Source organism: Flagellimonas lutaonensis (assembly GCF_000963865.1).
GTDB classification, from domain to species: Bacteria; Bacteroidota; Bacteroidia; order Flavobacteriales; family Flavobacteriaceae; genus Flagellimonas_A; species Flagellimonas_A lutaonensis.
Map to the genome: position 1 here is coordinate 2,990,251 of NZ_CP011071.1, position 57,671 is coordinate 3,047,921.

General features: G+C 46.4%; 58 protein-coding genes and 1 pseudogene (2 of these 59 only partly in view). 41 read left to right on the top strand and 18 right to left on the bottom strand.

Annotation, left to right across the window (positions count from 1 at the left end):
• Together VC82_RS13830 and dcm are read right to left on the bottom strand one after the other, a co-directional pair.
• Positions 1-1,049 carry the 5' portion of an MvaI/BcnI family restriction endonuclease gene (locus tag VC82_RS13830; RefSeq protein WP_045802893.1) on the bottom strand. It extends 259 nt beyond the left edge of the window, so the window shows 1,049 of its 1,308 coding nt (coding positions 1-1,049); the start codon lies at positions 1,047-1,049; its stop codon lies off the left edge, out of view.
• Positions 1,012-2,247 carry a DNA (cytosine-5-)-methyltransferase gene (gene dcm, locus VC82_RS13835; protein ID WP_052699051.1) on the bottom strand — a complete coding sequence of 412 codons (1,236 nt, stop codon included), beginning with the start codon at positions 2,245-2,247 and terminating at the stop codon, positions 1,012-1,014. The genes VC82_RS13830 and dcm overlap by 38 nt, the downstream gene beginning before the upstream one ends.
• A gap of 385 nt (positions 2,248-2,632) precedes the next feature.
• On the opposite strand from dcm, the gene VC82_RS13840 reads away from it, so the two are divergent.
• Complete coding sequence (locus VC82_RS13840) at positions 2,633-3,475, top strand: 1,4-dihydroxy-2-naphthoyl-CoA synthase (protein ID WP_045802894.1); 843 nt, start codon at positions 2,633-2,635, stop codon at positions 3,473-3,475.
• A 386-nt stretch (positions 3,476-3,861) separates the two neighbouring features.
• Here VC82_RS13840 and VC82_RS13845 read toward each other — a convergent pair whose 3' ends face one another.
• Positions 3,862-5,196, bottom strand: coding sequence for a serine hydrolase domain-containing protein (locus VC82_RS13845; protein WP_045802895.1), 1,335 nt, complete (start codon positions 5,194-5,196; stop codon positions 3,862-3,864).
• A 48-nt stretch (positions 5,197-5,244) separates the two neighbouring features.
• Here VC82_RS13845 and VC82_RS13850 point away from each other — a divergent pair, with 48 nt between their 5' ends.
• Genes VC82_RS13850 through VC82_RS13870 form a run of 5 tightly spaced genes read left to right on the top strand, consistent with a single transcriptional unit; the run spans position 5,245 to position 9,454 of the window.
• A complete protein-coding gene (locus VC82_RS13850; RefSeq protein ID WP_084598238.1) occupies positions 5,245-5,454 on the top strand; it encodes a pirin-like C-terminal cupin domain-containing protein in 210 nt (69 codons plus the stop codon).
• Positions 5,451-6,917 carry an FG-GAP repeat domain-containing protein gene (locus tag VC82_RS13855; protein ID WP_052699053.1) on the top strand — a complete coding sequence of 489 codons (1,467 nt, stop codon included), beginning with the start codon at positions 5,451-5,453 and terminating at the stop codon, positions 6,915-6,917. The genes VC82_RS13850 and VC82_RS13855 overlap by 4 nt, the downstream gene beginning before the upstream one ends.
• A gap of 38 nt (positions 6,918-6,955) precedes the next feature.
• Entirely contained in the window at positions 6,956-7,351 is a 396-nt protein-coding gene (locus VC82_RS13860) for a 3D domain-containing protein (RefSeq protein ID WP_157518127.1), read from the top strand.
• Positions 7,348-8,010 (top strand): peptidoglycan recognition protein family protein, encoded by a 663-nt coding sequence (locus tag VC82_RS13865; protein WP_045802897.1) that lies wholly within the window; start codon positions 7,348-7,350, stop codon positions 8,008-8,010. Before VC82_RS13860 ends, VC82_RS13865 begins: the two co-directional genes overlap by 4 nt.
• Before the next feature lie 4 nt (positions 8,011-8,014).
• Positions 8,015-9,454: a M14 family zinc carboxypeptidase gene (locus VC82_RS13870; protein ID WP_045802898.1), complete on the top strand. Its 1,440-nt coding sequence runs from the start codon at positions 8,015-8,017 to the stop codon at positions 9,452-9,454.
• Positions 9,455-9,465: 11 nt separating this feature from the next.
• Here VC82_RS13870 and VC82_RS15595 read toward each other — a convergent pair whose 3' ends face one another.
• The gene (locus VC82_RS15595) at positions 9,466-9,630 is read right to left on the bottom strand and encodes a hypothetical protein (protein ID WP_157518130.1); all 165 of its coding nucleotides are present in this window, start codon (positions 9,628-9,630) and stop codon (positions 9,466-9,468) included.
• A 176-nt stretch (positions 9,631-9,806) separates the two neighbouring features.
• Between VC82_RS15595 and VC82_RS13875 the strand changes: the two genes are divergently transcribed.
• Entirely contained in the window at positions 9,807-10,421 is a 615-nt protein-coding gene (locus VC82_RS13875) for a 3-keto-disaccharide hydrolase (protein WP_045802899.1), read from the top strand.
• Positions 10,422-10,494: 73 nt separating this feature from the next.
• Here the strand turns inward: VC82_RS13875 and VC82_RS13880 are convergent, their stop codons facing one another.
• On the bottom strand, positions 10,495-11,388 hold the full coding sequence (locus VC82_RS13880; protein WP_245615913.1) for a 3-keto-disaccharide hydrolase: 894 nt from the start codon (positions 11,386-11,388) through the stop codon (positions 10,495-10,497).
• A 180-nt stretch (positions 11,389-11,568) separates the two neighbouring features.
• Positions 11,569-12,657, bottom strand: a complete 1,089-nt coding sequence (locus VC82_RS13885; protein WP_045803472.1) for a vWA domain-containing protein — start codon at positions 12,655-12,657, stop codon at positions 11,569-11,571.
• Positions 12,658-12,756: 99 nt separating this feature from the next.
• Here VC82_RS13885 and VC82_RS13890 point away from each other — a divergent pair, with 99 nt between their 5' ends.
• From VC82_RS13890 to VC82_RS15330, 14 genes and pseudogenes are all read left to right on the top strand, one after another.
• Positions 12,757-13,695, top strand: a complete 939-nt coding sequence (locus tag VC82_RS13890) for a polysaccharide deacetylase family protein (RefSeq protein ID WP_045803473.1) — start codon at positions 12,757-12,759, stop codon at positions 13,693-13,695.
• 114 nt (positions 13,696-13,809) lie between these two features.
• Positions 13,810-14,271 (top strand): (2Fe-2S)-binding protein, encoded by a 462-nt coding sequence (locus tag VC82_RS13895; protein WP_045802901.1) that lies wholly within the window; start codon positions 13,810-13,812, stop codon positions 14,269-14,271.
• Between the two features lie 16 nt (positions 14,272-14,287).
• Positions 14,288-16,513 carry a xanthine dehydrogenase family protein molybdopterin-binding subunit gene (locus VC82_RS13900; RefSeq protein ID WP_045802902.1) on the top strand — a complete coding sequence of 742 codons (2,226 nt, stop codon included), beginning with the start codon at positions 14,288-14,290 and terminating at the stop codon, positions 16,511-16,513.
• A gap of 2 nt (positions 16,514-16,515) precedes the next feature.
• Entirely contained in the window at positions 16,516-16,770 is a 255-nt protein-coding gene (locus VC82_RS13905; RefSeq protein ID WP_045802903.1) for a MoaD/ThiS family protein, read from the top strand.
• Positions 16,771-16,844: 74 nt separating this feature from the next.
• Positions 16,845-17,828: a GTP 3',8-cyclase MoaA gene (gene moaA / locus VC82_RS13910; RefSeq protein WP_045802904.1), complete on the top strand. Its 984-nt coding sequence runs from the start codon at positions 16,845-16,847 to the stop codon at positions 17,826-17,828.
• Between the two features lie 71 nt (positions 17,829-17,899).
• The gene (locus tag VC82_RS13915) at positions 17,900-19,543 is read left to right on the top strand and encodes a tetratricopeptide repeat protein (protein ID WP_045803474.1); all 1,644 of its coding nucleotides are present in this window, start codon (positions 17,900-17,902) and stop codon (positions 19,541-19,543) included.
• Positions 19,544-19,568: 25 nt separating this feature from the next.
• A complete protein-coding gene (locus VC82_RS13920; RefSeq protein ID WP_045802905.1) occupies positions 19,569-20,165 on the top strand; it encodes an NTP transferase domain-containing protein in 597 nt (198 codons plus the stop codon).
• Positions 20,165-21,232, top strand: coding sequence for a HesA/MoeB/ThiF family protein (locus tag VC82_RS13925; protein WP_045802906.1), 1,068 nt, complete (start codon positions 20,165-20,167; stop codon positions 21,230-21,232). The genes VC82_RS13920 and VC82_RS13925 overlap by 1 nt, the downstream gene beginning before the upstream one ends.
• Positions 21,223-22,005, top strand: a complete 783-nt coding sequence (locus tag VC82_RS13930; protein ID WP_045802907.1) for a sulfite exporter TauE/SafE family protein — start codon at positions 21,223-21,225, stop codon at positions 22,003-22,005. Before VC82_RS13925 ends, VC82_RS13930 begins: the two co-directional genes overlap by 10 nt.
• Positions 22,002-23,198, top strand: a complete 1,197-nt coding sequence (locus VC82_RS13935; RefSeq protein ID WP_045802908.1) for a molybdopterin molybdotransferase MoeA — start codon at positions 22,002-22,004, stop codon at positions 23,196-23,198. Before VC82_RS13930 ends, VC82_RS13935 begins: the two co-directional genes overlap by 4 nt.
• Entirely contained in the window at positions 23,198-24,205 is a 1,008-nt protein-coding gene (locus VC82_RS13940) for an XdhC family protein (protein ID WP_045802909.1), read from the top strand. Before VC82_RS13935 ends, VC82_RS13940 begins: the two co-directional genes overlap by 1 nt.
• On the top strand, positions 24,205-24,804 hold the full coding sequence (locus VC82_RS13945; RefSeq protein WP_045802910.1) for a nucleotidyltransferase family protein: 600 nt from the start codon (positions 24,205-24,207) through the stop codon (positions 24,802-24,804). The genes VC82_RS13940 and VC82_RS13945 overlap by 1 nt, the downstream gene beginning before the upstream one ends.
• A 244-nt stretch (positions 24,805-25,048) precedes the next feature.
• A pseudogene (locus VC82_RS13950) lies at positions 25,049-25,900 on the top strand (amidohydrolase family protein).
• A 179-nt stretch (positions 25,901-26,079) separates the two neighbouring features.
• Positions 26,080-27,156: a hypothetical protein gene (locus tag VC82_RS15330; RefSeq protein WP_052699057.1), complete on the top strand. Its 1,077-nt coding sequence runs from the start codon at positions 26,080-26,082 to the stop codon at positions 27,154-27,156.
• 206 nt (positions 27,157-27,362) lie between these two features.
• On the opposite strand, the gene VC82_RS15690 is transcribed toward VC82_RS15330, so the two are convergent.
• On the bottom strand, positions 27,363-27,512 hold the full coding sequence (locus tag VC82_RS15690) for a hypothetical protein (protein ID WP_170218329.1): 150 nt from the start codon (positions 27,510-27,512) through the stop codon (positions 27,363-27,365).
• Positions 27,513-27,524: 12 nt separating this feature from the next.
• Positions 27,525-28,211 carry a GntR family transcriptional regulator gene (locus tag VC82_RS13960; RefSeq protein ID WP_245615914.1) on the bottom strand — a complete coding sequence of 229 codons (687 nt, stop codon included), beginning with the start codon at positions 28,209-28,211 and terminating at the stop codon, positions 27,525-27,527.
• A 47-nt stretch (positions 28,212-28,258) separates the two neighbouring features.
• On the opposite strand from VC82_RS13960, the gene treF reads away from it, so the two are divergent.
• From treF to VC82_RS13985, 6 genes are all read left to right on the top strand, one after another.
• On the top strand, positions 28,259-29,851 hold the full coding sequence (gene treF / locus VC82_RS13965) for an alpha,alpha-trehalase TreF (RefSeq protein ID WP_245615915.1): 1,593 nt from the start codon (positions 28,259-28,261) through the stop codon (positions 29,849-29,851).
• Entirely contained in the window at positions 29,823-30,380 is a 558-nt protein-coding gene (locus tag VC82_RS13970) for a hypothetical protein (protein ID WP_052699059.1), read from the top strand. Before treF ends, VC82_RS13970 begins: the two co-directional genes overlap by 29 nt.
• Before the next feature lie 67 nt (positions 30,381-30,447).
• Positions 30,448-30,657, top strand: a complete 210-nt coding sequence (locus tag VC82_RS13975) for a hypothetical protein (protein ID WP_157518136.1) — start codon at positions 30,448-30,450, stop codon at positions 30,655-30,657.
• On the top strand, positions 30,645-30,812 hold the full coding sequence (locus tag VC82_RS15600) for a hypothetical protein (RefSeq protein WP_157518139.1): 168 nt from the start codon (positions 30,645-30,647) through the stop codon (positions 30,810-30,812). The genes VC82_RS13975 and VC82_RS15600 overlap by 13 nt, the downstream gene beginning before the upstream one ends.
• Before the next feature lie 85 nt (positions 30,813-30,897).
• The gene (locus tag VC82_RS13980; RefSeq protein ID WP_045802912.1) at positions 30,898-34,146 is read left to right on the top strand and encodes a VPS10 domain-containing protein; all 3,249 of its coding nucleotides are present in this window, start codon (positions 30,898-30,900) and stop codon (positions 34,144-34,146) included.
• Between the two features lie 59 nt (positions 34,147-34,205).
• Positions 34,206-34,889: a protein-L-isoaspartate(D-aspartate) O-methyltransferase gene (locus VC82_RS13985; RefSeq protein ID WP_245615916.1), complete on the top strand. Its 684-nt coding sequence runs from the start codon at positions 34,206-34,208 to the stop codon at positions 34,887-34,889.
• Between the two features lie 16 nt (positions 34,890-34,905).
• Here the strand turns inward: VC82_RS13985 and VC82_RS13990 are convergent, their stop codons facing one another.
• Positions 34,906-36,153 carry a mechanosensitive ion channel family protein gene (locus VC82_RS13990; RefSeq protein ID WP_045802913.1) on the bottom strand — a complete coding sequence of 416 codons (1,248 nt, stop codon included), beginning with the start codon at positions 36,151-36,153 and terminating at the stop codon, positions 34,906-34,908.
• A gap of 100 nt (positions 36,154-36,253) precedes the next feature.
• On the opposite strand from VC82_RS13990, the gene VC82_RS13995 reads away from it, so the two are divergent.
• From VC82_RS13995 to VC82_RS14010, 4 genes are all read left to right on the top strand, one after another.
• Positions 36,254-37,174 carry an EamA family transporter gene (locus VC82_RS13995; RefSeq protein ID WP_045802914.1) on the top strand — a complete coding sequence of 307 codons (921 nt, stop codon included), beginning with the start codon at positions 36,254-36,256 and terminating at the stop codon, positions 37,172-37,174.
• Positions 37,175-37,221: 47 nt separating this feature from the next.
• Positions 37,222-37,905, top strand: a complete 684-nt coding sequence (locus VC82_RS14000; RefSeq protein WP_052699061.1) for a 3-keto-disaccharide hydrolase — start codon at positions 37,222-37,224, stop codon at positions 37,903-37,905.
• Between the two features lie 66 nt (positions 37,906-37,971).
• Positions 37,972-39,615: an N-acyl-D-amino-acid deacylase family protein gene (locus VC82_RS14005; protein WP_045802915.1), complete on the top strand. Its 1,644-nt coding sequence runs from the start codon at positions 37,972-37,974 to the stop codon at positions 39,613-39,615.
• Between the two features lie 87 nt (positions 39,616-39,702).
• On the top strand, positions 39,703-40,488 hold the full coding sequence (locus VC82_RS14010; protein WP_157518142.1) for a hypothetical protein: 786 nt from the start codon (positions 39,703-39,705) through the stop codon (positions 40,486-40,488).
• 75 nt (positions 40,489-40,563) lie between these two features.
• On the opposite strand, the gene VC82_RS14015 is transcribed toward VC82_RS14010, so the two are convergent.
• On the bottom strand, positions 40,564-42,792 hold the full coding sequence (locus tag VC82_RS14015) for a carbohydrate binding family 9 domain-containing protein (protein ID WP_157518145.1): 2,229 nt from the start codon (positions 42,790-42,792) through the stop codon (positions 40,564-40,566).
• Positions 42,793-42,957: 165 nt separating this feature from the next.
• Between VC82_RS14015 and VC82_RS14020 the strand changes: the two genes are divergently transcribed.
• A complete protein-coding gene (locus VC82_RS14020) occupies positions 42,958-43,515 on the top strand; it encodes a DUF4251 domain-containing protein (RefSeq protein ID WP_045802917.1) in 558 nt (185 codons plus the stop codon).
• 26 nt (positions 43,516-43,541) lie between these two features.
• On the opposite strand, the gene VC82_RS14025 is transcribed toward VC82_RS14020, so the two are convergent.
• Entirely contained in the window at positions 43,542-43,775 is a 234-nt protein-coding gene (locus VC82_RS14025; RefSeq protein ID WP_052699102.1) for a Kazal-type serine protease inhibitor domain-containing protein, read from the bottom strand.
• 125 nt (positions 43,776-43,900) lie between these two features.
• Between VC82_RS14025 and VC82_RS14030 the strand changes: the two genes are divergently transcribed.
• Positions 43,901-45,088, top strand: coding sequence for a PQQ-dependent sugar dehydrogenase (locus VC82_RS14030; RefSeq protein ID WP_045802918.1), 1,188 nt, complete (start codon positions 43,901-43,903; stop codon positions 45,086-45,088).
• Between the two features lie 54 nt (positions 45,089-45,142).
• Here the strand turns inward: VC82_RS14030 and VC82_RS14035 are convergent, their stop codons facing one another.
• Positions 45,143-45,967 carry a hypothetical protein gene (locus VC82_RS14035; protein WP_045802919.1) on the bottom strand — a complete coding sequence of 275 codons (825 nt, stop codon included), beginning with the start codon at positions 45,965-45,967 and terminating at the stop codon, positions 45,143-45,145.
• Between the two features lie 216 nt (positions 45,968-46,183).
• Here VC82_RS14035 and VC82_RS14040 point away from each other — a divergent pair, with 216 nt between their 5' ends.
• The 3 genes from VC82_RS14040 to VC82_RS14055 all read left to right on the top strand — a co-directional run bounded on the left by VC82_RS14040 (position 46,184) and on the right by VC82_RS14055 (position 49,011).
• Complete coding sequence (locus tag VC82_RS14040) at positions 46,184-46,612, top strand: FKBP-type peptidyl-prolyl cis-trans isomerase (RefSeq protein WP_045802920.1); 429 nt, start codon at positions 46,184-46,186, stop codon at positions 46,610-46,612.
• Positions 46,613-46,727: 115 nt separating this feature from the next.
• Entirely contained in the window at positions 46,728-47,183 is a 456-nt protein-coding gene (locus tag VC82_RS14045; protein WP_045803483.1) for a cold-shock protein, read from the top strand.
• 721 nt (positions 47,184-47,904) lie between these two features.
• Positions 47,905-49,011, top strand: a complete 1,107-nt coding sequence (locus VC82_RS14055; RefSeq protein WP_045802922.1) for a hypothetical protein — start codon at positions 47,905-47,907, stop codon at positions 49,009-49,011.
• A gap of 481 nt (positions 49,012-49,492) precedes the next feature.
• Here VC82_RS14055 and VC82_RS14060 read toward each other — a convergent pair whose 3' ends face one another.
• On the bottom strand, positions 49,493-49,822 hold the full coding sequence (locus VC82_RS14060) for a hypothetical protein (RefSeq protein ID WP_045802923.1): 330 nt from the start codon (positions 49,820-49,822) through the stop codon (positions 49,493-49,495).
• Positions 49,823-49,985: 163 nt separating this feature from the next.
• Positions 49,986-50,369 carry a hypothetical protein gene (locus VC82_RS14065; protein ID WP_157518148.1) on the bottom strand — a complete coding sequence of 128 codons (384 nt, stop codon included), beginning with the start codon at positions 50,367-50,369 and terminating at the stop codon, positions 49,986-49,988.
• Positions 50,370-50,520: 151 nt separating this feature from the next.
• Here VC82_RS14065 and hpf point away from each other — a divergent pair, with 151 nt between their 5' ends.
• Positions 50,521-50,823 (top strand): ribosome hibernation-promoting factor, HPF/YfiA family, encoded by a 303-nt coding sequence (gene hpf, locus VC82_RS14070; protein ID WP_045802925.1) that lies wholly within the window; start codon positions 50,521-50,523, stop codon positions 50,821-50,823.
• 10 nt (positions 50,824-50,833) lie between these two features.
• Here hpf and VC82_RS14075 read toward each other — a convergent pair whose 3' ends face one another.
• From VC82_RS14075 to VC82_RS14090, 4 genes are all read right to left on the bottom strand, one after another.
• Positions 50,834-51,190, bottom strand: coding sequence for a hypothetical protein (locus tag VC82_RS14075; protein WP_045802926.1), 357 nt, complete (start codon positions 51,188-51,190; stop codon positions 50,834-50,836).
• Positions 51,191-51,364: 174 nt separating this feature from the next.
• Positions 51,365-52,057 (bottom strand): YiaD family glycine zipper/OmpA-like lipoprotein, encoded by a 693-nt coding sequence (locus VC82_RS14080; RefSeq protein WP_045803484.1) that lies wholly within the window; start codon positions 52,055-52,057, stop codon positions 51,365-51,367.
• 5 nt (positions 52,058-52,062) lie between these two features.
• Complete coding sequence (locus VC82_RS14085; protein ID WP_045802927.1) at positions 52,063-52,545, bottom strand: lipocalin-like domain-containing protein; 483 nt, start codon at positions 52,543-52,545, stop codon at positions 52,063-52,065.
• 188 nt (positions 52,546-52,733) lie between these two features.
• Complete coding sequence (locus tag VC82_RS14090) at positions 52,734-54,710, bottom strand: alpha-ketoacid dehydrogenase subunit alpha/beta (protein ID WP_045802928.1); 1,977 nt, start codon at positions 54,708-54,710, stop codon at positions 52,734-52,736.
• A gap of 108 nt (positions 54,711-54,818) precedes the next feature.
• Between VC82_RS14090 and VC82_RS14095 the strand changes: the two genes are divergently transcribed.
• The 4 genes from VC82_RS14095 to VC82_RS14110 all read left to right on the top strand — a co-directional run.
• Positions 54,819-55,769, top strand: coding sequence for an isopenicillin N synthase family dioxygenase (locus VC82_RS14095; protein ID WP_045803485.1), 951 nt, complete (start codon positions 54,819-54,821; stop codon positions 55,767-55,769).
• Between the two features lie 4 nt (positions 55,770-55,773).
• Positions 55,774-56,103, top strand: coding sequence for a translation initiation factor (locus VC82_RS14100; protein ID WP_045802929.1), 330 nt, complete (start codon positions 55,774-55,776; stop codon positions 56,101-56,103).
• 147 nt (positions 56,104-56,250) lie between these two features.
• Complete coding sequence (locus VC82_RS14105) at positions 56,251-57,186, top strand: DUF1835 domain-containing protein (RefSeq protein WP_045802930.1); 936 nt, start codon at positions 56,251-56,253, stop codon at positions 57,184-57,186.
• 1 nt (position 57,187) lies between these two features.
• Positions 57,188-57,671, top strand: partial view of a nucleoside phosphorylase gene (locus VC82_RS14110; RefSeq protein ID WP_045802931.1) — the 5' portion only. The gene runs 389 nt beyond the window's last position; only the first 484 of its 873 coding nucleotides appear in the window; its start codon is at positions 57,188-57,190; its stop codon lies beyond the right edge, outside the window.

A 57,671-nucleotide genomic window follows, 5' to 3' on the forward strand; every position in this document is an offset into this window, starting at 1 on the left:
GCCTTGTCGTGCTTTCTATTCCAATGCAACAACATTGAAGAAAAACTCCAAGAAGCTGTTTCGTTGTCTTTTTGGTCAACCAATGCTATTCGTCCATTTGTATTTCTGATTTTACCAGATTCTTGGTCAAATCCGATAAGTTTCATTTCCAATTTAGTAGTTGGGTGGATTTCTCCGGCTTTATGAACGCCACCAAAGTTCATTCGGTCAGGTCTACCAAGTTTATCAGGATAGCCATAAGTTTTAATGAAATATTCCGTTCCTTTCGTTTTGTAAAGTCCATCAGTCGGTTCAGGTGTCATTAGGGTAATTACAGAGGAATTGATATTTTCAAATTTCTTAACTCCAAACTGTTTTATTTCCCAACCCATAAAATCAGGCTCTGAATATCCATTCGGTGTAACGCCCAATTCTGCTTCAAGAGTGTAACCACCACAATTTGAAGCTCGGCAAGGTAGAATGTTCCCATTAGAATCTAAACGTTTTGAATCTATCCAACCTTGGTTATGAATTCTAGTGAGCTCTTGAAGTAAAACAGAACGATTATTTGCTGTTTGAGGTAATTCTATAATCGAAAAGATTCCGTGTTCTCCTAAATTCTTTTCTTGATTGAATTCATTCGCTATTTGCGAATTTGGATGAGAAACATATCCCAAAACTGTACCGGTTTTGCTCACAGCCATAAACAGTAATCTGTCGGCAAGTCTTTGGGTCATTAATTCTGAAGGTGCATTTCTTGAACCTTTGAGAAAACCTGAAAACCGAACTTCAGGATATTTTGGATATAGGATTAATTGAGCGTGATTTGCAGGTGATAGATTTCCCTCGTCAGTTACCCAAGCAAAATTTAATGAGGCTTTAAAGCGTTCTCTTCTCCAATCCCCAGCTTCGACTGTGGTTATGTCTGAAATTGGCAGAACGTTCAGAATTTCAAAATTACCTCCGAAGTAAACTTGGTTTTTTGAATTGTCGTTTGGTGCGAGCTTTTTTACATAGATTTCATCACAACCATTATTGATGAACAGCGATTTTAGGTTCTGTAGATTCATTGATTTTTAAAAGTTCTTTTACAATGTTCTTTCCAACCGCTTGAATTAATGGAACTGCCACCGAATTGCCAAATTGCTTGTATGCTTGATTGTTAGAAACTGGAATAATAAAATTATCTGGAAAACCTTGGATTCTTGCACACTCTCTTGGTGTTAGTCGTCTCGGATTTTTCCCTCTTTGTGGAATTAGTATTTCCGCACCATCCTTATAATATCTTGCACTTAAAGTACGTGAAACCCCATTTAAATTGGTTAGTCCAAAACCAAAGCCGTTGCCTTTAGCTTGATGCTTCTTTTTGTATTCTTGAAGATAGTTCCAAAGTTTGTCAGATAACGTATACTTTGGGTCAACTCGCTTTTGTAGAATATCTCTTATTGCAAGTTCTGTTTCAGGTGGTTCAGGAAATTCAAAAGTTTCTTTTTCTTTGAAAACGGATTTATTAAACCCAACAATTATGATTCTTTCTCGATGCTGTGGAACGTAATATTTTGCATCTAAAACCTTATAATGAATTGAATAACCTAATTCAGATAAAGTTTCGGTGATAACTTTGAAAGTTTTCTTTTTATCGTGCGAGACAAGGTTTTTTACATTTTCAAGCATAAAAACCTTGGGCTTTTTGTGCTCAATTATTCTCGCAATGTCAAAAAACAATGTTCCTTGAGTTTTGTCTAAAAAACCGTGTTGCCTACCTAAAGATTTTTTTTTGGAAACACCAGCAATTGAAAAAGGTTGACAAGGAAAACCGCCAAGCAAAATATCGTGGTCAGGAATTTCTTTCTCCGATATTTGTGTGATGTCTCCGAATGGAACTTCTCCAAAATTAGCTTCGTAAGTTTTCTTTGCAAAAGAATCCCATTCACTTGTAAAAACACATTTCCCTCCAATATTTTGGAATGCAAGCCGAATTCCTCCGACACCAGCAAAAAGATCTATAAATTTAAATTTGGGATCTTCAGTTGGTGGAAAAGGAACGTCCCATTTGATAGGCAAATAATATTGAAATTCGGGTTCTTCAATGATATTTAAGTTCTCGTGCAAATCAGCCAAGTATCTTTTTGCAGTTGGTTTGTAATATTGAGAAACTCCGTTTTTGTGGTTTTGAAAGTAGTGGGTCAAATGAGCCATTTCGTTGGTAGTTTTTTTGTCTACAACGATTTGCAATTTTTCTCGAATATCAGAATATTTTTTATTCATTTAAAATCAATTTGCAAAATAATATGCTCTGTTGAACAGCATTTTGGGTTTAGTTTTTAACAATTTTTTCAACTATCGAACTTAAAGGGTCGGAAAGAAAAATAATCTTGTGATTCTTTAGTATTCCCTTTTTCGTCGGCCAAAACCAAACCCGCCTGTAAAACGGGCAGTTATGCCGATTTGTGTCTTGGCCCTTTTGCAATAAGCACAACAGTATTCTTTGCGGAATTTCCACTCCCCATAAAGCCACCGATACCGAAACCCGTTCGGTACAGGTAGCGAATTTAGCAGAAAAATCCCACCTTTTCAATAGGTCGGGGTCGAAGGTTCTTTAACAGTTTTCAACAACCGCCATTCTCTTTATCTTTGGTAAAATTTTAGCATCATGACCAAACCCAACTGGCAGACCGCCATCGATTTTGACGATATCACCTATAAAAAAAGTAATGGGGTGGCCCGTATTGCCTTTAACCGCCCTGAGGTGCGCAATGCCTTTCGCCCTAAGACCACCAGTGAACTGTACAAAGCCTTTTACGATGCCCAAGAAGATACCTCGATCGGGGTGGTACTGCTCTCTGGCGAGGGCCCTTCGCCCAAAGACAGTGGTTGGGCCTTTTGCAGTGGGGGCGACCAGAAAGCACGCGGCCATCAAGGCTATGTGGGCGAAGATGGGTACCATCGCCTTAATATTTTGGAGGTACAGCGGTTGATACGCTTTATGCCCAAGGTGGTCATCGCCGTGGTGCCCGGTTGGGCCGTGGGTGGCGGGCACAGCCTGCATGTGGTCTGCGATTTGACCTTGGCCAGTAAAGAACACGCCATCTTTAAACAGACTGATGCCGACGTGACCAGTTTTGACGGCGGCTATGGATCTGCCTATCTGGCCAAGATGGTGGGGCAGAAAAAGGCCCGTGAGATCTTTTTTCTGGGGCGCAACTATTCGGCACAGGAGGCCTATGAGATGGGGATGGTCAATGCCGTGGTTCCGCATGCGGAACTCGAAGATACGGCCTATCAATGGGCACAGGAAATTTTGGAAAAGTCGCCCACCAGTATCAAAATGTTGAAGTTTGCCATGAACCTGACCGACGACGGTATGGTGGGGCAGCAGGTGTTTGCCGGCGAGGCCACACGATTGGCATATATGACCGATGAGGCCAAAGAGGGCCGCAATGCCTTTCTTGAAAAACGAAAGCCCAATTTCGGTAAGAACAAGTGGATTCCTTAAAAGCTGTCATTCCTGCGAAAGCAGGAATCTCTTCGCTATAGATCGCTGCTTTTCCGGTGACAGGCTGAAGACAATACGGGATACGACCGGGTATGATGGGATTATGCTTTTCAGCGGAATTTGTTCAACCTACCGTCTTAAATGAACAAAACTTTTCAAAACAGGGTTTCATGGTTGCTGAGCGGAGTCGAAGCAAACTAAAAAGGGCCCTGTCTTTCGATCAGGACCCTTTTACGAGAACACTATATGAAAATGAAAAAATTTATTTTCTGAATCAATTACATGGTAAATGTACGCCCGTACCCCTGCGGGGCGAAATTATTGTTGTGAAGTGTCCCTTTTCTGTGGTCTGTGCCTAAAAACTTGTTATTTGTACCGTAAAAACCTCATTTTATGGCTTTTACCAAAGCCCCTAAAAAGCCGTTGATGTCAAAATCAGGGTCTTCGGCAAGTCCCGTACGCACGATTACCAAGTCTTTTGAAGGGATGATGAAGACATATTGCCCCTGATAGCCGTTGCAAGAGAACAGGTCTTTGGGCACATCGGGATAGATACCACCGGCATTCAGCCAAAAGTGGGCCCCGTACCCCCCATCGGAATGTTCGGTGGGGGTGGTGATATAATCGACCCATTCGGGAGCGAAGAGCTGTTCATCGTTCCATTGGCCGTTATTTAGGTATAATTGTCCGAACCGGGCCCAGTCCCTTGTATTGGCCCAGCCATAGGAAGACCCCACATAGTTGCCTTCGAGATCGGCTTCGAGCAGCATGCTGTGCATGCCTATTTTGTCGATCAGATCTTCGTACGGAAAATCAAGATATTCTTGATGGGTTCTAAATTGCATACGAAGAATGCCCGACAACAGATTGCTGGTGCCAGAAGAGTAGTTCCAAATTTCAGTGGGTTCCGCTAGGGCCTTTTTGTTTTTCTGGGCCTCGGTCATGTCGCTATCTAGAAAAAGCATCTTGGTGACATCTGATATGCCGCTGTAATCTTCCTCCCATGCCAGTCCGCTCTGCATGCGCAGTAAGTGGTCTAAGGTTATGTATTGGCGCTCGTCATTTTTCCATTCCACAATGGGTGCTGGCCACTGGACCTCTATCTTCTTTTGGTGCTCCAAGATACCGTACAAAGTAGCGAGCACACTTTTCGTCATCGACCATCCCAGCACCGGGGTATCTTTGGTAAAGCCATCCACATACTTCTCATGGAGCAAATGCCCTTTGTACAATACCAAGAGGGTGCGTGTTTTTTGCACCTCGTTGTTGGTAAAGGGTAGTGCGACAGCTTTTTGCAGCTGTCCATAATCTATTTCGGGGAATAGGGTGTCCTTGGGGGGCAAATGCCCAAAAGGGTAGGGCCGTTCTATTTTTGATAGGGTTCGCCTGGGTTGCAGGTAGGGCTGCCCTTCCTTATAATCATCGTTTACCAGTACACAGCCCAGTCCCTCGCGGTAAATCGTCTTTCGCTCCATGAGTCCGTACACAGTGGCAGAGGCACTTTTTTGTTCATAATCGACCGCTGTTTCGGCCAACTCGATCAATGGAAATTTCAGATCGTTGGCCACGACAGCTTCAGCCTGCCTATTGGCCACAAAAACCTGTGAGGCCATGTATTTGGAGGCATATCCTGAAATAATGTTCAATTTCGAATAGTTGAAGTATACCAAAATGGCCACGGCCACCAATAGTAACAGAAGAATGCGTTTGAACCACTTCATGGGATGGAATTTATTGTAACTTTCATGGCGAATATAAACATTTGACGAATGTCGAATATTGGAATGATCATTGAAGAGCGCAGTCGTGATATCGGCGATTTTTTGGTGGGTCGGTTGATTCCCTTTGCTGAAGAGCGCCATATTTTTTGGAATTTCGTATCCTCCAGCAAAAAAAAAATAGAACATGCCAAGAAGGCTTGGCAGAACAAGACCTTTTCCATGATGAAAGGTGGTGATACCTATGTGCCGCTTCCATGAAAAAAGTTGTTTTTAAGATTGTGTTGATGGCACTGCTGTGCTTTTTGGGATGTAAAAAGAAAGAGGCACCGGTTGCCGCAGAAGCCCTTTACAACAACTATTGTGCGGCCTGCCATGCCCTACCAAGAATCGATAGGCTGCCCAAGCATATTTGGAAATATTTTGTGCTGCCCGATATGGCTGCCCGCATGAAGATAACCGAACAGTATCAAGACCCGTTTCAAGAAGCGACCCTTAGACCTGAAATTGCCCTGAAAGACTGGGTGCGACTAGAGAACTACATTGTTTCGTTGGCCCCTGAGAAGCTTCCTGCGACCCCCTTGCCCAAGGCAGAGGCGTTGCAACAGTTCACGGAGAAACCTTTGTCCCTTGATGACCAAAACGGGTCGCTGATCACCTATTTCCAAATGGAGCGTGACCACCTTTTTGTTGGAAACTACAATGGTGAGGTTTATAACTACATGCTTTCTGAACGGCAAAGAAAGCCAATAGTTAAGGCTAAAACGCCGGTTACCTGGTTTTCTACCGTTGGCAGTTGGGCTTTTGTGACAGAGGTGGGCCTATTGGACCCTTCTGAACAGGCCGAAGGGAGCATCACCGTGTTAGGGCAAAAAGATACTGTACGAATCCCTGTGAAATTGCACCGCCCGGTGCATACCTTGGCCACTGATTTGAATGGTGACGGAACCATAGAATTGGTGGTCAGCGAGTTTGGCGATCAAACAGGACGGCTCTCACTGTTGACCCAAAACGGCGACGCTACCTATCGGCAAAAAACCCTGCTCAACCAACCCGGCTGTATTCGAACACTGGCCAAAGACATGAACGATGATGGAAAGTTGGATCTGGTGGTCTTGACATCCCAAGGCAACGAAGGCATTACGGTACTTTACCAAAAAAACGACCTGGCTTTCAGGGCCGAAAGGGTTTTGGAGTTCAGCCCCGTATTTGGCAGCAGTTGGTTCGAAATGCTCGATTACAATGGCGATGGCCATACGGACATTGTAACGGTCAATGGCGACAATGCCGATAAGTCTTATGTACACAAACCCTACCACGGGCTGCGCATACATTTGAACGATGGGCAACATAATTTTGAGGAGGTGTTTTTTTATCCCCTGAACGGGGCCACCCGTTTTGTAGCGGAAGATTTTGATCAAGATGGCGATATCGATTTTGGGGTGATCAGCACTTTTCCTGACTACGAAAGGGCCCCACGCCGCTCTTTTGTATATTTAGAGAACAAAAATGCCGAAACGTTCACCTTTTCCACAAAGGTGCTGAAAGACCCTTTTGCAGGCAGATGGTTTTTAATGGATGCTGGCGATGTCGACAACGATGGTGACCTTGATATGGTGCTCACCTCGTTCACCTATTCCTTTATGGCCGTTCCAAAAAACCTTTCAGATCGGTGGGCCGATGAAAATGTGGACGTTTTGCTGTTGGAGAATACCTTAAAATAGATGCCATCCAGAAAAAGATTTACATAATTTGCCTGTTGGTGGCCCTGGGCTGTAAAGAGGAGGAGCCAAAAAAGCCCGACCCCCACGATTGGCATGGCCTTGAGGTGACCGTTTCGGCCTATAATTCAGTGCCCTGGCAGACCGATAGTTTGGCGAACATAGCCGCTTGGGGCGATACGCTCAAACCGGGCATGAAGGCCATTGCCGTATCGCGAGACCTGCTCAAACAAGGGCTTGGCCACAATACCATGGTCAAAATTGACACCATGAGCGATACGTTTTATGTGAAAGACAAGATGCATTGGCGATGGCGTAAAAGAATTGATATTTACATGGGAAACGATGTAAAAAAGGCACGTGAATGGGGAAAGAAAAAATTGATGATCTGCTATGCCGTGCACAAAAACGACTCTGTAAAAACCGAAACGGAATGAAGAGACAGCATTTTTATATACTACTAGTACTACTGGGCAGCCTTTCGTGCAGCAGTTCAGTGGCAATTGTTGATAGGCCCATCGAATTTGGCGAAGAGCGCATACAACTTACCAAAGAATACCTCGAGCAGCGCTACGGATTGGAACAGGACACCCCTGAAATTGAGCCCAAGATGATTGTGCTGCACTGGACGGCCATACCCACACTCCAAAAATCATATGAAGCCTTCGAAAAGTCCACTTTGCCGAATTGGCGGCCCGATATCGAGAGTGTCAGTGGCCTGAACGTCTCGGCCCACTTTTTGGTGGACCGTGATGGCACCATTTACCGCCTGATGCCCGAAAAGACCATGGCACGGCATGTAATTGGTTTGAACCACTGCGCCATTGGCATTGAGAATGTTGGGGGTACAGAAGAAACCCCGTTGACCAGAAAGCAGCTTAAGGCCAATGTTTGGCTGGTTGACTACCTGGCGGAAAAGTATGATATCGAGTACCTGATCGGGCATTATGAATACACCCGGTTCGAGGGCCACCCATTGTGGTTGGAAGTAGATGAGGGCTACCGAACCAAAAAAACGGATCCGGGCCAAAAATTCATGAAAAGGGTGCGCCGTGCCACCAAAAAGCATAATTTTAAACCCGTTCCTGAAAAGTAATTTTATGAGCCATTTTAAGTATCTGATTTGTTTGTTCGCCCTTGTTTCTACCTGCACTGCGCAAACCGATTTGACCGCGAAACTCTACGAAACGTACGAAAAATATAAAGAGTCTTCGTTAAACAAACGGCGCATCAAACACAGCCAAATACAACCCTTGATCGATACCTTTAGCAACAACCCCAAATTTGAGGTGAACAAAGTAGGGGAGTCCATCGAGGGTCGAGACCTGACCCTGATCAGTATCGGTGGGGGCAACACCAACATTTTTCTATGGTCGCAGATGCACGGTGATGAACCCACCGCCACACAGGCAATTTTTGACATCCTCAATTTTCTGGATTCGGATGATTTTAAGCATGAAAAACAGGTAATACTCCAGAACCTGAAACTTCACTTTCTACCCATGTTGAATCCTGATGGGGCAGAAGTGTTCCAACGCAGAAATGCCTTGGGCATCGACATCAACCGAGATGCGCTGCGTTTGCAATCGCCCGAAGGGCGTACGTTGAAGAGGGTCCGCGACAGTCTTGACGCTGCTTTTGGCTTTAACCTTCACGACCAAAGCCGCTACTACAATGCCGAACGCACCCCCAAGCCTGCGACCATCTCGTATTTGGCCACGGCCTATAATTACGAAAAAGACATCAACGAGGTACGTGCCAATGCCATGAAGGTAATCGTGTTCATGAACGATGTAATCCAAAAATACGCACCTGGTCAGGTGGGGCGGTACAACGATGATTTTGAACCACGGGCCTTTGGCGACAACATTGCCAAATGGGGCACTAGCCTTATCTTGATAGAATCAGGTGGCTACGCCAACGACCGTGAAAAGCAGGAGATTCGAAAGTTGAACTATGTGTCGATACTTTCAGCCCTCTACACCATTGCCACGGGCAGTTATAAGCAGATACCCATTGAGGAATACGAGAAAATTCCGAAGAACGACCGTAACCTTTTTGACCTTAAGATAGCCAATGTTACCTATGAACTGAACGGCAACGACTATATCATCGATTTGGGCATACAGCGGCAAGAGGTCGATTTAGAGGGCCACAACGATTTCTATTACAAAAGCATCATTGTAGACCAGGGCGATCTTTCGACCTATTACGGATACGAGACTTTTGATGCATCGGGATATAAAATCGTTCCGCCGAAAATCGCTTTCGAAGAACAGAAGGCCAACAGCCTATTGACCAAAGGGGTAGCCTATCTTCAAAAAGAGCCTCCTGACAAGGGTTTCCATACCGAAGAACCCTTCCATTGGGTGGAAAAAGACTTTAAGTTACCTGAATTCAGGCTACAACCAGGTCAAAACCCAACTTTTTTCCTTGAAAAAGACGGTACGATCACCCATGCCGTGATCAACGGTTTTTTACTCGATTTAAGCAAACCGCTAGAACAACAGGGTTTTGGCAATGCACTGATCTATCGTTAGCGTAGTCTTTTTCAATACCCGTACTGTATATTTTGGGGCATGGTGGCAAACAATAAGACCAACATGAAGACCAAAGTGAATACAATCGATGTAAAAAGCGATAATACCAAGCCTTTCGACCAGTTTGAATAGGGGCCGATGGCGCTGTTCTGAATAATTTCCTTGATAACATCCATAACCTGAGTTTTTTTGAGTTAAACTTCTTCAGTCTTTAGGATGTTGGTAGTTGCAGTCGTCATATATAGAACAATTATTGGGCCAAAAACCCTACCTAAATGGTCGTTCAGCGAATATATGCGGGCATTTCATGCATCAAATTCGTACATTCATGGCATATTTCAAATCAAAAACAATGAAGATATCATTTAACTTAATTACACTACTGGCAATAGTGGTATCTGGCCAAACAACGGTCGGCCAAGAGTTCGAAGGCCAAAGCCTTTTCAATGGCAAAAACTTGGACGGATGGGTGCAACACGGTGACGAAAAGTGGTATGTGGAAGATGGACTGCTTATTTGTGAGAGTGGCCCCAAAGCGGAGTATGGCTACCTGTCCACCGAAGACGATTACGACAATTTTGAACTGACCCTTGAGTTCAAGCAGGAAGCGGACGGCAACAGTGGGGTCTTCTTTAAATCTACCTTTGAGGGCAACAAGGTTACAGGTTGGCAGGTAGAGGTAGCGCCCCCCGGTAAACACACGGGCGGCATCTACGAATCGTATGGTCGTGGTTGGCTCATAAAACCAAGTCCTGAGAAAGAAGCTGCCTTAAAAATGGGCGAATGGAACAAAATGACCATTTCGGTAATGGGCCCCACGGTGACCACTTGGTTGAACGGAGTTCAAATGGTAGAGCTCACCGATGAAAAAATTGGTCAGGGCAAAGGGGCCATTGCGCTGCAGATACATGATGGGGGAGGAATAAAAGTGAAATGGCGCAACATTAAGATAAAAACGGTTCAGTAGTCCTGTTCCAAGAAAAAGAAAAAAGCCCTGACGATACTGTCAGGGCTTTTTATATTCTAAGAACTCTGCTAAGTCAGTTCGACTCCAAAATGGGGGTCACCACAAATGACTTGAACTCCACAGGGCCATGGTCTCCTTGAATCATAATTGGCCCAGGCTCTCCTTCGTTGCTATCCAATGCCCCTCCTGTTATTCCCGGTATGGTCTGGTCACAGATAATGGTTTTTCCATTGGCTACTACAGTAACCCGCCTACCGATCAGGGTTACCTCATAGGTTTGCCAATCTCCCGGGTTGCCGGCAACATTCTCGTTGGGTTCCAAAAAACCATAAATGCCGCCGAAATAGATATCCGAAGCGGGTAGTCCTTTGTTGTCGGCGATCTGAAGCTCGTAACGGCCACGTAGATAAATGCCGCTGTTGCTGCCCTTAGGGTACCTGAATTCGGTTACCAGTTTAAAATCGGAAAAGGTATCATTGCTGATAAGATTGGCCCCTGAACGGGTATTTTTTAAAATACCGTTTTCAACCACCCAGTTATCATCTTCGCGATCGGTATGCCAATGGGTGAGGTCTGTGCCGTTAAAGAGTTCCATGGGCTCGCCCCAGGCCGGTCGGTCATTATAGGGCAGGTCAGGCGCAGGGGTACCTGTCCACTGGTATATCTTGCCATCGACATATTTCATGGTGCCCTTCAACTTTCCGTCGACTAAGGTACCTGTAAATTCCATGTCACCGCCCTCGGGTTCCCACTGGCGCGGAATTTCGAAACTGAAATTGTTGCCATCGATCTTTACCTCTGAAATGGGCCTTGCGCTTCCGAAGGCAAACACAAAGCGGCCGATCATGGTCTCGTGGCCTGAATGGCGTATCTCTAGCCAAGAAGGCAATACTTTGCCCTCGAACTCCATCACAAGGTCCCAACGACCTTCAAGAGGATGCAACTCTTGGGCACTTAAATTAGCCATACAAAAAAGTAAAAGACTAGAAATCAATGTTCTCATCGTATTTTTCATCTAGTATTGAATTTTGCGACAATTTAATGATTTCTATGGAAGCCCTTAAAAAAGAGCCAACATAAAAAACCACCATGAAATGAGTTTCTTGGTGGTCTTTAGTATAAAATTTTATAAAGTTTTGATAGTACGTCACTCACATCCTCCCGTGAAACCATCCGCATTGAACTTGGTCTGTACCGCGCCTTGCAGGTTACCGTTGGTGAGTTGTATCACCAAATTGTTCTCGCCACTACCGTCGCGCTTGGGTGTGCAGTACTCAAAAAGGTAAAAACTATTGGCCTGCTCTGAGACGCGCTGTGAAATTTGGTTAAAGGTAGTTTCCAACTGTTCTTTGTTGTTGGCGAAAACGCTGGCCGTCTTGCCAATTTCCATCAATACCTGGGTGTCGATTTCAGCACCAAGACCGATGGTGAAGAACGAAATGTTGCTATTTGCCTCATTGACGGCCTTAAGGGCACGTTCTTCGGTATAGCGTGAGGCCTGGTCTGTACCATCGGTGAAAATGACCACTGAGGCCGCGCCGATAACAGAATTATTATTACTTTCCCTAATCAGGTCCTCAGCAATATCGGTTGACTTGATCACTGCGCCGTACAGATCCGTTGAAGGGTCGCTGCTGATATCTTGGGTTATACCGTCAATGGCCCCCGTCAGTTCGGCCGTTGAAGAGGTCAGCTCGTTGAGTAGGTGCAGTTGGTCTTCACCATCAAACCAATAAATGGCTATTTTAAATGACTCCGTTTCAGGCGAGGGCATTACATTGTTCACAAAGCTGGTAGCGGCCACTTTAAGCTCTTCAAGACTGCTTTCCAAAACCGAATTGCTCAAATCGAGTACCAATAGTGTATTGTTGCTGAACACTTGCGAATTGGGCGAAATACGCGCTTGCGATTCTGAAGAGGATATGGTATTGAAACAATCATCGTTGCGCCCCTGCTCATAAATGGTGAACTGATCGGCCGTTAGACCTGAGATCGGATTTCCTTGCTTGTCAGACACCTTGAAAAGGATCGAGACTTTGCTCGGAGGGGCGGTATACTGTTCTTGGATCGACAACAGCAGGTCGTTTTCACCAAAGCCCAAGCAATCATCCGGCTCCTTGCCCTTACCAAGCTCACCTTGGTTGATGTCGAAACTCACATCGTCATCGGCGTTGCCACATGAAACCAAGAAGAGAACAGAAAAGAGATAGGGTAGTATTTTAGCAAAAGTTTTCATTTTCATTTTTGTTTAGGGTTCAGCCTTTCAACGCAAAAACCGGGCCGATAGTATACAGTCCGAAAATTTTGTAGCTTCATGAGCAACAAAAGTGGCTACATGAAAAAAGTATTTCCTTTCCTATGTTTCCTGATATTTTTTGGTTTTCAACAGGTGGCGGCCCAAGCGACCAATGTGGCCGAAAGACTGGGGTATTCAAAACATGATAAACTATTAATCATACACGCAGATGATCTGGGGGTGGCACATTCTGAGAACAAGGCCAGCATCAAGGCGATGGAAGAAGGCTGTGTCAATTCTGCCAGCATAATGGTTCCGTGCCCTTGGTTTCCTGAAATTGCCGCGTATGCGAAAGAGCACCAAGAAATGGATTTCGGCTTGCATTTAACCGTGACCAGCGAGTGGAAATACTACAAGTGGGGACCTTCATACTGGAGCCATATCATGGCCTCTTTCAGAAACGAGCAAGGTTATTTTTATGACAACGTGGCTGATGTGGCGGCCAAGGGGAACCCCGACGTGCTAAAAACCGAATTGGCCACACAGGTACGGTTGGCACTCAACGCCGGTATTGATGTAACCCATTTAGATGCCCACATGGGGGCGGTAATGGCAACCCCTGAGTTTTTAAAGGCCTATATTCAGGTTGGAAGAGATCATAGCCTCCCCGTTTTATTGGATTATGGTATTCCAGTCATGGATAGCCCAGAAATTCAACAAATGATGACCGAGAAAGATGTGGTTGTAGACCGGGTGTTGACGGCCATGCCAGAAGATTTTGCGGATGGAATGGACCAGTATTATACCAAGGTGTTGAACGAATTGGAACCAGGTTTGAACTGTCTGCTCATACACACCGCCTATGATGATGAGGAAATGCAGGCCATAACCATTGACCACCCCGATTGGGGTTCGGCATGGCGACAAGCCGATTACGATTTCTTTACCAGTGATAAATGTGCAGCGTTGTTAGGGGCGAACGGGATTATTTTGGTGACCTGGCGCGAGATACGTGATAAAATCACCCGGGCCGAATAATTTTCACTGTTTTAAAGCTTTGTTAAAACACAAGCGCTCCTGTTAAAAATAAATATCCCGATAATTTTTTTGGTAACTTCAACAGGTAATCCAACATAAATCAATCTATCAACTATGCCAACGTATCAAATCAAGGTCAACGGTGCACAAAAGACCGTTGATGTTTCCGCAGACACGCCCGTGCTTTGGGTGCTGCGAGACCACTTAGACTTGGTAGGCACCAAATACGGCTGTGGAATCGGCCAATGCGGGGCCTGTACCATTCATGTTGACGGTGTGGCCATGAGAAGCTGCTCAATGACCATGGGCCAGCTCGAAGGTAAATCGGTTACTACCATTGAAGGACTTTCTGAGGATGGAAGCCATCCTGTCCAGATTGCCTGGAAAGAAGTCGATGTGCCCCAATGTGGGTATTGCCAAGCGGGGCAGATCATGACCGCTTCGGCCTTTTTGGAGAGCAATCCGAATCCTACCGAAGAAGACATCAAGAATGCCATGCACGGAAACATCTGTCGCTGCGCGGCTTACAATCGAATCTATAGGGCGGTCGAAAAGGCTGCTGAGAACATGGGTTAACACATAAACAAGAATCATGGCAAATCAACATATGACATTAAGTAGAAGGGGCTTTATGCGCACCACCGGTCTAGCCAGTGGTGGCATGCTCATAGGTTTCAACCTGTTTCAGGCCTGTAAGCCCAAGGTAGAACCGCCCGTTGACCTTTCGCAGCTCAATTACAACGACTTCAACGCATTTATTGAAATAGCGGAAGATGGCACCGTTAAGATATATTCGCCGAATCCTGAAATAGGGCAGGGGGTAAAGACCTCCATGCCCATGATCATTGCCGAGGAGCTGGATGTGGCATGGAAAGATGTGTATGTAGCACAAGCACCTTTGAATACAGAACATTATACCCGTCAGGTTGCTGGTGGCAGCCAGTCAATACGCCACGGATGGGATGCTCTTCGACAGACCGGTGCCACGGCCAAACAGATGTTGGTGAATGCTGCAGCTGCCAAGTGGGGCGTTGATGCATCTGAATGTACTGTGAGCGAAGGGGTAATTACAAATGCTGCCGGCGAGACCCTCGGTTACGGTGACGTGGTGAACGAGGCCGCAAAATTGGAAGTGCCCGAAGAAGTGACCCTTAAAAAACCCAGTGAATATAACATTATTGGCAAAGATGCCCGAAACGTTGACATAGATGAAATTATTACGGGCAAGCCCCTATTCGGATTGGATTACAAGGTGGAAGGAATGGTCTATGCCGCAGTTGCAAGGCCACCGGCATTTGGCCAAACACTGAAGTCATTCGACGATACCAAGGCCAGACAAATGCCTGGTGTCATTGACATCTTTACCATAGGGGAGAAAGCCCGGGCATTATTGGAAAAAGACGAACGAACCGGCAATATCTTGTCAGGAAGCGATAAAGTAGTGGTCATTGCCGAAACCACTTGGCAGGCCATGAAGGCCAAGGAAGCGCTGGAAACGGTTTGGGAAGATGGAGAAAATATGGAGAGCACTGCTGACCACGACAAAATATTGACCGATTTGCTTGATGGCAACGAATTTCAGACCATGCGGGCAGACGGTAACGTAAAAAAGGCCTTTGCCGAGGCCGACCAAGTGTTGGAACGCACCTACGAGTCGCCCTTTTTACCGCACAACTGCATGGAACCCATGAACTTTTTTGCCCATGTAACAGATGAGAAAGTACATTTGGTGGGTCCGATACAGACGCCCGAATGGAAAGCCGGACTCGTATCGGCAATGCTAGAGCGCGACCCAAAGGAAATCCACCTGGAGATGACCCGTATGGGCGGGGGCTTTGGCCGACGGCTTTTTGGTGATTTTGTGCTTGAAGCAGCAGAAATATCCGACAAGATCAGAAAGCCTGTTAAAGTGGTCTACTCCAGGGAAGACGATATGAACGATGGCATTTACAGAATGGCCATCAAATACCGCATAAAGGCAGGTGTAAAAGATGGCCAGGTTACCGCTTACCATTTGAAAGAGGCTGCCATCAACTCGAATATGTACGGTTTGATACCAAATTTCTTTCCGGCAGGGGCAATTGAAAATTACCAAGTAGACGCCGCCAACCATAAAAGTCCCATCACCACAGGGGCATGGCGCGCGCCGTACACCAATTTTTTGGCCTATGCAGAACAGAGTTTCTTTGATGAACTGGCCGAAATGATGGAGGTGGATCGCGTACAACTGCGGTTAGACCTCTTGAAAAAGGTAGATGCCGCATCCGACGAACGGATTCAGTATTCTCCTGAACGAATGATCAAGGTAATCGAGAGCGCTGTTGAAAAATCGGGTTGGGGCAAACAACCCAAAGGGGTGTACCAAGGTTTTGTAAACTATTATTGCCATAACAGCCATGTAGCAGAGGTTGCTGATGTGGTCATTGAAAATGGCGAACCGGTGGTAAAAAAAGTGACCTGTGTAGTGGATTGTGGCATTGTAGTGAATCCACTGGGCGCCAAAAACCAGGCCGAAGGCGGGGTTATTGATGGCATTGGACATGCCATGTATGGGGATTTTGGATTTGAGAAGGGCAAGCCTGTTGCCAGTAATTTTGACAAGTATCGGTTGATTCGTATGAAAGAAGCCCCGGTCGTCGAGGTGCATTTTATCAAGAACGATCTTTCGCCTACAGGTCTGGGGGAACCTACCTTGCCACCGGCGGGCGGGGCCATTGCCAATGCCTTAAAGGCCGCAACGGGCAATCGTCTATATAAACAGCCATTTACCAAGACACCTGAATTATTGAAACCACGAAAACAGGAAATCATAGGGTAAGTATGACCATATTATTGTTCGGGGTTACCAAAGATATTGTCGGTAGCCCAACATTATCCATACCAACATCGACCATCACGGGTAAAAAGGTGCCCAAGACGGTGGGCGAACTGCGCACCTATCTGGGGAAACTTTATCCAAAATTGAATACCTTGTCGTCGTTGGCAATCGCGGTGAACAATGCCTATGCCGAAGATGAAAAAGAAATCCATTCGTATGATGAAATTGCATTGATCCCCCCTGTCAGTGGAGGATAAGCCATAAATTGAAGTGTGAAATAAAAATAGGAAATGTCATGCTGAGCCTGTCGAGGCATGAGTTTAGCTTTTGAATGTTGATAGACAACCACAATAGAACCATCAATTACCTACGGTTGGCCGTGACCGATCGCTGCAACCTGCGCTGTAACTACTGCATGCCCTCCGAGGGGATCAACTTTGCCAAACGCGATTCGGTGTTTACCATTGACGAGCTGTGTCTGGTGGCCGAAATATTGGTCGGGCAAGGCATCGAAAAAATCCGTATTACGGGCGGTGAGCCCTTTGTGCGAAAAGATTTGATGGTTTTGCTGAGGCATCTGACCACGCTCAAGGGGTTGAACGATATATCGGTCACCACCAATGCCACGTTGATCGGTCCGCATATCGATGAACTTAAGCAGTTGGGCATCAACAATATCAATGTCAGCCTCGATGCCATAAACCGCGGGACCTTTGAAAAGATTACCCGACGCAACCAGTACGACACGGTACACAACAATTTGATCCGATTGATTTCGGAGGGATTCAATGTACGCATCAACTTCATCGTATTGGAAGGACAGAACGAGCAGGATATTTTGCCCATATTACGACTGATGAAGCACTATCCGGTCTCCGTACGGTTTTTGGAGGAAATGCCCTTTAATGGGGGGAGCAAGACCTTCCAAAAAATCAAATGGGACTACAAGGCCATTCTTGCGCATATAACGGAAGCCTTTCCCAACTACCGAAAATTGGAATCACCGGCAACATCCACCTCCATCAACTACCAGATTGAAGGGCACAAGAGTACTTTTGGGCTTATTCCCTCATTCAGCCGTACCTTTTGCGGAAGTTGCAATCGACTCCGCATCACGGCCACAGGAGATGTGATCACCTGCCTATACGGAAAGCCCAAGGCCAATCTGCGTGAAATGGTCAGGGGCGGAAACCCTCGTGAAAAAGTGGCGCAGACCATATTGGCAACCCTCGGCAGTAGGGCCAAGACCGGTTTTGAGGCACAAAACGAACACGAAAAGGTATTTGATAAGTCAATGACTTCCATTGGAGGGTGAACGATGTTATGAAGTATGAAAATGAACACGAAGTATCGGACATTCCACAGTGTAAATGGCAATTTCTTGGTATGAAAAAAACACTCATTTTACTGGCTTTATTTGCATTTTGCCATGTTTCCGCCCAAAAAGGTATTTCAAGTGCAGATTGGCAGGCAGACCTTCGTTATCTCCAGAAAACGGTTCATGATGACTACCCCTTTCTTTTTAAAAAGACCACTCCAGAGGTTTTCGATACCGCTATTGAAGAACTTTATGGCAAAATACCCAAACTTCAAGACCATGAAGTGCTGGTCGGCCTCGCCAAGATAGTCTCCCTGTTCAAATACGGCCACACTGGCGTAGGTTTTAGGGATAATCCGATACCTTATCACAAACTGCCCATGGTTATCTACCAATTCGCAGATGGGGTTTACATAACCGGGGCACATAAAAAATATGGAGAAATAGTGGGGGCCAAGATCCTCAAGGTTGAAGACCGGCCGATAGATGAAGTGCTAAAGGCCATTTACCCAGTAGTGCCAGCTGAAAACGACCAATATTTCAAAGCATATGGCATCAGTTATCTGACCATTCCCGAAGTGCTACATGCCCAGGGCATCACCAAGACGTTGCAAGAAAATATCACCATGCAGCTCGAGAAAGATGGAAAGATCTTTATGTCCATCGTCAAGGCCACCGATGAACTAGACTTTCCGTTGCAATATGGGGAAGTGAAACCGGCATCTGATTGGGTGAGTGCCAGAGACCTATCCAATCCGCCACATTATCTCAAAGACCTTGATCAGATATATTATTATGAGTACCTGCCAGAAGAGAAGGCATTGTACGTAAGACACAGCCAAATTCAAGATGACCCTTCTGAGGACATTCCTTCTTTTTTCGGTCGTGTCTTCAGTTTTATCGAAAACAACGATGTTGAGAAATTGGTGTTGGACGTGCGCCTGAACGGGGGCGGCAACAATTATAAGAACAAGCCCGTGGTCACGGGAATCATCGAAACCAAAAAAATCAATAAAACGGGCAAATTGTATGTCATTATCGGAAGACGCACTTTTTCAGCTTGCCAAAACCTGGTCAATGAACTGGACAATTACACCAATGTTATTTTCGTAGGGGAACCGACCGCCGAGAACATCAATTTTTATGGTGACAACAAAAAAGTGGTGTTGCCGAACAGTGGAGTGCCTGTCTATTTGTCTTTTGCATGGTGGCAAGACAAGCCCCAATGGGAAAACGGGCCCTATACCGTACCTGATGTAAGCGTAGCACCTAGCTTTGAAGACTATAGATTGAACAGGGACCCTGTACTTGAAAAAGCGCTGGGTTTTGATGGCCCCAACTTTATCAGTGACCCAATGGCATATCTCAGGGGTTTGTTCGAGGCGAACAAGATCGACTTGTTGAAAAAAGAGGCGGTACGGCTGGTAAACGATCCTTTGTACGAAAACGTGGACTTTGAAAGTGAATTCACCAGGGCCGGTTATTCGCTGTTGGATGCGGATCGGCAGCAAGAGGCCATTTTCGTATTCGAGCTTACCACGGCCTTATTTCCTGAATCGGACTATTGCTGGTATTCGTTGGCCGAGGCGTGTTTAAAGGCTGGCGATACCACCAAGGCCAAAGAATATTATAAAAAGGCAATAGCGCTGAACCCGAAAGGGTCCACGGCCAATTTTGCCAAGAGCAGATTGGAGAAGATTACAAGCGATTAGTATCCGCTTGTACAACATATTTAGAATGTTAGGTAGTAACGAAACAAAACTGTACGGCTTGATCCTTTCGGGTGGCAAGAGCACCCGAATGGGTACTGACAAGGGTTTGCTGAATTACCATGGTATTCCCCAACGTGAATACCTATACGGGCTGCTGGAAAATTTGGGGCTCGATTGTTTTTTGAGTATTCGAACCGAACAGCAGGGCACCGTGCCCGACAATTTTAACACCGTGGTCGACAACAATCGCCACCTCGGCCCTTTCAATGGTATATTGAGCGCACACGATGCCTATCCTGAGGCGGCTTGGCTGGTTTTGGCCTGCGATCTGCCGTTGCTTGACAAGGCCGCACTTAAGAGCTTGGTATTAAAGCGGAATCCCCGAAAACTGGCGACCGCCTACGCTACACAAGCCAGTGGGTTGCCAGAACCATTGGTTGCCATCTGGGAGCCCAAGGGACTACAGCGAGCCAAAGAATACCTCAAGGTTGCGGAAAGCAGTTGTCCAAGAAAATTTTTGATCAATTCCGATATAGATTTGGTATATCCAGAGAAAGACGAAGTGCTTTATAATGCCAATTCATTCACAGAATTTGAATTTGCCAAGTCAAAACTGAGGTAATGGCACAACCACGCTTCATTCGACACCACCAATTGAAGGGTTTTGGCCCCGAAAGCCAGTCAAAGCTTGGGCAGGCCCGTGTATTGATTGTGGGTCTAGGGGGCCTTGGGCTGCCGGTGGCCCAATATTTGAACGCCATGGGTGTGGGTACACTGGGGTTGGTAGAACAAGATCTTATAGAGTACCATAATTTACAGCGACAGCTTCTATATGATGAAAGAGATGTGGGCCGGCCCAAACTAGAAGTGGCCATCGAAAGGTTGGCGAACCAAAACAGGTGTACCAACCTGATATCTTTCGATACCTTTCTCACAAAAACAAATGCCCTGCGGATTGTCGGGGACTTTGACCTGGTGGTCGATGCCACCGATAATTTTGCCACGCGTTACTTGATCAATGACGCCTGTGTTATTTTAAAAAAGCCATTTGTGTACGGTGCCCTGCATGGGTTTGAGGGCCATGTCAGTGTTTTCAACCATGATGGCGGCCCTACCTATCGCTGTTTATTCCCAGAGATGCCCAAGGCGGAAGAAGTGCCTGATTGCAACGAAAATGGGGTTTTAGGGGTGGTGCCCGGTATCATTGGGACATTACAGGCCTTGGAAGTGGTCAAAATAGTGGCGGGGATCGGCAATGTGTTATCGGGCAAATTATTGTTATACGATGGTCTGACCCAAACCACGCAACAAATCGATATCCCCGTAAATCCCCAGAACAAAAAAATCAAAGAGCTGTTGGCATCGTATGGGGCTTCCGATTGTGAAACAGCGTTTTCCATGGAACCTGAAAAGTTTGCCGAGATGGTCAAAAGACAGAAAGTACAGCTGATCGATGTCCGCAATCCAAACGAATACCGTGAATTCCACTTACAGTTGGCCAAGAACATTCCGCTTGCTGAGCTATCCTCAAGGCTTGATGAGATTGATTTCGACCGCCCTGTATATATCATCTGCCAATCAGGAACAAGAAGTGCAAAGGCACTCGCCCGATTAAGGCAAGAGCGCCCCAATGCAGCCATTTTGCATATCTTGGGCGGAATGGACAAAACTGTGCCTTTATGTCTTTAGCCACTGGCGAATTTGTGGGCCTTATAGCCATTTTTTTTGCTGTGGCGTTGCTCTACTCCAGTGTAGGGTTTGGTGGTGGATCTAGTTATTTGGCCATTCTTGCGTTGGTCTTGAGCAGCTTTTTTGTCATTCGTAGCACGGCCCTGTTGTGTAATTTGGCGGTGGTTTTGGGCAGTAGTTACTGGTATTGGCGAGCGGGTCTCTTGCAATTGAAAAAGTTTCTGCCTTTTATTGCCACGAGCATCCCCATGGCTTTTTTAGGTGCGTCGTTTCGACTTGAAGAACGTATTTTTTTCATCATTTTGGGCATATCGCTTATTGGTTCGGCCATTGCCCTTGCTGTTCAGACCATACAGTTAAAAACAAATTATGAACCTAAAAAATACCCATCGTATTTGTCTTACTGCCTAGGTGCCGCCATTGGCCTGCTCTCAGGTTTGGTAGGTATTGGTGGCGGTATTTTTTTGGCCCCGGTTCTGAACTATATGAGGTGGGACCGACCTTTGGTCATCGCGGCATTGGCCAGTTTTTTCATCCTAGTCAATTCGGTTTCGGGCTTGACGGGCTTGGCCATCGCGGGCACTTTTGAATGGTTTTGGCCTGAAATTGCAATGTTGGTGGTTGCCGTGGTCGTGGGAGGGCAACTGGGCGTTCGATTGAGCCTAGGGCAGTTCTCCGCCAAGGCAATACGTTTGGTTACAGCCCTTTTGGTATTGATAGTGGGGCTCAGGGTATTACTGGAAAATGGGTTGCATTTAAATTTATGGGGATGATTTCATTTGAGGAAGCACAAGAGTTGGTATTGAAAACCGCCACTGAATTCAAAACCGAAAAAATCGGTTTAGACCATACCTATGGGCGTGTACTGGCCGAAGATATTCTGGCTGACCGTGATTTCCCGCCCTTTGACAGAGTGACCAAAGACGGGATAGCCATCTCATTTGCCGCTTACGAAAAAGGCACACGCGCGTTTAAGATAGAGGGAATCGCCGCTGCCGGCAACCCGCGATTGGCCTTACAAAACCCAGAAAACTGTTTGGAAGTGATGACGGGCGCCATGCTTCCCAAAGATACCGATACTGTGGTGATGTACGAACATCTTGAAATACATCAGGGGGTTGCTACCATCAAAAAAAGTGTGACCAAGGGGCAGAACATCCACAGAAAGGGCAGCGATGAGCCCATGGGTGCCGTATTGCTCAAAAAGGGCCATAAAATTGAAGCCCCGGAAATAGGAGTGTTGGCCTCAGTTGGCAAATTTAGGGTGGAAGTAAAAAAGCTTCCTGCCATTACAGTAGTTTCAACCGGCAACGAATTGGTGAATGTTGATGAACAACCACTTCCTCACCAAATTAGAAAGTCCAACAGCTTCTCGTTAAAGGCTGCACTAAAGGTTGAAGGTTTAAACTGTAATCTTTTGCATATCAATGATAATGAGTCTGAAATACAGAAAGCCTTGGGTACGGCCTTGATAGAAAGCGATGTGTTGCTTTTGAGCGGGGGCGTCTCCAAAGGAAAATATGACTACCTGCCCGCCATCTTGGAAAAGCTTGCGGTCAAAAACAGTTTTCATCGGGTGGCACAGCGTCCTGGCAAGCCTTTTTGGTTTGGCAAGAGTGCAACGACAAATACAACGGTTTTTGCCTTTCCGGGCAATCCGGCCTCAACATTTGCCAACTACCATGTATATTTTCTGCCATGGCTTCGAAAGTCGCTGGGCCTTTCTACTGCCGAAAAGTGGGTGGCGCTGGCCGAACCTTTTGAAAACAGTACAGATTTGACGCGCCTTATCCGCGCCAAATTGCATTTGAAAGATGGCCGATTAAAAGCTACCTTAGTCATGGGCAATGGATCTGGCGACTTGACCAGTCTTGCCCAATCGAATGCCTTTGTGCGGTTCAAGCCGAATTGCGCCTATGCCGTTGGCGATTTGGTCCCTTTTTACCCCACAAGAAGAATGTTGTGATGACGCATGAGCTAAAAAAAATAATCGTTGCCTTTGAAGCTGCCCAAAAACAGGGATTGAGCGCAGTATTGGCCACTGTGGTCGCTCTGGAAGGTTCTTCGTACCGGCGTCCAGGGGTTCGAATGCTGTTGCTGTCAGATGGCGGTATGGTAGGGGCGGTAAGTGGTGGCTGCGTAGAAAAAGAAGTACTGCGACAGGCTGAAAGTGTTTTTTTGACAGGTGTGCCCAAAGTGATGACCTACGACGGGCGATATCGTTTGGGCTGTGAGGGCATACTCTACATCTTGTTGGAGCCCTTTGCTCCCTCAAAAGACTTTTTGAGCGCTTTCCGGACATATATTACCAAGCGAAAAACCTTTACCATAACCAGCACATTCGAAAAAAAGTATGGTGAAAACAAAGGTTTTGGCTCCTATTTCCATTTTGATGAAGGGATGGGAGTACGCAACGGCTATACGGAAGCATCGAACAGCTATGAGGTTTTTGAACAGACGATGCAACCCTGTTTTAAATTGGTCATTATCGGTGCAGAGCACGATGCCGTTCAATTATGCTCTTATGCTGCGATGACCGGTTGGGAGGTGACCGTTGTGGCCCATCCGAAAGAAGAAAAGTCATTGGACGATTTTAAAGGGGCCGTTCAACTGTTGCAAGCCGTGGGCGATTCGTTGCAACTGGAAGTAGACAAGGAAACCGCCATCGTTTTGATGACGCATAGTTTTGTGAAAGACTTGGAGTACATGATTGCGTTGAAAGAGGCCAAACCTGCTTACTTCGGATTGCTGGGCCCCGCCAGAAGACGTGAAAAATTGTTTGATGAGCTGCTTGAGCGCCATCCCGATATGCCCGAGGCGTTTTTAGAGCAGGTCCATGGTCCGGCCGGATTGGATATTGGTGCTGAGACCCCCCAAGAAATAGCGGTTTCGGTATTGGCAGAAATACTGGCCGTGGTAAACCAAAAAGAACCGATTCTTTTGAAGGAAAAAGTGGGGAGAATCCATACCTGATGCAAGACACCCACCCCAACATCGTAGTATTGGTAATGGCGGCAGGTGGTGCTACCCGAATGGGCAAGATAAAACAACTGCTTCCCTGGAAAGACACCACTTTGTTGAACCACGCCATAGCGCAGGCAAAAGAGGTGTCAAAAGAAATCGTTGTGGTACTGGGTGCCCATTCCGAAGCGATAAAAAAGACCCTGCCCAATGGTGTTGCAGCCACTGTCAACCATCATTGGAAAAGGGGCTTGGGAAATTCAATTGCCCATGGTGTCGGGTTTGTTAGAGAACAATATCAGGCAGATGGTATTTTGGTCATGTTGGCCGACCAGCCTTTGCTCGATAGTACACATTTGAACAGACTGCTTGCCACTTTTCGAAGCGAAAACGTGACCGTGGCCACACAATACGAACATGGGTTTGGTGTACCAACGGTATTTCATCCCTCCATGCTAAACAGGCTACAGCAATTGGACGCTGATAAGGGAGCGGGCAAAATACTCAATGAAAAGACCACCAAACTGAAAAAAATAGCGGCCCCCACACAGACCATCGATATTGACACAGTTGAAGACTATCAAAGAATGCACCAACAATACGGAAAATAATTCGCCAACTATGATGAAATACAATGCGATATTTACAGTTACCTTTCTTTTTTTAAGCGTTTGTGTCGGGGCCCAAGAAATGGGATTCGAGGAGTACAATCCAAAATCCACCTTGGTGGTGCCCGAAAATCCTACCCCAAGGGCCAAATATACCTTTGTAGATGTCCATAGCCATCATTTTCGGATGGAGGAACAGGACCTTTCTGAACTGGTGGCCGACATGAATGCCATGAACATGGGTATCATGGTCAATCTGAGTGGTGGGTCCGGAGAAAAGTTGCAGGCCAAGCTCAAAAATGTAAACGAGCATTACCCGAACCGCTTCGTCATATTTGCCAATGTCGATTTCAAAGGAGTGGGCAGTGCCGATTGGGGAGAAAATGCTGCTGCCCAGCTCGAAGCCGATGTACGGGCCGGGGCCAGGGGCCTAAAGATCTATAAAAGCCTCGGACTTCGCAATAAGGACATCAATGGCAACCGCATTGCCATTGACGACCCCAGACTAGACCCTATTTGGAAGAAATGCGGCGAATTGGGCATACCCGTTCTGATACATTCAGCCGACCCAAAATCGTTTTGAGAGCCGATGGACAGTAACAACGAGCGGTGGCTCGAGCTGAAGACGCGACCAAGAAGAAAACGCTCAGATAGAGATCCCGCTCCCTGGCAGCAGATCATCGATGAGCAGCACAGAATGTTCAAAAAACACCCCAATACCAAATTCATCAATGCGCACATGGGGTGGTATGCCAACAACTTGAAAAAGTTAGGGGAACTGCTTGACGAAATGCCCAACATGTATGTGGGCATTGGGGCCATAATTGCCGAACTGGGCAGGCAACCCAGGTACGCCAAGGCATTTTTTGAAAAATACCAAGATCGTATCCTTTTTGGCAAAGACGCCTGGAACCCCAGTGAGTTTCCAACCTACTTCCGGGTTTTGGAGACCGCTGACGAATACTTTCCCTATTACAAAAAGTATCATGCTTTCTGGAGGATGTACGGTCTTGACCTATCTGACGAGGTGTTGAAAAAGGTGTATTACCAGAATGCACTGAAACTGATTCCTGGGCTTGATTCCACACTGTTTGAGTGAGTTACTGGCAAACGCTTCTGTTTTGGCACATACTTTTGGCAACGATTTGGGCGTTTTATTAGGGATGTGGCCACCCAACCTGACCGTTCATCGAAAAAATGCTCCTTTTTGAACGAATACCATTGGGGAAATTAAACCCTCGGTTGTTTTAAGGGTCAAAAGAGCAAAAAACAAATCCCATGAAAAATCTTAAACGAACTATTACAAGCCTATTTTTGTTCGTTGCGGCAATCGCCGTGACGCATGCACAAGATGTGACCACCATTGAAGCATCATCTGAAGACATCAGTGAAAACCTTAACCTTGAAGCGGTTGCTTCGGTTTTTGGCGATGCCAAGGATCTGGAGGACTTTGAGAAACGATTGAACGACCCAGAAACCCAGATTTCAAACCTCGACTTGAATGAAGACGGGTATGTAGATTATCTGAGAGTAATGGAAACCTCAGAAAATGATACCCATTTGATTGCCATTCAGGCGGTTTTGGGCGAAGATCTTTATCAAGATGTGGCTACCATTGAAGTGGAGAAAGATGGTGACAACACCAGAGTACAAGTTGTGGGCGACGTATATCTATACGGTCCTTCATATATTATTGAACCGGTATATATACGTCCTCCTATTATCTTTACATGGTTCTGGGGCCCATTTTATCGACCGTACCGTTCGGTGTTCTATTGGGGCTTTTACCCCAAGCATTTCCACTTTTGGAAGCCTTTTCACGTACACCACTACCATAAAAACGTGTATGTACACATCAACGTAAAGCACGCCTATAACCATGTAAAGGTTCGACATAGCAAAACAGCCGTGCACCTGCACACCAAAGTGCGTAGAAATGATTTTGCAATCAAATATCCCCACAAAGCACATTCGGTACGGGTAGCGGGCGTAAACAAGGCGAACGGAACCAAAAAGCGTGCAGTGGGTGTTAATCAGGCAGATGGCGACAAATATCGCGCTGCGGGTGTTAACAAGCCTGATGGCACCAAGAAAAGAGTGGCCGGGGTCAATAAGGCCGATGGTACCAAAAAAAGAGCCGCCACGGTAAAGAATCCAGATGGAAGTAGAAAAACGGTTGCCGTAAAAACAAGTTCCGATGGAACGAAAAGGGGAGTGGCCGTCAAGAAGGATGCCAACGGCAACAGAACCGTAAAAACCGGCAAGAAAACAAGCAAAGGGACTAAAAAGGCCAAAAAGTCCAACAGGTCTGGGTCAAAAAAGAAAACAAAGACCTCAAAAAAGAAACGGGGTTAACCGGCTTCATTACATATTCAATTTAAAAGGAGGCCATTTGGCCTCCTTTGTCTGTATTGATTGTCCAAAATCAATCATAATCAGTCGTCACCCTGAAGTAATTTCAGGGTCTTATTATGAACTGTTGAATTGCATAGGGTAAGGAATGCTGAAACAAGTTCAGTATGACAGCAAATTGAGGCATTGAGCATACAGATATTCCGTTTCTAGATGTGCCTCTGTTTATGGGTATTTTCGGCATCGTGCTTCTTTAGCAATTCAATTTCCTGAAAGATTCCGCAGGAAACCTGCTTTTTTACCAACGACTTTTTGGGACTTTTGGCCAGCGCCTCTATTTGTTTGTTCAAGAATTGCATAAGTATTCAGGTTTAGGGAAGATCATTTGGATTTTTTGCTGCTGTTTTTAGCTGTTTTTCAAGATATTGCAGCACGACCATCCAGTTCATTTTAAGAATAAGGGCCGCCGTGGGGGTGTTGTCATCCTCCAGAGCCTGTACAATGGCCTCCATTTGGTTGTCGACATTCTCGTAAATGGAGGCATCCCGTATGAAAGCCTGTTCATAAAATAGGATACGGTGCTTGAGCTTTCTAAAAATCTGAACCAAGATTCGATTGTTACAATACGCCACCAATAGGTCATGAAACCGGAAGCGCGCCTTCAAACGGGCATGATGGGTGTGCGATTGCTGTAGTTGTAGCAAGCTTTTTTTGAGTTCTTTGATGGCCTTTTCATTGTAGGTGGAGTTTTCCAGTGCCATTACCTCAAGTTGTGAAACAGTGGCATACAGGTCTTGCGCTTCCTTTAAGTGCAGTTCGGCCACCACAAAGCCGCGGTTGGGCACCGCCTTTATGATCTGCGATTCTTCCAACTGGCTCAGTGCCTCGCGAATGGGCGTAACGCTGATACCCAGTTTTCTTGACAAAGCGGCCAGATTGATTGTTTTTCCTACGGAAAGCCCACCTTTCTGCATCTCCTTCAGAATAAAATCCTTTACCTGGTCCCTAAGTATTGCAGCGTTGCCCATTTGCAAATCGTATACGATTTCAACGTTCAATTTATGGATTTATTACTGTATATTAGGCGACCTGAAAATTATTTATCGTGAAGCGTTATCTACTGTCAGTATTGTTCTTGTTTTTATTGTCGATTGCCTGTAAGCACACTCCGGCGGTTGACAAAAACCTTAGCCTATATGAGTCGCAACTGTTCAAAGACGTTCAGTTGCAAGCCGTTTTCAAAGATTCCAAGACGTTTGTAGACTTGGTACCAATGGCCTCGATTGCCGAATTGGAGGCAAAATATCTTGAGCAAAAAGAACAACCAGATTTTGACCTGGAAGCATTCGTAAGCGAACATTTCGAGGATCGTTCGATGCGGTCGTTGGCAATATCCACAGACACCACCAAGACAATGTACGAACATATTGGGGATATGTGGGAGAAGCTCGCAAGGGGCCCTGATACCTTGGTGCCCTATTCAAGCCGCATACCCTTGCCGCACCGCTATGTGGTTCCCGGCGGGCGTTTTCAAGAAATCTATTATTGGGATAGCTACTTTACCATTGAAGGCCTATTGGCCGCCAACAAAAAGAGGCTAGCCAAAAGTATGGTTGACAATTTTGCTTTTTTGATAGATTCCCTTGGCTTTATACCCAACGGAACCCGAGACTATTTTTTGACCCGTTCACAACCACCTTTCTTCAGTGTTATGGTAAGTGCGCTGGCCAGAGAAGACAAGAACATGCTCTTGTACTACTTACCAGAGATGGCCAAAGAATATGAATTCTTTATGGCCCATGACAGCATTGATAGGCCGTATGGCGCAGACCAACATGTGGTGCAGATGATCGGCGGCGGACTGTTGAACCGTTATTGGGACAAGGGCGATTCACCTCGACCCGAGGCCTACAAGGAAGACGTTCATCTGGCATCTGAAAAAGCTACTGAGGAAGAAAAGAAGCAACTGTACCGAGATTTACGGTCTGCTGCCGAAAGCGGCTGGGATTTCAGCTCGAGATGGTACCTTGAGGAGGGCGACTTTGCAAGTACTGGCACTACTTCGATTATACCAGTAGATTTAAATTGCCTTTTGTTCCATCTAGAGTGGCAGTTGTCGAAAGCCAGTCGCATGAAAGGTGATAAAGCGGCTGTGGCCCATTTTAGGGGACTCGCCAACCAACGAAAAAACCTGATTCGACAGTATTTATGGAACGAGGAGGTGGGCTACTTCATGGACTTTAACTTCAAAAAGGCCGAGCATACCCCGCATATGACCTTGGCAGGAGCCTTTCCGTTGTTTTTTGGCATTGCCAACAGAGATCAGGCCGAAAAGATAAAGGATGTATTGATGGAGCAATTTCTTAAGGAAGGTGGACTGGTTACCACCCTAAACCATTCCGGCCAGCAATGGGATGCACCTAACGGCTGGGCGCCCCTACAGTGGATGGCCGTCAACGGGCTGTTGGCCTATGGCTACAAAGAAGAGGCCAAAGAAATCATGCAACGTTGGTTGGCATTGAACGAAAAGGTGTTCGAAAACACCGGAAAGATGATGGAAAAATACAATGTGGAAGACCTGTCGCTTCTTTCAGGAGGGGGGGAGTACGAAACCCAAGATGGTTTTGGGTGGACGAACGGCGTGGCCCTCGGATTTAAAAAGATACTAGATGAAATTGAAGCGTCCGAAACTGAATAGTGATTTCTGGAGCTCCGATAAGCTCTTCGGCCTTACGGCCATGCTCATCAGTTTGGTCACGTTGATCATTTTTGTGAAACAGACCAACATAATGGATAAACAGACCCGTTTGTCGGTGTTACCATATCTGATGATTGAGCAAAGTACGAACTCCGAAGCTCATACGATTCAATTGTCATTGGCCAATCATGGCGTGGGGCCTGCCATTATCGAAAGCCGTAAAATTGTTTACGAAAACAAGGAATACGATCAGGATTTTTACACCTTTATGACCGAAAGCCTGCCTGAGCTTGACAGTATCGAACCCTTTAACTGGTCAAACGTTTATAGGGGCATGGCAATTCCTTCAAATGGCCGTGTAACCATGATAGCCATTGGCAGCAATGTTGAGGAGTTTGAAAGGTTTGGAATGATAATGGGCAAACTTCAAAGAGATAAGTCCTTTTATTATGAAATCATCTACAGTTCTATTTATGGAGATAAATGGAAACTGAGCAGTGATTCAGAGGTTCCAGAAAAATTGGATTGATCGAAACCCAGAATAGTATCATATGCCAGCTGGTTATTCAAAAACACCGCTTTTCAAAAAATTGGGTATGAAACCCGGGTTCATCATCCATCTTAGAAACGAACCCATGAATTACTGGAAGCTTTTTGAACTGTTGCCCCCTGACATTGAGGTAATGGAAAACCCAATACAGGAATCCGTGGATTTTGTACACCTGTTCTGCACCACGCAAAACGAATTGCAAAAAGAGGCTGAACCGTGCAAAATATTGCTTAAAAGAACGGAATGCTTTGGGTGAGCTGGCCAAAGGGAAGATCCGGAATACATGCCGATTTAAAGCGTGACCCTATTCGTGAACACCTCTTGTCCATTGGTTTGGTCGATACCAAGGTAGCCGCCATTGATGATGATTGGAGCGGACTCAAATTTATGTACCGCCTCAAGGATAGATAGCACTCCATTTTTAACAATTACCCCTGTATAAACTAGCGGTTTTTGGTTATCTTCAGACAATTTTTTAACCAAAAACCTATCAAAAATGAGATTATGTCTTAAGGGCCTGTTGGCCTTGCTGCTACTTTTTATATCGTTTACCGGTTTTTCGCAAGAAAAAGAGCCCGATATCTATGCTGGGCTGAAATTTCGAAATTTAGGTCCGGCACTGACCTCAGGTCGAATTGCCGATATTGCCATCCATCCCGAAAATGAAAATATTTGGTATATCGCAGTGGGATCGGGCGGCTTGTGGAAAACCATCAATGCGGGCACGACCTTCGAGCCCATTTTTGATAAGGAAAAAAGCTATTCCATCGGATGTGTGACCATAGACCCCAACAATCCGGCCACTGTATGGGTGGGCACCGGTGAAAATGTCGGGGGCCGCCACGTGGGCTTTGGCGATGGCATCTATGTAAGCCATGATGAGGGCAAGACTTGGAAGAATATGGGCCTAAAAGCCTCCGAACATATTTCGAAGATCATAGTACATCCCGATAACTCCGACAAAATCTATGTGGCCGTTCAAGGGCCCTTATGGAGCAAGGGTGGCGAACGGGGTTTTTACCTTTCTGAAGACGGTGGAAATACTTGGACCAAGACATTGGGCAATGATGAATGGACGGGGGTGACCGATATTGTAATGGACCCCAACGACCCCAGTACGCTCTATGCCGCCACTTGGGACAGGCATCGAACGGTTGCCGCTTATATGGGCGGTGGTCCAGGATCGGGAATCCATAAAAGTATCGATGGCGGTCAAACGTGGACAAAATTGACGCAGGGCATCCCAAAATCCAACTTGGGAAAAATCGGCTTGGCCATCTCACCCTTTGATAGCGATGTTATCTACGCCGCCATAGAACTCGACCGTAAAAAGGGAGGGGTCTACATCTCGGAAAACGGTGGGGCCTCTTGGTCAAAACAATCCGATGCCGTTTCAGGTGGCACGGGGCCGCACTACTATCAAGAATTGTATGCCTCGCCACACCAAGAAGGGCGTTTGTACCTAATGAGCAATTATGTGCAGGTTTCAGATGACCATGGCAAAACGTTCAAGTTCATGAACGAAAAGAAAAAGCATGTCGACAGCCATGCGATGGCTTTTAAAAAAGACGATCCCAACTATGTGTTGTTTGGCACTGATGGTGGGCTGTACGAGTCGTATGACCTGACCAAGACCTGGCGCTATTTTTCCAATTTGCCCGTTACGCAGTACTACAAGGTGGCTGTTGATGATTCAGAACCTTTTTACAATATCTATGGGGGTACCCAAGACAATGGTTCGCATGGTGGGCCATCGAGAACCACCAGTGCCGAAGGCATTTATAACCATGATTGGTGGATAACCCTTGGGGCCGACGGCCACCAATCTGCCACCGAACCGGGCAACCCCGATATTACCTATGGCGAATTTCAACAAGGATGGTTATGGCGTATTGACCAGACCACTGGGGAGACGGTCTTCATCCAACCCCAACCGGCAGAGGGCGAGCCGCACGAACGCTTCAATTGGGATGCACCGATTTTGGTAAGTCCGCATAAGCCCACGCGTTTGTACTTTGCTTCCTACCGTGTTTGGAAATCTGAAGACCGTGGCGATTCTTGGACGGCCATTTCAGATGATTTGACACGAAATGAAGAACGGTTGACATTGCCCATCATGGGCAAACAGCAAAGCTGGGACAACCCGTGGGATGTTGATGCCATGAGCAATTACAACACCATCACCTCGCTTGCAGAATCGCCCAAACAAGAAGGGCTTATCTATGCCGGTACCGACGATGGCATTCTTCAGGTAACCGAAGATGGCGGAAACAGCTGGCGCAAAATAATGCTTGGCAGTATCAAAGGCGTGCCCAACCGCGCCTTTGTAAACGATGTACGGGCAGACCTTTACGATGCCAACACGGTGTATCTGGTGCTCGACAACCACAAAGAGGGCGACTTTAAACCCTATTTATTGAAGAGCACCGACAAGGGGCGCACTTGGACCTTCATCAGCGGCAATCTGCCAAAACAACTGCTTACATGGCGTATTGTGCAAGACCATGTTGACAAAGACCTATTGTTTGCCGCTACGGAGTTCGGTATCTATTTTACAAAGGACGGGGGTAAAAACTGGAAACAACTCAAAGGGGGAGTGCCCACCATTTCTTTTAGGGACATCACCATTCAGCGTAGGGAAAACGACTTGGTAGGGGCTTCTTTCGGCAGGGGATTCTTTGTATTGGATGATATTACCCCGATTCGTGAGTTCGACCCATCGAAAAAAAGTGAAGTGCAGTTTTTCAATACGCGTCCCGCCTATTGGTACGTGCCAAAAGAGGGGGTTTACGGACAGGGAAACAATACATGGGTGGCCGAGAACCCGCCTTTTGGAGCCGTGTTCACCTATTATCTTCCCCAGAAATATGAGTCGTTGAAAGAGCAGCGCACCAAGAAAGAAAAAGAACTCACCAAGCAAGATGCCAACATTCCCTTCCCCGGATGGGAAGCCTTGCAAGAAGAGAAGCACCAAGAAGGCCCCGAGCTATTGCTGATGGTCAAAGATGCCCAGGGCAATTTGGTCAACACCGTGAAGGGAAGCAATAAAAAAGGGTTCAACCGTGTGGCCTGGAATTTGACCCATGCCAACAGAAGCGGGGTGCCCTTGAAAGCCCCCAAACCAGGCGATGACGACGAGGGCTTTTCCGGGTCACCTTATATGGCCACCCCGGGCACCTACTCGGCTACCCTTTATAAAAAAGTGGAGGGCGAATTAACACAGCTGGCCGGCCCCATGGAGTTTGAGGTCAAAAAATTGCGCGATGGGGCCTTGCCACCCAAGCCCACCAGTGAAATAGATGCGTTTAGGGAAGATTTCCAGGCGTTTCAGCAAGACCTGATGGCTACGAACACTACTTTGGAAAAAAGTCTCAAGAAGGTCGATGCCATGAAACGGGCCTTCAAACAGGCAAAACGCCCCACGAACGACCTTTATACCAAAATACATACGGCCAAAGAAAAGCTGCTTGACCTCCAAACCGTTATAAAAGGCAATGCAGCCAAAAACGAAGTAGGCGAGCGCAACGCGCCCAGCCCCAACGACGGGTCGTTTATCGGTTTTGTGGCCTTGAACAACACCTATGGCCCAACCGAAAGCCATAAAAAGGCCTTTGCGCGGGCACAAAAACAGTTGAACGAGGTCAAATCAGATTTGAGAACTTTGGTCGAGACCACCTTGCCCGTGCTTGAGACGGAGTTGAAATCAGCCGGCGCCCCATGGATTGAGGGACAAGGGCTTAGATAACCATAGGGAGTAAAAAGATTTGAATAGTCGGAATGGCATTTTTTAAAAGGATAAAATGGTTGGCAAGAATAGTACTAACGATGTTGTTGGGCCACACCGGCTTGGGCCAGACCGACTATGCCGCCATGCGCAAAGTCATGGTCGAGAACCAATTAAAGACGCGGGGCATCTATGACAAGAGCACCTTGAAAGCCATGTCAAAGGTGCCCCGCCACCTTTTTGTGCCAAAAGACCAACAGATATACGCCTACGCTGACAGTCCGCTGCCCATTGGCCAAAAGCAGACCATTTCACAGCCCTATATGGTGGCTTATATGACGCAGGCCATCAAACCCTGGAAAAACAAAAAGGTGCTTGAAATAGGTACGGGCTCGGGATATCAGGCGGCGGTATTGGCCGAAATTGTCGATTCGGTCCATACCATCGAAATAATCCCCGAATTGGGTGAAGCGGCCAAAAAATTGTTGAAAGACCTCGGATATGAAAATGTCAAGGTCAGGGTGGGGGACGGCTATCACGGTTGGCCCGAAAAAGCCCCTTTCGATGCCATTATTGTAACGGCGGGTGCCGAGGAAATTCCCAAGCCTCTGGTCGAACAGTTGAAAGATGGGGGGCGAATGGTGATTCCCTTGGGGCCGAACCATGGGGTGCGCGATTTGATTCTGTTGACCAAGAAAAATGGTAAAATAAAGACCAAAAGCCTTATGGCTGTGCGATTTGTGCCCTTTACCAGAGATAACTAGGTAACGCAGTAATTTTTCAGTCCTTCAGACTTGTGGGCAGTTCAAAAATCTCCAAGCTGAAATAGGGTACCGCGGCCAGAATATGATCAAAGATATCAGCCATGATGTACTCATAGTTCTGCCAACGCTTATCGCTGCTAAATGCATATACTTCCAAGGGAATACCTTGCGGAGTGGGCTCCAATTGACGGGTCATCAAGGTCATTTCTTTATTGATGGCCGAGTGGTGCTCAAGGTACGTTTCTAGATACTTGCGAAAAACACCCAGGTTGGTGAGGTTTCGACCGTTGATGAGTGATGATTTATCGACCTCCTTTTCAGCATTGTACGCCTTTATCTTTTGTTGCCTATCGGATAGATACGGTCGTATCAACTCAATCTTTTTCAAGGCTTCCACTTCTTCATCCGTTAGAAACCTGATGCTCTGCTGTTTGATGATCACGGCCCTCTTGATACGCCTTCCACCCGATGACTGCATGCCCCGCCAATTCTTGAAACTTTCAGAGATCAGGGCATAGGTGGGTATGGTGGTGATGGTCTTGTCAAAGTTCTGCACCTTCACAGTGGCCAATGTAATTTCTATGACATCGCCATCGGCACCATATTTTTCAAAGGTTATCCAATCACCAATACGCACCATATCGTTGATGGTAACCTGCATACTTGCCACGAAGCCTAAGATAGTGTCTTTGAATATCAATAAGATTACCGCCGAGGCGGCACCAAGTCCGGTAAAGAACTTCCATAGGCCCACCTCGAACATGATGGCGATAATGCCCATGATGCCAGCGGCCCAAGCGAAGATCATGAACACCTGAATGTAACTGTCTATAGGCTTGTCCTTGAACCTTGGAAGCGTTTTCAGATAGTCTTTCAGGGTGTGCAAAAAACTTCTGATGATCCTGAGAATGACCACCACCCAAATAATGTACAAGACCTTCATTGCTATGGACCCAGCATAATCGAAGTCGTAAAAAACCAGGGGCAGCAGTTCCAAGGCCAAAAGAAGCGGAAAAATATGGGCCAAATGCCTCGGTAGGCGGTTGGCAACCATAAGGTTGTCAAAATTCGTCTTGGTCTTACGGGCCAATCGGGTTGTTGCTGACCGAATGACCTTCCATAACACATAATCGACCAAGGCGATAAGTGCAATCAACAGAACAAAGAGCAGAAAGGTATTCAAATACGAGGCATTTATTTCTGAAAGGCCCTGATCTACCAGATATTCATGAATAAAGTGAAACCACTTGTTCTTATCTTCCATAGTGCCCAATTTTCGGGTGCAAAATTAGTGAATTGTGGCAGTTTATAATGATGTTTACGAGGTATAATTATTGTAATATTGCCATTCGTTTGCGCTGGTCATGTCTAAGAAAGAACCATATGTTGGCTTGGTCGTTTTGGCCTTTTTCTCCATTTATGTCATTTGGGGTTCCACCTACTTGCTGAACAAGGTCGCCGTGAACGAGTTACCTGCCTTTATGTTGGCGGGTATGCGGTTTGCCACAGCCGGCCTATTGATTTTTTTGATCGCCAAGCTTTTGGGTAAGAGCATTGCCATAACCAAGCGGCAGTTGCTCAATACCACCATAGCTGGCTTCCTATTTTTGAGTTTTGGAAACGGTGTGGTTGTTTGGGCCCTAAAATATGTTGATAGTGGTTTTGCCGCGCTTGAAATTTCGGCCCAGCCCTTGGTGATCTTACTGATGATGTGGCTGCTACAGGGCAAGCGCATACAGCCCATGTCGATGATAGGGGTGATTTTGGGCTTTGTGGGCATTTACCTATTGGTCAGCCAGAAAGCCATTGTACAGAAAGAAAATTCATTACTGGGCATCTTTTTGATATTTTTGGCGATGTTGGCATGGGGATATGGCAGTCTGTTCGTTGCACGGGCCGATTTGCCAAAAAACTTCTTTGTCAACACGGGCTATCAAATGTTCATGGGCGGAATTATGTTGGGTGTTATGAGCTTGGCCTTTGGGGAACATTGGTCGGCACCTTGGCAGTGGAGTACCGAGGTACAGCTGGTCATGGTCTTGTTGGTGATCTTCGGCAGCATAGTTGCCTTTACCTCCTTCAACTTTCTTTTGAAGTACGTGTCGCCCGAAAAAGTGGCTACCAGTACCTATGTCAACCCGATAGTGGCACTGGTTTTGGGCTGGTATTTTTTGAACGAGCAGATTACCCTGCAATCGGTCATCGCCGCCGTTGTATTGTTGACCGGGGTCTATTTTATCAATGCAAAAAAGAAATTTCAGCTTTTTTCACGGTTCAGGCGCTGAACTAATCTTGATATAGCATTATTTTTAGGGTTCTCTAACTTTCTTTGATGAAAAAATATAACCTATTCTTCTGCGCCATGTTGCTACTTGTGGGATGCCGGCAATCTCAACGGGATTTGTTCAATGGTAAAGATTTAGAGGGTTGGCACTGGGATGTACCGGCCATGGATTCGTTGCCCAACACACCAAATCCTTTTGCGATGCGCAACGGACAATTGATAAGCCTGGGTGAACCAAGGGGGCATTTGATCACCGATGATTCATTTGCTGACTACCGGTTGGAATTCGAGTATCGTTTTATAGGCGAGCCGGGAAACTGCGGTATTTTGGTTCACGCATCAACCCCAAGGGCACTGTACGAAATGTTTCCCCAGTCCATTGAGGTACAACTGATGCACGAAAATGCAGGCGATTTTTGGTGCATTGTGGAAGATATAAAAGTGGATAATATGGAGGCACGTCGCGGCCCCAAAGAAGAATGGGGCATCCGCGAGGGTGACAACAGACGCATTGAAAACCTGACCGATGGCTCTGAAAACCCCTTGGGCGAGTGGAACCGTGGCGTCATAGAATGTCTTGACGATGAGATCAAAGTGTGGATCAACGGGGATCTTGTCAACCACGGTTACCATGCCACCGCCACCAGTGGCCAGATTGCGATTCAGGCCGAGGGTGCTGCCGTTGCCTTTAAATACCTGCACTTGAAACGTATAAATCACATGTCAGAGTAGCATAGTACCTCCTTTCCACTCGTATTGACTCAAAATTTAATAACTTAAAAGCAAAATATCACCGCGATGAAATTTGCTCTACCACTATCCCTTTTACTTTGTTTAATGGCCTGTCAGCCCAAGACAACCTATGAAATTGTACTGAAAAACGGCACCATTTATGACGGTAGCGGAGAAGAACCTTTTTTGGGAGATGTTGGCATCAATGCCGATACCATTGCGGTGATTGCCGAACCCAATACCTTGTCGGGTAAAGAAACTATTTATGTCGAAGGACGGGCCGTGGCCCCGGGCTTTATCAACATGCTCAGTTGGGCCAATGTGTCGCTTCTTGAAGATGGCCGCTCACAGAGTGACATCAGACAGGGGGTAACCTTGGAGGTAATGGGCGAGGGAAGGTCCATGGGCCCCTTAAACCCCAAAATGAAGCAGGAAATGCTCGAGGGGCAGGTGGATATAAAATTTGATGTGCCTTGGACAACCCTCGGGGAGTATCTACAGCACCTTGAAGATAAGGGCGTGTCTACCAATGTGACCTCTTTTGTGGGCAATGGCACGTTGCGGCAGCATGTCATCGGATATGAAAACCGACCAGCTACAGCGGAAGAACTTGAGGCGATGAAACAATTGACCGCCCAGGCGATGGAAGAGGGTGCAGTGGGGCTGTCGAGCTCGCTGTTGTATGCCCCTAGCATGTATGCCAGCACCGAAGAACTTATCGAATTGGCCAAAGTGGCCAGTGCGTACGATGGCATGTACATTTCCCACATTCGCAATGAAGGCGACCGATTGCTCGAGAGCCTTGACGAGTTGATCCGTATTGCCAAAGAGGCAGATATAAGGTCCGAGGTGTACCACTTAAAGGCTTCTGCAAAACGCAACTGGCACAAACTTGACCAGGCAATTGCCAAAATTGATTCGGCCCGCAATGCCGGTCTTGCCATTACTGCAGATATATACACCTATAATGCCAGCTCGACCGGGCTCCACGTGCAGCTGCCCGATTGGGTGCGTGAGGGGGGTATTGCGGCCATGCTCGAACGTTTAAAAGACCCTGCCAATCGAAAACGGGCCATCGATGAGTTGGAGTTCAGAAATGCCCCTGAGACTATTCTATTGGTGGGCTTCAAGTCTGAGCCCCTTAGAAAACATATTGGAAAGTACCTACCAGAAGTGGCAGCGGAAATGGGAAAATCTGTGGAGGAAGCCCTTGTTGACCTTATTATAGAAGACGGAAGCCGTATTCAGGTGGTGTATTTCTCGATGTCTGAGGAAAACATCAAGAAAAAATTGGCACAACCTTGGGTGAGCTTTTGTTCTGATGCGGGTTCGTACACCAACGAAGGAGTGTTCACCAAGCAAAGTACACATCCTAGGGCCTACGGATCCTTTATTCGCGTACTGGGCAAGTTTTCAAGGGATGAAAAAGTGATTTCTTTGGAAGAGGGTATTCGAAAGCTGACATCGCTTCCCGCAGAAAATTTGAAGCTAAAGGGCAGGGGCAGGCTTCAAGAGGGCCACTATGCCGATATTGTGGTCTTCGACCCTGAAAAAGTCAACGACAAGGCCACTTTTACTGACCCGCACCAATATGCTGAAGGTGTGGTACATGTCTTTGTTAACGGAGTTCATGTCTTAAAGAATGGTGAACACACCGGGGCAACCCCCGGCAGGTTTGTCAAAGGTCCTGGATTCAAGCCTGTCGACTAGTTCTTCCTGTGCTTAAAAGATTGTCGTTCCTATACTAACCATCCCTCTTGATCGTTCTTATACCGTAAACCCCAAAAAACAGTAAGAATGAGAAAATTGAAGGATGTTTTTAAGTTAACCATGCTTTTTGGTGTTGTGGCCCTATTGTTTGTTGCCTGCAGCGATGATGCCGAAGATGCCACCAACGATGTGGCCATTACCGAAGCCGAGCTAAAAACGGTCTTGGAGTCTGACCAAGCGGCCAGTGCGGTCGATGCGGTACTCGCCGAAATGTACCAAGACAATGGCAACTCAAACAAGAGTAGCGCCAAGGGCAATGAGTGCTACGCTGCCGAGTATACCGAAAACGGATTTACGGCAACCTTCAACAATTGTGTGTTGAACGGTACTGACAATATCAATGGAACTTTGGATGTTACCTACGTCGCAAATTCTGAGTCAGCTGCCTTTACGGCCACCTATACCGATTTCTATGTGGGCACCCTTAAACTGAATGGGACACGTACCTTTATGATCAGTGAGGGAAGTAATGGGAATTCAGTGGCCTTTACGGTGACCAGCAATATGAGTGTAGAAACCGAAGCGGGGGAAGTCGTTTCTGAGAGCGGCACCAAAACCCTTACCGTAACCTTTGATGAAGGCATTTTCTTTAGTGTTGCCGGAAGCTGGACGGTTCAAGCCGATGGCCACACCTATGCGGTCGAAACCATTGAAGACCTGCAAGGCCAGTTTGGTTGCGCCCATCTGACCGACGGTAGCATGACGCTGAACAAAAACGGACTCGAAGTAACGGTCGACTTTGGCGACGGTACTTGTGATGACAAGGCAACGGTTACCTACCCGAACGGTACCCAAGAGGAATTTGCCCTTTAGCACCGACTTTTTTTGACAATATCAGTAAACCCCCGCCAATGACCATTGGCGGGGCTTTACCTTTTTTGCAAGTAGCTATCGAAGTAAATCAAAGCGATGGGTGTACTTCACCGTAAAGGTTCGGTTGTTCAACAGGTCAAAATCGTTGTCGTCCTTAACAATGTTGAAGACCACAAAAAGTCCCGTATTGGCACTTTGAAGCCAACCAAATCGGATATTGGCCGAGGTAATCTCAGATACATTGTTGCGCTGTATCAAACTTTGCAGAAAAATTCTCGGTGTGAAAGAATAGGCCAGGCGTAATCCGCCAACAAGGGCCGTGGTGTTGCCCGTTTCCAGTTTGATGTCGTTGTGGCTCATGGTGAGCGATGAAACAAACTTGTCGCCTATCCTGAAATTGGCCGTCCCGCTATTAGAGATGCGATCGCCATTAAAATATCCTCCGATTAGGGTACGGGTGCTGAACGATAGGGCATTGTTCGGATTGGTGATGACGACCAGTTGCAGCTCTTCGTTTTTGTAGTACCCCGTGGGAACCGTTACATCGGCAATTTGAAAGGGATTCAAGACCCGTTCCGCGGTAAAATTGATGCCCGTGTGCACTTCAAAACCACTTTTGAACTCCCAGTGGTTGTCGATATGCAGAAAACTGGTGATGAGTTGGTCATCAAAATTCCAGTAGCCCCGATAGGAAACGTGCGGACGTATCTCTAACAGATTGCCCATGTTCTTGACTCGGTGCGCCTTTAATATCAAAAATTCAGGCTTCCGGAATTCTTGTCTTTGTAAAAACCCCACTTCAGGGTTAAAGCCTGGGGCCACTTCGGTATAGCCGGCACGCAGGTTCCACCCATTCCAATCATAATTGCCCAAGATTTTAAAGGCATGGTCTTTCTCTTCAATGCCCGGGGTGGTGCTTTTGGCAATAAAGCCACTTACCTCCGCCTTGTTGCCAATGCCCCATTTGCCATCAATGGCATACACACGGTTGTAGTCGTCTTCGATACTTCCGAGCCCTGCCCTGTTGATGAAAATACCACCAAGTGATGAGCGTGTGCCGCCAAAGTTATGGTTGACACGGGCCACTGAAAAGTTGTTCTCTTCAATGCCCGCTTCTTCAACATCTTCGGTAAACATGCTCAACAGTCCCACATTGGTCTGGCCAATCTTTCCTGAAAGCCGTGCCCCACCGATAATGGGCACCAGACTGCCATCGTTCGCAATACCGATACGCCGGCTAAAGAACAGATCGACCTCCCCAGGGCTGCCCACACTGAACTGGCCTGCATTTTCTAGAAAGAAAGCTCTCTTTTCAGGAAAAAAAAGGTTGAATCGGTCAAGGTTGACCTGTTGGTCATCGACCTCGACCTGCGCAAAATCGGTATTGTAGGTAAGATCTAGGGTCAGGCTGGGCGTAATACTGTACTTTACGTCGAGTCCGGCCTCAAAATCGGTATTGGTCTCGTTGGGGTCCACAGCTTGGTCGTTTACGATACGGGTCAGGGCATAGGGAATCAGTTTTAAGTTTCCCGGATTTCTAAGGTTGAGTCCGGTGAGCTTTCCGGCCAGTGACAATCGTTTCATGTCAAAACCTAGAGGTAGGGTGGTCCAATAGGCGGTTTCGGTGTTTTTGCTGATGTTCCGCCTAAAATTTAGTCCCCAGACCTTGTTGTCGCCCGAGGCAAAACGCAACGAGCGTAGGGGAATGGCAAATTCGGCACTCCATCCGTAGTCGCCCATTTGGGTTTTCACGGTCCAAGAGGCATCCCAATTCAAATTGGTACCCCCGATGACCCCACCCTGTTGGCGATTGGTATTGAAATTGCCCTTGCCCTCGTTGTCGATTTGGGCATCGTATTCCATCCCCTGGGCGTTGGTGCCGAAGAGAAAGCCGTTTTGTTGGTCGTTATAGGTATCGATGATAAACAGAAAACTATCTTCATCGTTCAGGTCTGCATCACGCCTAGAGTCTGAGACCACAATCTTTTCAGGCTCTGAATCATAACAAATCACCGCCACATAAAAGGTGGTCTTGCTATAGGCCACCCGAACTTCGGTCTTTTCTGATACCAGCGCACCATAGTTGGGCCGTAGCTGTATCAAATCCCTGGCAACAGGCACGGATTGCCACAGTGCCTCGTTGCGTATTTCACCATCTACAACCGGCTCTTCCTCAAGAAATACGGCTTGGTAATGTGGCCTGTTGGTTGCATTGTTGGCCGTGGGGGTATTTTGGGCCGTTAGGCCAAAACTTCCCAAAAGGAAAAAAGCACCGAAAAGGGCTTTGCAAAAGTTCAAAGGCATGCGGTTGGTTATTCAGTTGTTAAATATACTGTTAAAAACCGTAAATGCCCCACCACATCCCATGGTCACTACAATGAAAATGAACCAAGATAAACGCAGACAAAACGTTAAACTATTTGTTTTGAAAAAGCTTCTTATGTATCTTAAAGCAACGTATATAAAAATATGAGAACACTGTTTAAATTCCTATTTGTATTGCTATTGGTTTCTGTGGTTGGCTGTGGTACTTCTTCAATACCCAAAGCCTCACCAGAACAGTTGGCGGAACTTGAAAACTTGGTGGAAAACAAGAAAATCTTTTTTGAGGCGGAGTGGGCCATGCCCTTGACCACGAACAGTTTGAACCAAATAAGCAATGCTGGACTATTGCCACCAGGCAGTACGGCCAATCAAATAAATCTGATAGGCAACAACAACTTTCTTAAGATTGATGGTGACAGTGTCTCGGCCTATTTGCCTTATTATGGGGAGCGCCAAATGGGTGGCGTATATAACCAAAGCAATGCAGGAATCAAGTTCGAGGGCGTGCCAACGGATTTTGAGATTTCCAAAGATGACAAAAAGAACACCTATAGCATAAAGTTCGATGTCAACGATAGGTCAGAGGCGTTTCAAGTGAACATGACCTTGTTCCCAAACATGACCGCCAGTGTCAATATCAACAGCAACGAGCGCTTTTCAATACGCTATCAGGGAAAGGCAAAAAAAGCCATGCAACAGTAAATGGTCATGTGGCCTTTCAGCTTTGTTTAATTATCACTGGCATCACATTCTCCCTCTTTCCACGACAGCAGCCCAGCACGTTGGGCCTGGCATTCGTTACCGTAAGTCTTGCCATCACAACCACATACCGGGGCATACTCAAGCGTACAGGGCCCCTCGCTTATTTTGCTTTTATCGATACAGTCAACTTCTTTGTTGCTGCTACAGCTTCTGAACAACAGCGTGAACAGAAATGTGGTAAAGAAATAGCTATGCTTCATGATAAAAAAATTATGGCCATCGGGTAGGTTTCCAAATTGGTTATCCATCGTAAATCCTGTAAATTACAGCCGATAAGCCCTAAACTACGAAAATCAGGATCAAGAATCCAAAATACCGAAACACTATGAAACCGATTTCCATAAAGCCGCTTAAGGGTCCATTGCTTTTGCTGTTATTGCTGTTGATCACTTCCTGTAAACAAAAAAAAGCGTCTGAAGCGCCAGAAACCCAGATTGATGAAATTGCAAAAAACACTTCGAGTTTGCCGCTGGAGCGCCTGAACCTGCCCAAGGGCTTCACCATAGATACGTTTGCCGAAGGTATCGATGATGCGCGTTCGATGGCCATGGGCGCGGACGGTACCTTGTTTGTCGGCACCCGAAGGGCCAACAGGCTCTATGCGATACAAGATTTGGATGGCGACTACAAGGCCGACCGCACCATTGTGTTGGATACCGCTATGAAAATGCCCAACGGAGTGGCATTTAGGGATGGCGCCCTGTATGTTGCCGAGGTAAACCGATTGTTGAAGTTTTCAGATATAGAGGACCGTTTAGACAATTTGCCCGAACCGGAAATCATCTACGACGATTACCCAACGGAGTTTCACCACGGATGGAAATACATCGCTTTTGGACCGGATGACAAATTGTACGTTCCGGTGGGTGCGCCCTGCAACATCTGTGATAGCACCGTAGCGGACAAGCGCTATGCAACCATTACGCGTATGGATCCCGATGGAAGCAATCGTGAGATTTATGCCCACGGCGTTCGCAACACGGTAGGCTTCACGTGGCACCCTGAGACCAACGAACTCTGGTTTACCGACAATGGCCGTGATATGATGGGCGACGATGTGCCGCCCTGTGAATTGAACCGGGCCGGTGAGGCCGGCCAGCATTTTGGCTATCCTTTTTGTCATGGCGGTACGGTAAAAGATCCCGAATTTGGTGATCAGCGGCCTTGTTCTGACTTTGTGCCGCCGGTACAGCCCTTGGGCGCCCATGTGGCACCCTTGGCGGTCAAGTTTTATAGGGGAAAGATGTTTCCTGAGGAGTATAAAAAATATGCCTTTATCGCTGAACATGGCTCTTGGAACCGGTCGAAAAAAGTGGGCTACCGAATCGCTTTGGTAGAGTTGGATGGAAATGAGGCCGTGTCGTACACCACCTTTATCGATGGATGGCTCAACGACGAAACACAAGAACAGTTTGGCCGCCCCGTGGATATCTTGTTCTTGGACGATGGTTCGATGCTCATTTCAGACGATTACGGCGATGCCATTTACCGGGTCACCTATCAAGGTCCGTAAGATATCAATTCAAAGAAAAGGGTGGGGGAGCCAGAAATCTGCTTTTTAGGCCACCTACTGGGCAATATGGGCAAAGAAAGCTTTTCCGTCGGTAAGATGGGCCAAACCCAAGAGGTAGCAGGTTTCTGACAGATCCGAAAAATCGAGTCCGCCCTTGGCAATACTTTCATTCAAATATCGGCCCTCTTTTCCATTGTAGCGGTTTGCGAGTTCTATGGCGGTTTCCCAAATTTTGACCAGCCTGTCACCGGTGACGTATGGTCTCCAATCAATAGGGTCGTCAGACCTAAAGCCGGGGGTGCCGTTGCCGACCGCATTGCCATCGGAAATTTTATGATAATCAGTATGGGTCTTTACAAACGTCAGGTGTTCGGTATCAGTAACCTCTTCATTCCAAGCGCTGTGCTGCACGATATGAACACGTTTTTTTGTGTTGAGATCGGGCATCTGGTCCATTAATTCCTTCACCAACTTTGCCGAAAAGTCAGATTGGCCCGCCTCGGCAATCCAGACATTGCCCCCTGCTTTTAAAACGGGCAGGCACCTTTGCGCCACCTTTTGCAATGCGCCTTGGACATCGGCGTGTGCATCAGACCAGTTATCGCCAAAGGCAAGGGCGAACAAATCGTTCGCCGGTACGTACAGACCCTCTTGTATTCCGTAGGTGCCCGCAACCGCATGATGGTTGATCGACCGATAATCGGGCTGTTCCATTAGGGTGGCGAAGGCAGCCACGGTGTGGAGGTCATCCACATCGGTCCTACAATCGAACTGGGCCAGCAGCAGGTCCCGTTCTTTATCAAAGAGCTGTTTTTGGCCGTTTAAACAGCTGGTCAGAAGACCTATCGTGATGAGAAAAAAACACAAGCGGGCTTTCATAGTGCGGATACGTGTGATTTTTATCCTTTGAAGTTACGGATTTCAGCAGTTTTTGCCGTACTTTTTTGTCGTGTAAGCTGCATTTTGGTGAAAAGCATATTTATTTCGCTGTAAAAACGTTACCAACAGCGCGATTTTTTTTAAAATTCTTCTTTCATCGATTTTTAACCCCGTACCTTTGCCGATATTTTATTGCAAACATTTGAAAACTAGCTTATGAGTAAAGTAAAGGCGAACGACACTGTTAAGGTACATTACACCGGAAAATTGGATAACGGACAAATCTTTGACAGTTCGGTCGATAGAGAGCCCTTGGAAGTTACCTTGGGGCAGGGCATGTTGATTCCAGGTTTTGAAAAAGGCTTGATCGATATGGAGGTGAACGAAAACAAAACCATCACCATACCCAAAGAAGAAGCGTATGGCGAGGTTCGCCAAGAATTGTTTCAACGTATAGACAGGTCAGAGTTGCCCGAGAGCATCAAACCAGAAGTGGGCATGGGCCTTGTGGCGCAAAACCCCGATGGCAGCGAGCGACAGTTGCGTGTGGCCGAGGTCACCGAAACCGATATTGTAGTGGATGCCAACCATCCACTTGCCGGGCAAGACCTGACATTTGACCTACACCTGGTTGAAATTGTATAAAATTTGACCTAATTGATAATTTGTGAAGGGAAAGCACTGGTGCTTTCCCTTTTTTGTTGGCAATTCTATTAAAAAAACCTTCCAAAATCACTACCTTGTCGGCCTAATACTATTTATGGCAAGATCACAACAAACTTTCGGTAAACGAGAAAAAGAAAAAAAGAGACTAAAGAAAAGAGAAGAGAAGCAAAAGAAAAAAGAGGCCCGTAAAGCAGAGGCCAAACAGAGTGGCGGGGGCATTCCTTTTGCCTATACAGACCAGTACGGCAACCTGGTCGATACGCCTCCAGACCCTTCAGAAAAAGTTGCGGTCGACGCTGAAGACATTGTACTCGGCATTCCCCAAAAAGAAGAATCAGAAGAAGCATTCGATCCCATTCGAAAAGGCAAGGTGGCCTTTTTTGACCATTCCAAGGGATTCGGTTTTATTATGGACACAGAGACCCAAGAAAAGCATTTTGTGCATGTTTCTGGCCTTATCGATGAAATCGATGAAAACGACAAGGTCACTTTTGAACTCGAAAAGGGCCAAAAAGGCATGAACGCCGTTCGGGTAAAACAGCAATCGTAAGCACCACCGCGTTAAAATTCATAAAAGGGTTTCTTTCCGCATAATGGCAAAGGCTTTTATGCTGACAGTAAATATTTTCATTGACATGGTCTTGATGCCTTAAAAGGGTAGGGGAAGGCGGTAAACACTACCGTACTCCTATAACCCACTTTTATGGGCGACAAAGATGTTGTGGAATTCCCTTTGGATTGCATCGTCCGAAAAATCGATTTGTTATAAAAAGCATGCATCGGTATCATGACAACGTAACCATATGCAAACTTTTTATAGGGTTCTGAGAAACATCTTTGGCCTCCATTTGGCCCGTTTTTCCAAAACATCGTTTTAGGTAAAGGCCCGGATATTGGTAAAATGTTACACCTGTTTTAGTGTTTGTTACATCTGTCGTATCCACAGAAAAACAATCGGAATAGTTTTGAAAAAACATTGCTTGTGCCTTTGTGATCAAAATCGATGAACCGTCTTGGCCTTAACGAGTTATAGCTGGAAAGCTACAAGGGCACAGGGTTCGATAGACCATCACCCAGGCCACTAATTCGACCAACGGAGAAACCGGGGTGGACCTTTACTACCATAATGCGGTAAAAGCGTACTATAATTCAACAGGTTAATGCAATATATGTTAATTTTATGGTACACATCGAACACCCATGTCACTTAGGGTACACCCCTAAAAAGTGGTAAGGGGACTTATAAAACTTAAATCAAAAAATTGAGCACCATGAAGAGAATATTGCCATTTTTCATTTTCGTTTTAAGCAATTTGGGCATTGCACAAGATGGGTACTATGGTAAACCCAGCAGTTATGTGCCCAATGGTTTTGAGCCCAATATTGTCTTTAATTTTGATTATAAGATGACGGGCACGCTGTCTTTCGGCAGCCACAGTTTTCCGTTCACGATTTATGTCAACACTGCAGACGGTTCTTGGGCTGTAACGGATGATGTAGTGGCGGATATGATAGGCAGATCCACTGTTTCAGACGATGAAAAGTTCGATTTTCTTGTGTACGTGCCTTTTGAGGTCACAAGGGGGTATTACACGGTTTACGACCCCGATGAAGGCGAAAAAAAAGTGTTCTATTCGTTGAACAGGGCTCTATCGGCACCAGCGGCCCAGTTGGAGTTTGCTCATGAAGAAAATTTTGCCGATTTCATGCAAAATGCCAACATAACCAATGCAGGAAACCATTCAGCATTTGGACCTCAAAAATTATACTCAGGAAATTTTAACGGTAAAGAGGTCAATGTTACTATTTCCAATAGAAGTGCGCCCATAAAAATAACCCCACTTCATGTAGGTTTCCTGTGTGGTGTATTTCAGGATGGTACCCAGTATAAAAACAGGTACATCACAAAATTTGAAACCCCCGAAATTACCGTAGAAATGCACAGCTTTTCCCCTGAACAATTAATACTGGACGGGTCGGATTATTTAGAGCAAGAAGGGTATGCGACCATGAATGTAGAGAGCATCGTGGACAATGAATCCACCTTTGAAGACATAGCCGAAAGAATGGACAGGCTTTCGATGGAAAACCGCGATGCCGTGGCCCGAGGGGATACCGATAAAATATCGTTGATCGCTTTAAAAATGTCCATTGAAGGGCAACGGCTTCGCGCCATAACAACCGGACACCCAGAAAGACAGATATCCGAAGGGGATGCTGCCCAATTGGTGGGTTTAAAAGATAGGATACAACGAAAAACAAAAGAGTGCAAACGTTATAAGGGAACCGAGTACGAGGCCGAGTGCAAAAGACAGCTGAACCGCCTTCAGTCAAGATTTGAGGAATTGCGCAGTAGATATCTTGTAAGTCCGCGTTAGAGGTATGGCCGGCAATATGGGGGCAACTCCATTTTATGCAGCGCGCACTTCTGTAGTAAGATGCTTTTTTTTGTTGCTTCGTTGGTCTAATGGGTATTTTAATTTCCTTAAATTTTTCTTCTAACAAATCTCTCTGAAAAACAATAAAATTTCCCAAAACAATCGATGAATACCTTTAAAAAAGGAATAAACAAAAGCATGAATAATTATAGTTTATTAATGCGGAAGAGAAACAAACAAATGTGTAAAACTGCTGTGACATAATCGTTGACGATATAATCCGCCTATGGCGGGCATCATATCTGCAATTATATCAAATACCGAGGTATTGGGGCAGTTTTACCCATTGCCAGCCGCACAAGTCTCGCCGCCAACATAAAAAGCCCACTGGGCTTTCCATATTGCCACGTGTACTATAATTTACATTATGTAAAATAAAAGTGAAGGCTTTGATAGACGCTAAGGCACCTCTCTACATATGTTAGTAATGGTTCTTTATTTCACGTAGATATTGGGCAATGTCACTTTCCAATTGCTGAAAACGCTCGAATAAATGCTCGATGGTCTGCAACAGTTTATCGTCGCCCTTGGCACTGCGATTGGTCTTGGTCATCAATTCTTGTTGTTCGGCGGCCAACTCCTTTAGCCCTTGCTTTAACCTGCCCACCTGCAAAAAGCACTGATAATCCGTTGGTTCGCAACGGTACGAGTTCAATTGCTTCAAGTATTGGAAAACGATACTTTGGTTTCGCTCCAATTTCATCATCAATTGGTTCACATTTTTCTTTATGCTGTCTGAAGTACTGATCATGGCTGTAACTAAAACAAATTGCGATGTTGTGGTACAATTCCCTTTTAAAGTTACGAAATTTATTGACCTGAAGGACTTTAAAAAAGCGTTAAATTTTTTGAAAAGTGTTTGTTATCAACACATTAGAATGTCAAAAGCCCAAAAAATGGGCAGTGTTGCAGCGTTAAGGCGTCTTTTGGTCATTCGATATACTGGCAGAGCCCCTCGCCTGTGCCCTATGCGATTCGATTATAAGATGGACCTTTTCCAGTTTTTCCGAATACGGATTCTTTTTTATCGCGGCCAACAATCGCTGTCTGCGCCGCTCGGTGATGTCGAGGGTGTCAATGGTAAACCGTAGGGCATCGACATACCGCGCTACCTTTTGTTTAAGGCTATCTTGGGCAGCAGTGCCCACATGAAGGTTTTGATCAAAACGGGCCACATGCCTTTTGGGAAGTTTATCGCTATAGGTGGTGGCCTGTTGCTTGTTTTTCTGTGCATGGCCGGTACCCGCACATAAAAAACATATTAGGGCCGCCGCCCCGAAAATTCGGTATCGCTTCATTTTCAATGGCATACCTCGAACCATTAAATGTAGTCATTTAATTATAATGGTATCTAAAAAACAGCTTTACGCCCTCTTTGTCGATTATTTTTGCACGTAATCAATGACAAAACTCATTGATGTGATATATTTTATTTTCTAGTTTTGCGGTATGGAAATAAACTTTGAATACGACAATGTTGCCGCCAGTGAACGCCTTGAGGAAATGGTGGCCAAGAAGATCAATAAATTGCTGGATAAATATGATTTTATCGTCCGGGCCGATGTGTTTTTCGTTAAAGAAAACACCTCAGACCCTGAAAAGGGAAAAATCTGTAAAATACGCTTGAGCGTGCCCGGACCTCGTTTATTTGCAGAGGCCAGCCATAAGAATTTTGAGGCTTCCATCGCTGAAACCATTGACGAATTGGACCGCCAGCTACGGAAACGGAAGGAAAAAATGGCCCACAAATAGGCAGCCCTCGCTATTCGATTGGCTGCAATAGAGGTTTCATGCGCTGGTAACGCTTTAATTGGGGACGAGTAAGAATACCGTCCATTTCCGCAGTTTCCTGTTCATGAAGCAATGAGAGCATATGGGTTTTCTCAGAATCGGGAATATCCAAATTGCGGATTTTCTCGGCACGCGACAGGAATTCCGTCACTTTTTCTTCAAACAACCGAAGTTGGTCTTTATTCATGACCAATTGGGATTGGTACTTTCGAACAAGGTCTTTGGCCAGTTTTTCAATTTTATTGCCCGAATCGTCCTGCGAATAGGTTTCTTGCACAAGTATCAATTGTGATATGGCCAGGAAAAGCAAAAACATAAATTTTTTCATCTGATTTTTTTTTTACAAAGTAATCAATTCTGATGATTAGCACCGGCAATCACGGCCTTTTCAATGGTTCAAAGGGTGTTTTTCGATTCCTGAAATCGTATACGATTATTGTATCACAAAAATGGAACATACCGGTCATATAGACCGGTATGTTCTGACAACCAGTTGTTTAAATTAGTCATTTGTGGCCTCTAACGCCTCTTTTTTCAGCTCTTCGCTGGCGATGATGGCCAATTCAACCCTTCTGTTCTGTGCTTTGCCCTCGGCGGTCTCATTGGTAGCCTTGGGCTGTGTTTCGCCGTACCATTTTGTGGTAAAACGGCTTTTGTCTATGCCCTTGTTCACCAAATAATTGGTCACTGATTCGGCCCTTCTGCGCGACAGGTCCCAGTTGTACTCTTCAGGCCCGGCACTATCGGTATGGCCTTCGACCAAGATATTGGTCTTGGGGTATTCTTTCAATATTTCGGCCAATTTGTCCAATGTTTGTGCCGATGTGCCTTTAACACTCGATTTGTTGGTGTCAAAGTACACCCCGGCATCTTCGTTGAAGGTTACATTGATTCCCTCTCCTACCCGGGTCACTTCGGCACCCGGAATCTCTTCTTCGATGCGTTCTGCCTGTCGGTCCATGCGGTCACCGATGTAGCCACCGGCCGCACCACCCACCACGGCACCGATGATGGCACCAAGAGCGGTATTGCCCTTACCGACATTGTTTCCGATTACACCGCCCACCACGGCTCCGCCAGTGGCGCCGATGACGGCTCCTTTTTGCTTGTTGTTGGCATTTTTGGTGGCATTACAGCCAAGAATCAATCCAAATGCCAATAGTAATATGGTACTTTTTATAACTGTTTTTTTCATCATTCTTATTTTTTAGAAAATTCATACACTATGGTCACAGGTTCTCCATCGACCGTGACCTTCGATTTCAACGTCATGTGCTGTTCGGTAAGGTTGGCGATGTCAAGGCGATAGCCCACGCCACCCGAGATATCCTTCCGTTTTTCATCGATAAACTTAAACTGCAGCTGGCTCAAGCTGTTTTCGGGCTCGACCACCGACCATCGGAAGAAACGATCGCCACCGGCACAGAGGCTGCCATCGGCAATTGTGTACCGACCGGTACTGTTGTTGTCGCGAAAAAACCAATCGCTGCCCTCAAAACAGATATCGCGGGCGTCGTTGAAAATGACCGATTGAAAGTTGCCTGTGTTGTTCTCGTACGAAATGTTGTCCAACGTCCAAGAACCACTGAACAGGTTGCGCTGTGTTCTAGCCGATTTGCTGACCGAGCAGGACACGGTCAAAAATCCTACCGCCAGTAACATCAAGAATGTTCTCTTCATCATATGATTTGTTTTTAGTTTTGGAATTATATACGATGGGGCGAAGCAAAATGTCCGCGGCATGTGTTAAGCTGTTGTTAAATTGGACAAACGGATATGCCCCATTTCTTTGTTCGGAAATATAGAGAGCTGGTAAAGAAATGATTGTTGTGAACGATGCAATCATTGACCCATTTGCGCGATACAGAATTTTAATAGCCCACCAACTGCAGCAGGGCCGCTTCAAAGCGCTTCTTTGGCAAATAGTTTTCTTCTAGGCTTTTGGCAAAGGGCACCGGTGTTTCAAGGCTGCCAACCCTTTTTATGGGTCCATCGAGATACTCAAAACAATTTTCGGTGACCATGGCCGAGATGTCACTGGCAATACCGCCAAAAAGGGTATCCTCTTGCAATATGATCAATTTGCCCGTTTTCTTAACCGAAGAAAAAATGGCTTCGCTATCAAGGGGCTGCAAGGTTCGTAAATCGATAAGGTCTGCCTGTATTTCTGGATGTTTGTCAAGGGTTTCCAAAGCCCAATGTACTCCGGCACCATAGCTTACAATGGTAATTTGCCCTCCTTGGCGCAGCAGATTGGCCTTGCCTAACGGCAAGGTGTAGTACCCCTTCGGAACATCGCCATAAACGCTCCGGTATAGCCCTTTGTGCTCAAAGAACATAACGGGATTGGGGTCGTTGATGGCCGTGGTGAGCAGGCCTTTGGCATCTGCTGGAAATGCCGGGTAAACCACTTTTAGTCCTGGTGTTTTGGTGAACCACGCCTCGTTGGTCTGCGAGTGAAAGGGTCCGGCCCCCACCCCACCCCCGCAAGGCATTCGTAGCACCACATCGGCCGCTTGCCCCCAACGGTAATGTACCTTGGCCAGATAATTGACAATGGGGTTGAAGCCTGAACTCACAAAATCGGCAAATTGCATCTCGACCACCGACTTCATACCGTTTATCGACAGCCCCATGGCCGCAGAGACAATGATCGATTCACAAATAGGCGTATTGCGTACCCTGCTTCGGCCAAATTCTTTGACAAAGCCTTCGGTGACCTTGAAAACGCCCCCATATTCGGCAATGTCTTGCCCCATGATGATGAGTTCGTTGTGCTGCCGCATCGATTCGCGCAACCCATCTGAAACAGCATCTACAAATCGAATGTTTTGAATCTCTTTTAAAGGTGCAACTTCTTGATATATAAAATCTTTATACACATCACCTAACTCTTTTGTTTCACCAAATTGGGTTGGTGGTTCCTCAAAGGCCAATGCTAGGTTTTCGTCAATTTCATGGATGATTTCCTTTTTGATGGCCGCCTCATTTTCTTCGGTCAGAATGTTTTCTTTGCGCAGAAATTCAACATAGTTTTCCAAGGGGTCTTTGGCCGCCCATTTTTGCATGAGCGCCCTAGGCACATATTTGGTGCCGCTGGCCTCTTCGTGCCCGCGCATACGAAAGGTCTTGAACTCAAGCAATACAGGCCTGGGACGTTTGCGAAGCGACTTGCACAGTTCGTTGACCTTGGTATAGACTTCGAGTATGTTGTTGCCGTCGATGATACGCGACTCCATTCCGTACCCTCTGGCCCTATCGGCCAAGTGTTCGCAGTTGTACTGCTCGTTGGTGGGTGTCGAAAGGCCGTAGCCGTTGTTCTCTATGCAGAAAAGAACCGGAAGGCTCCATACCGAGGCCACGTTCAGCGCCTCATGAAAATCACCTTCACTGGTGGCCCCTTCGCCCGTAAAAACGGCGGTCACCCTTTTCTTTCTGCGCAACATATCGGCCAGGGCAATGCCATCGGCAACACCCAACTGTGGCCCTAGGTGCGAGATCATGCCCACAATCTTGTATTCTTGGGTGCCGAAATGAAAACTACGGTCGCGGCCATTGGTAAAACCACCGGGTTTGCCCTGCCATTGCGCAAATAACCGTTTCAGGGGTACGTTGCGGGTGGTAAAGACCCCAAGGTTGCGGTGCATGGGCAAAATATACTCGTCGTCTTTCAAGGCACTGGTAACACCCACCGAAATGGCTTCTTGGCCAATGCCGCTGAACCATTTCGAAATTTTGCCCTGACGCAGTAGAACGAGCATCTTTTCTTCTATCATTCGGGGCTTCAGCATTTTGGCGTACAAAGACAGCAAGATCTCTGTATCTAAATGGCCGGCATGGTATCTCATAGGGTCTTATATGCTGGGGTAAATGTAGTAAAAAGGGCCATTTCAAACATCAAAATCCTACGGAGGTTGTCTAAGATTATGTATCTTTGGCCTGATAAAAAAACGACTATGAGTGCGATTCCCAGTGTAGATTTAAAGGATTTCGTGTCGGGCGATCCGCAGCGGAAACAAAAGTTTACCGAAGAGATCGGCGGTGCTTTTGAAAACATTGGTTTTGTGGCCCTGAGCGGACATTTTTTGTCCGATGAGTTGGTCGACCAGTTGTACGACGAGGTGAAAAAATTCTTTGCCCTGCCCCAAGAGGTCAAAGACAAGTACGAGATCGAGGGCATTGGCGGGCAGCGGGGGTACACCTCGTTCGGAAAAGAACATGCCAAGGGCCGGAAAGAGGGTGATTTGAAAGAATTTTGGCATTTTGGCCAATACGTTGAAGACGACCCGAAGCTCGAGGCCGAATACCCCGACAATGTGCACGTGGAAGAGTTGCCAGCGTTCAACGAGGTTGGCAAGGAAGCCTATAAAATGTTGGAAAAAACTGCCCAGTATGTACTAAGGGCCTTGGCACTTCACCTCGGACTTGAGGAATATTATTTTGATAAATGGATCAAGAACGGCAACTCGATTCTGCGGCCCATCCACTACCCGCCCATTACCGAAGAGCCCAAAAACGCTGTTCGGGCCGCGGCCCATGGCGACATCAACCTGATTACCCTCTTGATGGGCGCACATGGCAAGGGGCTGCAGGTCAAGAACCACAAAGGGGAATGGGTAGATGCCATTGCCCGTCCAGACCAGTTGATGATCAACGTGGGCGATATGCTCTCGAGGTTGAGCAACAACAAATTGAAATCGACCATACACCGAGTGGTAAACCCACCGCGCGAACTTTGGGGCACCTCGAGGTATTCGATTCCCTTTTTCATGCATCCGATCAGCGAGATGCCGCTCAATTGCCTTGAGAACTGCATTGACGAAGACCATCCGAAACTGTATCCAGACATTACCGCCGGTGAGTTCTTGCACGAGCGATTGATTGAACTGGGATTGATAAAAGGGTGAGCGAATGGACCTTCAAGATCAGTTGAAGAACCTTTTTCCAAATCACGTTACGGAAGAAAACCCTTCCGAAGCACCCAAAAAACCAGAATTTTGGCTGCAAGACGACCCCATTATCTGTAAGTATGAAAAGCGCAAGGGCAAGCCAGTGACCATTTTGGAAGGCTACCACGGAGCTGATGCTGATTTCAAAAAATTGGCAAAAGCATTGAAGTCATACCTAAGTGTTGGGGGCAATTATAAAAATGAACAGATCATCATTCAGGGCGACTATCGCGACAAGATCATGGCGTTTCTTACCGGGCACGGGTTTAAAGTGAAGCGCGTGGGCGGTTAAAAACGCATTTTTGCACCGAAAAAATGGGGTTGCGTGAAAAAGTGTTAAATTATTGATTGGTTATCAATGTTTTAGAAATTTTATTTTCGTTTTTTTTTTTGAAACACTACATTTATAGATTCTAACCAACGAATAACTACTCTGAAAATGAAATCGCTGTTGCACATTACCAATGGGGACAGTTTTACAGAAAAGTTGAAGTCCCTGCCCCTGAAGGGAGACATCATCACATGGCGCGAGATGCTATGCGAAGGCAAAACGCTCAGCACTGTGGGCAGTGAATCGTTTTGGAAAACGCGATTCGACTTTCTGCACAAAAATTACAAGGTCAGCAAGTCTTGGTTTGTAGAAAAAACACTGAAAGAATATCGGTCGCTGTGCAACCATCGCCAGCAAGACCGGATCGTACTTTGGTTCGAATACGACCTTTTTTGCCAAATCAACATGTTGGCGGTGCTCAGCTGGCTGAAAACCCATAGAAGGCATGCCGAGATTTCATTGGTCTGCAGTGGAAAAGTGGAGGGTTCTGATAGGTTTTATGGCCTAAGTGAGTTGAACGACGAGCAGCTAATGGACCTGTACGAAAAGCGCACGATCCTTACACAAGATGATATCGAATACGCCGACTATGTATGGCAATTGTACTGCAGCGACAACCCCATTCGACTTGAGAACCTGTTGGATTTTGAGGAGGACTTTCAGTTTGAATACCTCTCAGATGCCATCAGGGCGCACTTGAAGCGTTTTCCGGCCATCAAGGACGGTGTAAACGTCTTGGAGCGGAAAGTGCTGGAGACCGCCGACAAGGGCAAGTTTTCATCGCGTAGGGAACTGTTGGGCGGGGTCTTGCAGCAAAACGACATTTACGGTTATGGCGATACACAATACGACCGCATAATTACCACGTTGAGGCCGCTTTTTTCTTCTTTCAACCCTGTGCGGCTCACCAAAAAGGGGAAACAGGTCTTGCAAGAACAGACCAACCTTTATGCGCAGTTGCGCGATAATGAATCATATTTGGGCGGGGCGCTCAAGTATAACTTTCTTTACAACACGGCCACTGACCGGATCTTAAAATTATAATATGGCGTTCAGCGCTTCTGAGTTGATACTGAATGCCGATGGCAGTATCTATCATTTGAACCTGCATCCTGATGATATTGCAGATACCATCATGGTCGTCGGCGACCCAGACCGGGTTCCTGCCATTTCAAGACACTTTGACTCCATAGAGGTCAAAAAGACAAAACGTGAATTCGTTACCCATACGGGCCATCTGGGCGGTAGGCGCTTTACCGTACTCTCTACCGGAATCGGTACGGGCAATATCGATATTGTGCTGAATGAATTGGACGCTTTGGCCAACATCGATTTCAAGACCGGGGAAATAAAAGAAGCAAAGAAATCACTGGACATCATCAGAATTGGTACTTGTGGAGGTCTGCAGCCCGATATTCCTGTGGATACCTTTTTGCTCAGCAAAACGGGCATTGGCTTGGACGGGCTATTGCATTTCTACGATTGTGAAGATATTCAAAACCAGGGTTTGAGGGATGAAATCGAGGCAA

Bases quoted from the DNA above. Each gene is read 5' to 3' on its own strand.
- dcm (WP_052699051.1), bottom strand. From the start codon at position 2,247: ATGAATAAAAAATATTCTGATATTCGAGAAAAATTGCAAATCGTTGTA.
- VC82_RS13850 (WP_084598238.1), top strand. From the start codon at position 5,245: ATGTCGAATATTGGAATGATCATTGAAGAGCGCAGTCGTGATATCGGC.
- VC82_RS14010 (WP_157518142.1), top strand. From the start codon at position 39,703: ATGAGAAAATTGAAGGATGTTTTTAAGTTAACCATGCTTTTTGGTGTT.
- VC82_RS13980 (WP_045802912.1), top strand. From the start codon at position 30,898: ATGAGATTATGTCTTAAGGGCCTGTTGGCCTTGCTGCTACTTTTTATA.
- VC82_RS13920 (WP_045802905.1), top strand. From the start codon at position 19,569: ATGTTAGGTAGTAACGAAACAAAACTGTACGGCTTGATCCTTTCGGGT.
- VC82_RS13990 (WP_045802913.1), bottom strand. From the start codon at position 36,153: ATGGAAGATAAGAACAAGTGGTTTCACTTTATTCATGAATATCTGGTA.
- VC82_RS13845 (WP_045802895.1), bottom strand. From the start codon at position 5,196: ATGAAGTGGTTCAAACGCATTCTTCTGTTACTATTGGTGGCCGTGGCC.
- VC82_RS13925 (WP_045802906.1), top strand. From the start codon at position 20,165: ATGGCACAACCACGCTTCATTCGACACCACCAATTGAAGGGTTTTGGC.
- VC82_RS14025 (WP_052699102.1), bottom strand. From the start codon at position 43,775: ATGAAGCATAGCTATTTCTTTACCACATTTCTGTTCACGCTGTTGTTC.
- VC82_RS13885 (WP_045803472.1), bottom strand. From the start codon at position 12,657: ATGAAAACTTTTGCTAAAATACTACCCTATCTCTTTTCTGTTCTCTTC.
- VC82_RS14045 (WP_045803483.1), top strand. From the start codon at position 46,728: ATGGCAAGATCACAACAAACTTTCGGTAAACGAGAAAAAGAAAAAAAG.
- VC82_RS13840 (WP_045802894.1), top strand. From the start codon at position 2,633: ATGACCAAACCCAACTGGCAGACCGCCATCGATTTTGACGATATCACC.
- VC82_RS13945 (WP_045802910.1), top strand. From the start codon at position 24,205: ATGCAAGACACCCACCCCAACATCGTAGTATTGGTAATGGCGGCAGGT.
- VC82_RS13915 (WP_045803474.1), top strand. From the start codon at position 17,900: ATGAAAAAAACACTCATTTTACTGGCTTTATTTGCATTTTGCCATGTT.
- VC82_RS13855 (WP_052699053.1), top strand. From the start codon at position 5,451: ATGAAAAAAGTTGTTTTTAAGATTGTGTTGATGGCACTGCTGTGCTTT.
- VC82_RS13900 (WP_045802902.1), top strand. From the start codon at position 14,288: ATGGCAAATCAACATATGACATTAAGTAGAAGGGGCTTTATGCGCACC.
- VC82_RS14015 (WP_157518145.1), bottom strand. From the start codon at position 42,792: ATGCCTTTGAACTTTTGCAAAGCCCTTTTCGGTGCTTTTTTCCTTTTG.
- VC82_RS15595 (WP_157518130.1), bottom strand. From the start codon at position 9,630: ATGGATGTTATCAAGGAAATTATTCAGAACAGCGCCATCGGCCCCTAT.
- VC82_RS14040 (WP_045802920.1), top strand. From the start codon at position 46,184: ATGAGTAAAGTAAAGGCGAACGACACTGTTAAGGTACATTACACCGGA.
- VC82_RS14055 (WP_045802922.1), top strand. From the start codon at position 47,905: ATGAAGAGAATATTGCCATTTTTCATTTTCGTTTTAAGCAATTTGGGC.
- VC82_RS14085 (WP_045802927.1), bottom strand. From the start codon at position 52,545: ATGATGAAGAGAACATTCTTGATGTTACTGGCGGTAGGATTTTTGACC.
- VC82_RS14030 (WP_045802918.1), top strand. From the start codon at position 43,901: ATGAAACCGATTTCCATAAAGCCGCTTAAGGGTCCATTGCTTTTGCTG.
- VC82_RS13875 (WP_045802899.1), top strand. From the start codon at position 9,807: ATGAAGATATCATTTAACTTAATTACACTACTGGCAATAGTGGTATCT.
- VC82_RS15690 (WP_170218329.1), bottom strand. From the start codon at position 27,512: ATGCAATTCTTGAACAAACAAATAGAGGCGCTGGCCAAAAGTCCCAAA.
- VC82_RS13995 (WP_045802914.1), top strand. From the start codon at position 36,254: ATGTCTAAGAAAGAACCATATGTTGGCTTGGTCGTTTTGGCCTTTTTC.
- VC82_RS14100 (WP_045802929.1), top strand. From the start codon at position 55,774: ATGGACCTTCAAGATCAGTTGAAGAACCTTTTTCCAAATCACGTTACG.
- VC82_RS13905 (WP_045802903.1), top strand. From the start codon at position 16,516: ATGACCATATTATTGTTCGGGGTTACCAAAGATATTGTCGGTAGCCCA.
- VC82_RS13935 (WP_045802908.1), top strand. From the start codon at position 22,002: ATGATTTCATTTGAGGAAGCACAAGAGTTGGTATTGAAAACCGCCACT.
- hpf (WP_045802925.1), top strand. From the start codon at position 50,521: ATGGAAATAAACTTTGAATACGACAATGTTGCCGCCAGTGAACGCCTT.
- VC82_RS14005 (WP_045802915.1), top strand. From the start codon at position 37,972: ATGAAATTTGCTCTACCACTATCCCTTTTACTTTGTTTAATGGCCTGT.
- VC82_RS14000 (WP_052699061.1), top strand. From the start codon at position 37,222: ATGAAAAAATATAACCTATTCTTCTGCGCCATGTTGCTACTTGTGGGA.
- VC82_RS14065 (WP_157518148.1), bottom strand. From the start codon at position 50,369: ATGAAGCGATACCGAATTTTCGGGGCGGCGGCCCTAATATGTTTTTTA.
- VC82_RS15600 (WP_157518139.1), top strand. From the start codon at position 30,645: ATGCTTTGGGTGAGCTGGCCAAAGGGAAGATCCGGAATACATGCCGAT.
- VC82_RS13895 (WP_045802901.1), top strand. From the start codon at position 13,810: ATGCCAACGTATCAAATCAAGGTCAACGGTGCACAAAAGACCGTTGAT.
- VC82_RS13940 (WP_045802909.1), top strand. From the start codon at position 23,198: ATGACGCATGAGCTAAAAAAAATAATCGTTGCCTTTGAAGCTGCCCAA.
- VC82_RS13930 (WP_045802907.1), top strand. From the start codon at position 21,223: ATGTCTTTAGCCACTGGCGAATTTGTGGGCCTTATAGCCATTTTTTTT.
- VC82_RS14090 (WP_045802928.1), bottom strand. From the start codon at position 54,710: ATGAGATACCATGCCGGCCATTTAGATACAGAGATCTTGCTGTCTTTG.
- VC82_RS13870 (WP_045802898.1), top strand. From the start codon at position 8,015: ATGAGCCATTTTAAGTATCTGATTTGTTTGTTCGCCCTTGTTTCTACC.
- VC82_RS14105 (WP_045802930.1), top strand. From the start codon at position 56,251: ATGAAATCGCTGTTGCACATTACCAATGGGGACAGTTTTACAGAAAAG.
- VC82_RS14020 (WP_045802917.1), top strand. From the start codon at position 42,958: ATGAGAACACTGTTTAAATTCCTATTTGTATTGCTATTGGTTTCTGTG.
- VC82_RS13970 (WP_052699059.1), top strand. From the start codon at position 29,823: ATGAAATTGAAGCGTCCGAAACTGAATAGTGATTTCTGGAGCTCCGAT.
- VC82_RS14035 (WP_045802919.1), bottom strand. From the start codon at position 45,967: ATGAAAGCCCGCTTGTGTTTTTTTCTCATCACGATAGGTCTTCTGACC.
- VC82_RS14060 (WP_045802923.1), bottom strand. From the start codon at position 49,822: ATGATCAGTACTTCAGACAGCATAAAGAAAAATGTGAACCAATTGATG.
- VC82_RS14080 (WP_045803484.1), bottom strand. From the start codon at position 52,057: ATGAAAAAAACAGTTATAAAAAGTACCATATTACTATTGGCATTTGGA.
- VC82_RS14095 (WP_045803485.1), top strand. From the start codon at position 54,819: ATGAGTGCGATTCCCAGTGTAGATTTAAAGGATTTCGTGTCGGGCGAT.
- VC82_RS13865 (WP_045802897.1), top strand. From the start codon at position 7,348: ATGAAGAGACAGCATTTTTATATACTACTAGTACTACTGGGCAGCCTT.
- VC82_RS13975 (WP_157518136.1), top strand. From the start codon at position 30,448: ATGAAACCCGGGTTCATCATCCATCTTAGAAACGAACCCATGAATTAC.
- moaA (WP_045802904.1), top strand. From the start codon at position 16,845: ATGTTGATAGACAACCACAATAGAACCATCAATTACCTACGGTTGGCC.
- VC82_RS14075 (WP_045802926.1), bottom strand. From the start codon at position 51,190: ATGAAAAAATTTATGTTTTTGCTTTTCCTGGCCATATCACAATTGATA.
- VC82_RS15330 (WP_052699057.1), top strand. From the start codon at position 26,080: ATGAAAAATCTTAAACGAACTATTACAAGCCTATTTTTGTTCGTTGCG.
- VC82_RS13880 (WP_245615913.1), bottom strand. From the start codon at position 11,388: ATGGCTAATTTAAGTGCCCAAGAGTTGCATCCTCTTGAAGGTCGTTGG.
- VC82_RS13890 (WP_045803473.1), top strand. From the start codon at position 12,757: ATGAAAAAAGTATTTCCTTTCCTATGTTTCCTGATATTTTTTGGTTTT.